At 36.8% G+C, this 57,671-nt stretch carries 62 protein-coding genes and 1 tRNA gene (2 of these 63 cut by a window edge); 56 read left to right on the top strand and 7 right to left on the bottom strand.

Features of this window, described 5'->3' with window-relative positions:
• The 42 genes from flgB to N3I35_09345 all read left to right on the top strand — a co-directional run.
• Positions 1 to 316: the 3' portion of a flagellar basal body rod protein FlgB gene (flgB, locus tag N3I35_09550; GenBank protein MCX8130329.1), read on the top strand. The gene continues 92 nt to the left of window position 1, outside the view; 316 of the gene's 408 nt are visible here — the last part of the coding sequence; its start codon lies off the left edge, out of view; it ends in the stop codon at positions 314 to 316.
• 5 nt (positions 317 to 321) lie between these two features.
• A complete protein-coding gene (gene flgC, locus N3I35_09545; protein MCX8130328.1) occupies positions 322 to 768 on the top strand; it encodes a flagellar basal body rod protein FlgC in 447 nt (148 codons plus the stop codon).
• 16 nt (positions 769 to 784) lie between these two features.
• Positions 785 to 1,090, top strand: a complete 306-nt coding sequence (fliE, locus tag N3I35_09540; GenBank protein MCX8130327.1) for a flagellar hook-basal body complex protein FliE — start codon at positions 785 to 787, stop codon at positions 1,088 to 1,090.
• Positions 1,091 to 1,154: 64 nt separating this feature from the next.
• On the top strand, positions 1,155 to 2,744 hold the full coding sequence (fliF, locus tag N3I35_09535; GenBank protein MCX8130326.1) for a flagellar basal-body MS-ring/collar protein FliF: 1,590 nt from the start codon (positions 1,155 to 1,157) through the stop codon (positions 2,742 to 2,744).
• A 238-nt stretch (positions 2,745 to 2,982) separates the two neighbouring features.
• A complete protein-coding gene (gene fliG / locus N3I35_09530) occupies positions 2,983 to 4,014 on the top strand; it encodes a flagellar motor switch protein FliG (protein ID MCX8130325.1) in 1,032 nt (343 codons plus the stop codon).
• Positions 4,007 to 4,777 (top strand): FliH/SctL family protein, encoded by a 771-nt coding sequence (locus N3I35_09525; GenBank protein MCX8130324.1) that lies wholly within the window; start codon positions 4,007 to 4,009, stop codon positions 4,775 to 4,777. The genes fliG and N3I35_09525 overlap by 8 nt, the downstream gene beginning before the upstream one ends.
• 135 nt (positions 4,778 to 4,912) lie before the next feature.
• The gene (fliI, locus tag N3I35_09520; GenBank protein MCX8130323.1) at positions 4,913 to 6,226 is read left to right on the top strand and encodes a flagellar protein export ATPase FliI; all 1,314 of its coding nucleotides are present in this window, start codon (positions 4,913 to 4,915) and stop codon (positions 6,224 to 6,226) included.
• Between the two features lie 75 nt (positions 6,227 to 6,301).
• Positions 6,302 to 6,763, top strand: a complete 462-nt coding sequence (fliJ, locus tag N3I35_09515) for a flagellar export protein FliJ (GenBank protein ID MCX8130322.1) — start codon at positions 6,302 to 6,304, stop codon at positions 6,761 to 6,763.
• Positions 6,756 to 7,577 carry a DUF615 domain-containing protein gene (locus tag N3I35_09510; protein ID MCX8130321.1) on the top strand — a complete coding sequence of 274 codons (822 nt, stop codon included), beginning with the start codon at positions 6,756 to 6,758 and terminating at the stop codon, positions 7,575 to 7,577. Before fliJ ends, N3I35_09510 begins: the two co-directional genes overlap by 8 nt.
• A gap of 28 nt (positions 7,578 to 7,605) precedes the next feature.
• Positions 7,606 to 9,276 (top strand): flagellar hook-length control protein FliK, encoded by a 1,671-nt coding sequence (locus N3I35_09505; GenBank protein ID MCX8130320.1) that lies wholly within the window; start codon positions 7,606 to 7,608, stop codon positions 9,274 to 9,276.
• 19 nt (positions 9,277 to 9,295) lie between these two features.
• Positions 9,296 to 10,540, top strand: coding sequence for a hypothetical protein (locus tag N3I35_09500; GenBank protein MCX8130319.1), 1,245 nt, complete (start codon positions 9,296 to 9,298; stop codon positions 10,538 to 10,540).
• A gap of 18 nt (positions 10,541 to 10,558) precedes the next feature.
• The gene (locus N3I35_09495) at positions 10,559 to 10,945 is read left to right on the top strand and encodes a flagellar biosynthesis protein (GenBank protein ID MCX8130318.1); all 387 of its coding nucleotides are present in this window, start codon (positions 10,559 to 10,561) and stop codon (positions 10,943 to 10,945) included.
• A 143-nt stretch (positions 10,946 to 11,088) separates the two neighbouring features.
• Positions 11,089 to 12,414, top strand: coding sequence for a flagellar hook protein FlgE (locus N3I35_09490; protein MCX8130317.1), 1,326 nt, complete (start codon positions 11,089 to 11,091; stop codon positions 12,412 to 12,414).
• Positions 12,415 to 12,954: 540 nt separating this feature from the next.
• On the top strand, positions 12,955 to 13,485 hold the full coding sequence (locus tag N3I35_09485) for a flagellar basal body-associated FliL family protein (protein MCX8130316.1): 531 nt from the start codon (positions 12,955 to 12,957) through the stop codon (positions 13,483 to 13,485).
• Between the two features lie 11 nt (positions 13,486 to 13,496).
• Positions 13,497 to 14,483, top strand: a complete 987-nt coding sequence (gene fliM / locus N3I35_09480) for a flagellar motor switch protein FliM (protein MCX8130315.1) — start codon at positions 13,497 to 13,499, stop codon at positions 14,481 to 14,483.
• Positions 14,484 to 15,686 (top strand): flagellar motor switch phosphatase FliY, encoded by a 1,203-nt coding sequence (gene fliY / locus N3I35_09475; protein ID MCX8130314.1) that lies wholly within the window; start codon positions 14,484 to 14,486, stop codon positions 15,684 to 15,686.
• A 110-nt stretch (positions 15,687 to 15,796) separates the two neighbouring features.
• Positions 15,797 to 16,159: a response regulator gene (locus tag N3I35_09470; protein MCX8130313.1), complete on the top strand. Its 363-nt coding sequence runs from the start codon at positions 15,797 to 15,799 to the stop codon at positions 16,157 to 16,159.
• Positions 16,160 to 16,170: 11 nt separating this feature from the next.
• Positions 16,171 to 16,698, top strand: coding sequence for a flagellar biosynthetic protein FliO (locus tag N3I35_09465; GenBank protein MCX8130312.1), 528 nt, complete (start codon positions 16,171 to 16,173; stop codon positions 16,696 to 16,698).
• The gene (gene fliP / locus N3I35_09460; GenBank protein ID MCX8130311.1) at positions 16,688 to 17,464 is read left to right on the top strand and encodes a flagellar type III secretion system pore protein FliP; all 777 of its coding nucleotides are present in this window, start codon (positions 16,688 to 16,690) and stop codon (positions 17,462 to 17,464) included. Before N3I35_09465 ends, fliP begins: the two co-directional genes overlap by 11 nt.
• 15 nt (positions 17,465 to 17,479) lie before the next feature.
• Entirely contained in the window at positions 17,480 to 17,749 is a 270-nt protein-coding gene (fliQ, locus tag N3I35_09455) for a flagellar biosynthesis protein FliQ (protein MCX8130310.1), read from the top strand.
• 95 nt (positions 17,750 to 17,844) lie between these two features.
• A complete protein-coding gene (fliR, locus tag N3I35_09450; protein ID MCX8130309.1) occupies positions 17,845 to 18,630 on the top strand; it encodes a flagellar biosynthetic protein FliR in 786 nt (261 codons plus the stop codon).
• 45 nt (positions 18,631 to 18,675) lie between these two features.
• A complete protein-coding gene (gene flhB, locus N3I35_09445) occupies positions 18,676 to 19,818 on the top strand; it encodes a flagellar biosynthesis protein FlhB (GenBank protein ID MCX8130308.1) in 1,143 nt (380 codons plus the stop codon).
• 24 nt (positions 19,819 to 19,842) lie between these two features.
• The gene (gene flhA / locus N3I35_09440; protein MCX8130307.1) at positions 19,843 to 21,867 is read left to right on the top strand and encodes a flagellar biosynthesis protein FlhA; all 2,025 of its coding nucleotides are present in this window, start codon (positions 19,843 to 19,845) and stop codon (positions 21,865 to 21,867) included.
• A gap of 2 nt (positions 21,868 to 21,869) precedes the next feature.
• Complete coding sequence (flhF, locus tag N3I35_09435; protein MCX8130306.1) at positions 21,870 to 23,099, top strand: flagellar biosynthesis protein FlhF; 1,230 nt, start codon at positions 21,870 to 21,872, stop codon at positions 23,097 to 23,099.
• Positions 23,100 to 24,011: a MinD/ParA family protein gene (locus N3I35_09430; protein ID MCX8130305.1), complete on the top strand. Its 912-nt coding sequence runs from the start codon at positions 23,100 to 23,102 to the stop codon at positions 24,009 to 24,011.
• 45 nt (positions 24,012 to 24,056) lie between these two features.
• The gene (locus N3I35_09425) at positions 24,057 to 24,755 is read left to right on the top strand and encodes a flagellar brake protein (GenBank protein MCX8130304.1); all 699 of its coding nucleotides are present in this window, start codon (positions 24,057 to 24,059) and stop codon (positions 24,753 to 24,755) included.
• Positions 24,756 to 24,759: 4 nt separating this feature from the next.
• Positions 24,760 to 25,830 carry a chemotaxis response regulator protein-glutamate methylesterase gene (locus tag N3I35_09420; GenBank protein ID MCX8130303.1) on the top strand — a complete coding sequence of 357 codons (1,071 nt, stop codon included), beginning with the start codon at positions 24,760 to 24,762 and terminating at the stop codon, positions 25,828 to 25,830.
• The gene (locus tag N3I35_09415; protein MCX8130302.1) at positions 25,830 to 27,908 is read left to right on the top strand and encodes a chemotaxis protein CheA; all 2,079 of its coding nucleotides are present in this window, start codon (positions 25,830 to 25,832) and stop codon (positions 27,906 to 27,908) included. Before N3I35_09420 ends, N3I35_09415 begins: the two co-directional genes overlap by 1 nt.
• Positions 27,909 to 27,923: 15 nt before the next feature.
• On the top strand, positions 27,924 to 28,370 hold the full coding sequence (locus N3I35_09410; GenBank protein ID MCX8130301.1) for a chemotaxis protein CheW: 447 nt from the start codon (positions 27,924 to 27,926) through the stop codon (positions 28,368 to 28,370).
• Positions 28,371 to 28,438: 68 nt separating this feature from the next.
• Positions 28,439 to 29,059 carry a chemotaxis protein CheC gene (locus N3I35_09405; protein MCX8130300.1) on the top strand — a complete coding sequence of 207 codons (621 nt, stop codon included), beginning with the start codon at positions 28,439 to 28,441 and terminating at the stop codon, positions 29,057 to 29,059.
• Positions 29,059 to 29,544 (top strand): chemotaxis protein CheD, encoded by a 486-nt coding sequence (locus N3I35_09400; protein MCX8130299.1) that lies wholly within the window; start codon positions 29,059 to 29,061, stop codon positions 29,542 to 29,544. Before N3I35_09405 ends, N3I35_09400 begins: the two co-directional genes overlap by 1 nt.
• 228 nt (positions 29,545 to 29,772) lie before the next feature.
• Complete coding sequence (locus N3I35_09395) at positions 29,773 to 30,165, top strand: hypothetical protein (GenBank protein ID MCX8130298.1); 393 nt, start codon at positions 29,773 to 29,775, stop codon at positions 30,163 to 30,165.
• A 103-nt stretch (positions 30,166 to 30,268) separates the two neighbouring features.
• Positions 30,269 to 31,039: a FliA/WhiG family RNA polymerase sigma factor gene (locus N3I35_09390; protein ID MCX8130297.1), complete on the top strand. Its 771-nt coding sequence runs from the start codon at positions 30,269 to 30,271 to the stop codon at positions 31,037 to 31,039.
• A 106-nt stretch (positions 31,040 to 31,145) separates the two neighbouring features.
• A complete protein-coding gene (locus N3I35_09385) occupies positions 31,146 to 32,774 on the top strand; it encodes a FapA family protein (protein ID MCX8130296.1) in 1,629 nt (542 codons plus the stop codon).
• Between the two features lie 79 nt (positions 32,775 to 32,853).
• A complete protein-coding gene (locus N3I35_09380) occupies positions 32,854 to 33,171 on the top strand; it encodes a hypothetical protein (GenBank protein MCX8130295.1) in 318 nt (105 codons plus the stop codon).
• Positions 33,172 to 33,285: 114 nt separating this feature from the next.
• A complete protein-coding gene (locus N3I35_09375) occupies positions 33,286 to 33,897 on the top strand; it encodes a hypothetical protein (protein MCX8130294.1) in 612 nt (203 codons plus the stop codon).
• A gap of 86 nt (positions 33,898 to 33,983) precedes the next feature.
• Complete coding sequence (locus N3I35_09370) at positions 33,984 to 34,520, top strand: endolytic transglycosylase MltG (GenBank protein MCX8130293.1); 537 nt, start codon at positions 33,984 to 33,986, stop codon at positions 34,518 to 34,520.
• Between the two features lie 55 nt (positions 34,521 to 34,575).
• A complete protein-coding gene (locus N3I35_09365; GenBank protein MCX8130292.1) occupies positions 34,576 to 35,475 on the top strand; it encodes a DMT family transporter in 900 nt (299 codons plus the stop codon).
• Between the two features lie 132 nt (positions 35,476 to 35,607).
• Positions 35,608 to 36,498, top strand: coding sequence for an SPFH domain-containing protein (locus N3I35_09360; GenBank protein ID MCX8130291.1), 891 nt, complete (start codon positions 35,608 to 35,610; stop codon positions 36,496 to 36,498).
• A 14-nt stretch (positions 36,499 to 36,512) separates the two neighbouring features.
• Positions 36,513 to 36,701 carry an Arc family DNA binding domain-containing protein gene (locus N3I35_09355; protein ID MCX8130290.1) on the top strand — a complete coding sequence of 63 codons (189 nt, stop codon included), beginning with the start codon at positions 36,513 to 36,515 and terminating at the stop codon, positions 36,699 to 36,701.
• Positions 36,702 to 36,808: 107 nt separating this feature from the next.
• Complete coding sequence (locus tag N3I35_09350) at positions 36,809 to 37,483, top strand: GPP34 family phosphoprotein (GenBank protein MCX8130289.1); 675 nt, start codon at positions 36,809 to 36,811, stop codon at positions 37,481 to 37,483.
• 162 nt (positions 37,484 to 37,645) lie between these two features.
• Positions 37,646 to 37,732: transfer RNA gene (locus N3I35_09345), tRNA-Leu, on the top strand.
• Positions 37,733 to 37,960: 228 nt separating this feature from the next.
• Here N3I35_09345 and N3I35_09340 read toward each other — a convergent pair.
• Positions 37,961 to 39,232 (bottom strand): hypothetical protein, encoded by a 1,272-nt coding sequence (locus tag N3I35_09340; protein MCX8130288.1) that lies wholly within the window; start codon positions 39,230 to 39,232, stop codon positions 37,961 to 37,963.
• 401 nt (positions 39,233 to 39,633) lie between these two features.
• Here N3I35_09340 and N3I35_09335 point away from each other — a divergent pair, with 401 nt between their 5' ends.
• Complete coding sequence (locus tag N3I35_09335) at positions 39,634 to 40,581, top strand: hypothetical protein (GenBank protein ID MCX8130287.1); 948 nt, start codon at positions 39,634 to 39,636, stop codon at positions 40,579 to 40,581.
• A 103-nt stretch (positions 40,582 to 40,684) separates the two neighbouring features.
• Positions 40,685 to 40,951, top strand: coding sequence for a hypothetical protein (locus N3I35_09330; GenBank protein ID MCX8130286.1), 267 nt, complete (start codon positions 40,685 to 40,687; stop codon positions 40,949 to 40,951).
• Positions 40,952 to 41,086: 135 nt separating this feature from the next.
• Here N3I35_09330 and N3I35_09325 read toward each other — a convergent pair whose 3' ends face one another.
• A complete protein-coding gene (locus tag N3I35_09325; GenBank protein MCX8130285.1) occupies positions 41,087 to 42,358 on the bottom strand; it encodes a hypothetical protein in 1,272 nt (423 codons plus the stop codon).
• Between the two features lie 264 nt (positions 42,359 to 42,622).
• Here N3I35_09325 and N3I35_09320 point away from each other — a divergent pair, with 264 nt between their 5' ends.
• From N3I35_09320 to N3I35_09295, 6 genes are all read left to right on the top strand, one after another.
• A complete protein-coding gene (locus N3I35_09320) occupies positions 42,623 to 44,398 on the top strand; it encodes a spore germination protein (GenBank protein ID MCX8130284.1) in 1,776 nt (591 codons plus the stop codon).
• On the top strand, positions 44,395 to 45,501 hold the full coding sequence (locus N3I35_09315; protein MCX8130283.1) for a spore germination protein: 1,107 nt from the start codon (positions 44,395 to 44,397) through the stop codon (positions 45,499 to 45,501). The genes N3I35_09320 and N3I35_09315 overlap by 4 nt, the downstream gene beginning before the upstream one ends.
• A 28-nt stretch (positions 45,502 to 45,529) precedes the next feature.
• Positions 45,530 to 46,816, top strand: coding sequence for a Ger(x)C family spore germination protein (locus N3I35_09310; protein MCX8130282.1), 1,287 nt, complete (start codon positions 45,530 to 45,532; stop codon positions 46,814 to 46,816).
• A gap of 3 nt (positions 46,817 to 46,819) precedes the next feature.
• The gene (locus N3I35_09305; protein ID MCX8130281.1) at positions 46,820 to 46,978 is read left to right on the top strand and encodes a hypothetical protein; all 159 of its coding nucleotides are present in this window, start codon (positions 46,820 to 46,822) and stop codon (positions 46,976 to 46,978) included.
• A 243-nt stretch (positions 46,979 to 47,221) separates the two neighbouring features.
• Complete coding sequence (locus N3I35_09300; GenBank protein ID MCX8130280.1) at positions 47,222 to 47,407, top strand: type Z 30S ribosomal protein S14; 186 nt, start codon at positions 47,222 to 47,224, stop codon at positions 47,405 to 47,407.
• Positions 47,408 to 47,608: 201 nt separating this feature from the next.
• Positions 47,609 to 47,743: a hypothetical protein gene (locus tag N3I35_09295; protein MCX8130279.1), complete on the top strand. Its 135-nt coding sequence runs from the start codon at positions 47,609 to 47,611 to the stop codon at positions 47,741 to 47,743.
• Positions 47,744 to 47,847: 104 nt separating this feature from the next.
• On the opposite strand, the gene N3I35_09290 is transcribed toward N3I35_09295, so the two are convergent.
• Positions 47,848 to 48,117, bottom strand: a complete 270-nt coding sequence (locus N3I35_09290; protein ID MCX8130278.1) for a hypothetical protein — start codon at positions 48,115 to 48,117, stop codon at positions 47,848 to 47,850.
• Between the two features lie 244 nt (positions 48,118 to 48,361).
• Entirely contained in the window at positions 48,362 to 48,700 is a 339-nt protein-coding gene (locus N3I35_09285; GenBank protein MCX8130277.1) for a carbohydrate-binding protein, read from the bottom strand.
• 463 nt (positions 48,701 to 49,163) lie between these two features.
• Here N3I35_09285 and N3I35_09280 point away from each other — a divergent pair, with 463 nt between their 5' ends.
• Complete coding sequence (locus tag N3I35_09280) at positions 49,164 to 51,626, top strand: mannose-1-phosphate guanyltransferase (GenBank protein MCX8130276.1); 2,463 nt, start codon at positions 49,164 to 49,166, stop codon at positions 51,624 to 51,626.
• 86 nt (positions 51,627 to 51,712) lie between these two features.
• On the opposite strand, the gene N3I35_09275 is transcribed toward N3I35_09280, so the two are convergent.
• From N3I35_09275 to N3I35_09265, 3 genes are all read right to left on the bottom strand, one after another.
• Complete coding sequence (locus N3I35_09275; GenBank protein MCX8130275.1) at positions 51,713 to 52,045, bottom strand: hypothetical protein; 333 nt, start codon at positions 52,043 to 52,045, stop codon at positions 51,713 to 51,715.
• Positions 52,046 to 52,138: 93 nt separating this feature from the next.
• On the bottom strand, positions 52,139 to 52,771 hold the full coding sequence (locus N3I35_09270) for a hypothetical protein (protein MCX8130274.1): 633 nt from the start codon (positions 52,769 to 52,771) through the stop codon (positions 52,139 to 52,141).
• A gap of 115 nt (positions 52,772 to 52,886) precedes the next feature.
• Complete coding sequence (locus N3I35_09265) at positions 52,887 to 53,756, bottom strand: divergent polysaccharide deacetylase family protein (protein ID MCX8130273.1); 870 nt, start codon at positions 53,754 to 53,756, stop codon at positions 52,887 to 52,889.
• Positions 53,757 to 53,961: 205 nt separating this feature from the next.
• Here N3I35_09265 and N3I35_09260 point away from each other — a divergent pair, with 205 nt between their 5' ends.
• The 5 genes from N3I35_09260 to yqfD all read left to right on the top strand — a co-directional run.
• A complete protein-coding gene (locus N3I35_09260; protein ID MCX8130272.1) occupies positions 53,962 to 54,711 on the top strand; it encodes a DUF881 domain-containing protein in 750 nt (249 codons plus the stop codon).
• Complete coding sequence (locus N3I35_09255) at positions 54,708 to 55,415, top strand: DUF881 domain-containing protein (GenBank protein ID MCX8130271.1); 708 nt, start codon at positions 54,708 to 54,710, stop codon at positions 55,413 to 55,415. The genes N3I35_09260 and N3I35_09255 overlap by 4 nt, the downstream gene beginning before the upstream one ends.
• A 210-nt stretch (positions 55,416 to 55,625) precedes the next feature.
• Positions 55,626 to 56,585 carry a polysaccharide deacetylase family protein gene (locus N3I35_09250; GenBank protein ID MCX8130270.1) on the top strand — a complete coding sequence of 320 codons (960 nt, stop codon included), beginning with the start codon at positions 55,626 to 55,628 and terminating at the stop codon, positions 56,583 to 56,585.
• Positions 56,586 to 56,654: 69 nt separating this feature from the next.
• Positions 56,655 to 56,966, top strand: a complete 312-nt coding sequence (yqfC, locus tag N3I35_09245; GenBank protein ID MCX8130269.1) for a sporulation protein YqfC — start codon at positions 56,655 to 56,657, stop codon at positions 56,964 to 56,966.
• 16 nt (positions 56,967 to 56,982) lie between these two features.
• On the top strand, positions 56,983 to 57,671 hold the 5' portion of the coding sequence (yqfD, locus tag N3I35_09240; GenBank protein ID MCX8130268.1) for a sporulation protein YqfD. Its footprint extends 508 nt past the window's final position; 689 of the gene's 1,197 nt are visible here — the first part of the coding sequence; its start codon is at positions 56,983 to 56,985; its stop codon lies off the right edge, out of view.

Genomic DNA, 57,671 nt, shown 5'->3' with positions numbered 1-57,671 from the left:
AAATGTCGATACGCCCGGATACAAGAGAAAGATTGTAGCATTTGAAGAATTTCTCAGTAATGCGATGGATAGCGGCATTAAGGGAAAAATAACAGATAAAAAACATATTCCTATCGGTGGAACGAAAATAGATAATGTTACTCCACGGATTATTGAGCAAAATAATTCCACGAACTACCGTTTGGACGGTAACAATGTTGATATAGAAAATGAAATGGCTGCTATGGCAAAAAACACTATTCAATACAACACTTTAGTTCAGAGTCTGAACGGATATTTTAGAAAAATAAAATCTGTAATTAAAGAGGGGAGATAATGTAAATGGGTTACTTTTCTTCACTTGATATTGGTTCCTCAGCACTTACAGCTCAGAGACTGAGAATGGACACTATATCACAGAACATCGCCAATGCAAATACTACAAGAACTGAAAACGGTACGCCTTACAGGCGCCGTGAAGTAATATTTGAAGAGAGAAACGCCTCAGGTACTCCCTTTTCGCACTATCTGACAGAAAACAGCAAACGTTATTTCGAAGGTAAGGGTGTAAGAGTTGCAAGGATAGTAGAAGATCAGACACCGTTTAAAAAAGTGTATGATCCGGGGCATCCTGATGCTAATGAAGACGGATATGTAGAAATGCCTAATATAGATATTGTTACGGAAATGGTGAACATGATATCTGCAACAAGAGCCTACGAGGCAAATGTAACATCAATAAATACTACCAAAAGCATGGCTATGAAGGCACTGGAAATAGGACGCTGATTTTTAGGAGGAAAATATGGCTATAAATAAAATAGGTGGGATAAATTTATTTACTCCTTCAAGTTCAGGACTAAATAGTATAGCGGAAGATGATAGCAGTAAAGTAAACTTTGGAGATTATCTGAAGAATGCTCTCGATAAAGTGAGTGATATGCAATTGGGAGCGGAAAAGTTGACAAATGATTTTGCTTCGGGAAGAACTGATAATATTCATGAAGTTTTGATTGCCGGAGAAAAAGCTGACGTAGCATTACAATTTACTATGCAAATACGGAATAAAATACTTGATGCATACAACGAAATAATGAGAATACAGATTTAGAGCTGATTATGTCCGGGATAACTATACTAATGATAAATAACCTTCAAACAGGGTGGTGAAATTAATGCCTGAGGTGCTTACAAGACTGCAGCAGCGGGTTGTGGATTTTTGGAAGAATCTTGATAAATCACAAAAAATAAGAGTGTACATAATTGCAGGTATACTGGTTGTTGCGGTAGCAGTAGGGATGTTTATCGCTACCAGGACAACATATGTACCTTTGTTTAGCAGTGGTTTGAATGACCAAAAAGAACTTTCGGAGATTACAGCAATATTAAGTGAAGGCAATATCAAATACAAGCCTGATAATAATAACATTCTTATAGATTCCAGATCAAAAAGCAAGGCAGAGCAGTTACTCGTCGAAAAAGGATATCCTAAATCCATTGATGCAATTTTTAATGAGAGTTATGTAAATAATATAAAACTCAGTACTACAGAAAGTGATAAAAGAAAATTCGATAAAAATACCCAGGAAAGATTATTGGCTGCAAAGCTTAAAATGTTTGATTACATTGAAGATGCTACAGTTACTCTTACAATTCCGGAAGAATCGGTACTGCTCCTTGATGACGAGAAAGCGGAAGAAGCAAAAGCTGCTATCTGGATAAAACCAAGAGTAAAGCTGAATAAAGATCAGGTCAACGCTATTGTCATGTGGATTTCAAAGAGTGTAGAAAAACTTGATCCCAAAAACATTACAGTAGTCGATAATAACATGAAACAGCTTACAAGTGATGCAGGTGATGATTCAATAGACAAAGTGAATGACCAGTACGAAATGACTCTCAAATGGGCGACCGAGCTGGAACGGAAAGTCAAAAAGCTTTTTGAAGGGCAGTTTGAAAGTTTTGATGATATGGCGGTTGTTGCAAATCCAAAATTGAACTTCAATAAACAAAAAACACAATCAAAGAGATTTGAAAACCCAACAGCAGACGGACCGGCTGTAAGAAGCAGCGAAACAACCAAAATAGAATTGAAAAATGGAAGTGCAACGGGTGGGGCACCAGGAGTGGGAAGCAATCCGGGAACGGGAAGTTCTCCTTCTTATCAGATAGAAACAAATGGAGATAACTCCTCATATAAGGAAACAAGGGAAATAGTCAATAATGAATTCAATGAAACTCTGACTGAACTGGAAAGCTCTGTTGGCGATATAGTTTCCGATCAGTCTTCTATTGCTGTAAATGTTAAGTATGGAATAAAAGCAAAGGATGTAACGACAGAAGAGATAGAAACAATCAAGCAGATGGTAAGCAGGGCTACAAGCATACCGGTAGCCAATATAGCGATAAATAAATTCAAGATTGCACCTCCTGAAGAGGTTCAGACTCAGATTTCAGACAGAATAAAAGATATATTCAACACTTACGGTTTATTTGCTCTGATAGTTATCCTTGCTATAGGATTAATGATTGCTGCTCTTCCCAAGAGAAAGAAGAAAGAGGAAGAACCTGCACTGGAGCCCGCTCTTGCATCGGCAGGAGGACCTAGGTTTATTGTACCTGAACATGCAGGGGAACCGATACCTGAAATTGATATAGAAGAAAGATCTGAAGTTAAGAAGCAAATAGAGAAATTTGTAAAACAAAAACCGGAAGCAGTTGCTTCTTTATTGAGAAACTGGCTATCAGACGAATGGGATGGCTAAAAACTAATAAAGTAAAGGTTACAACAGCTATAGGCTATTTTAGATGATTAGCTGGAAAAATGTTATACTGGTAATACAATCTGTAAAAATGTAGACTAAAAATGTAAAACAAAAAGCTTGTACTACTGAATTTATGTAAAGTGGTTGAATATTTATATACCAATTAACATGACAGGTATGGTAATTATATACATTCAGCAGGGGTTAGATTATCTTCTTGTTACTGATATATTTGGGGGTGTGGTTTGTGGCACGTGCTACTCTTGCAAAATCCGACCGTACAGGTAAGGAAAAAGCGGCAATGCTTCTGATATCCCTGGGGCCGGAAAAGTCTGCGGAGATATTTAAGCATTTAAAAGAGGAAGAGATTGAACAATTAACATTGGAAATAGCAAACATCCGTACAGTTACTCCCGAAGAAAAGGAAAAAGTATTGGATGAATTTTATCAGATATGTCTTGCTCAGGAATATATTGCAGAAGGCGGTATAGGCTATGCAAAGGATATACTTGAAAAAGCATTGGGAACACAAAAAGCTCTGGATGTCATAAACAAGCTTACTGTTTCTTTACAGGTAAGACCTTTTGATTTCATAAGAAAAACAGACCCTTCACAGTTATTGAACTTTATACAGAATGAGCATCCGCAAACCATAGCACTTATACTTGCATACCTAAAACCACAGCAAGCTTCAACAGTGTTATCGGCTTTACCCCAGGATAAACAGGCGGATGTTGCAAGAAGAATTGCTACTATGGACAGAACTTCGCCTGAAGTTATTAAAGAAGTAGAAAGAGTTTTGGAAAAGAAGCTTTCATCACTGGTTACAGAGGACTATACAGCTGCTGGCGGTGTGCAAGCAATAGTTGACATTCTGAACAGTGTTGACAGAGGTACAGAAAAGTATATTATGGAAACGCTGGAAATCGAAGATACAGATCTGGCAGAAGAAATTAAGAAAAGAATGTTTGTATTTGAAGATATTCTTTCATTGGACAACCGTTCAATCCAGAGATTTCTCAGGGATGTGGAAAATCACCAGCTTGCTATTGCGCTTAAAGGCTCCACTGAGGAGGTACAGAAGCTCATTTTCTCCAATATGTCTAAGCGTTTAGCGGAAATGATAAAGGAGGATATGGATTTCCTTGGTCCTGTCAGACTAAAGGATGTTGAGGAAGCACAGCAGAAAATCGTTAACGTTATACGTAAGCTTGAAGATGCCGGAGAAATTGTAATCTCCAGGGGTGGAGGAGATGAGATAATTGTCTAATAAGGTCTATAAAAACTATCAGGTTAATGTAGGCATACCTTTTCAAATTCGTAATCCAATGAATTTTCAGAACTTACAGACTGTTAACACTACAACTCCGCTTGAAAAAGAAAAAGAGAATGCGGCAGAAGAGCTTAGTGAAGCAAGTATTGAAAGTATAATCAATGATGCACAGCAGAAAGCTGAGCTGATACTGAAGGAAGCTCAGTTTGAATCTATGAGAATCATTGAAGATGCTGAAAGGGAAGCAAGTGAGTTGAAACTGTCAGTTGAGGAAGAGGCCAGACAACGTGGTTATGAGGAAGGAATAAACGAAGCAAAAAGACAGTATGAAGATCTGCTGCAGGAAGCGGAATTTATAAAGGAGCACGCAAAAGCAGAATATAAGGAAGTTCTTGCTGGAATTGAATCAGAGGCTGTAAAGATGATACTTGATATAGCACGGAATGTAATAGGAGCAGAAATAGCATTTAACAAAGAAGATATTCTATATCTGGTAAAACAGGCTTTTGAAAAATGCGCAAACAGGGAAAGAGTAATACTTAGGGTTTCTCCGGAAGACTTCGATTACATTGATTCAAACAAGCATCGGCTGATGTCAATGGTTGGGGGATTGAGTGAGCTTGAGATCAAAAAGGATGCTTCATTGAAGGAAGGCGGATGTCTGATCGATACACCTTTTGGGAGCATAGACGCAGGTGTTCAGACCAAGCTGAAGAAGATAGAAGAGGCTTTCAGACAGGCTGTAGGGAAAGAAGATTAGACACAGGAAGAATAAAGTAAAGAGCGGGACTAACGTGTGGAGAAATGAAAAATGTTCTCCATTTTCTATATAATTTTGTGTTTGAAAAAATAGCAATAGCACCCTTTGCTAAGAGGTACAGGAGTGATAAATAGTATGGTCAGTATTAACTTCAATAAATACAAAAAGATTCTGGAACAGTCTGATTTTATTGAGTATACAGGAAAAGTTTCCAAGGTTGTTGGTCTGACTATTGAATCAATCGGACCTGAAGTCAATATAGGTGAGCTCTGCCAGCTTCACACAGTAAGGAGCAAGAAGGTAATAAATGCAGAAGTTGTAGGATTCAGGGATAACAGCGTTTTATTAATGCCACTGGGAGACATGAGTGGAATAGGTCCTGGCAGCTCGGTTGTAGCAACAGGTGATTCTTTAAAAGTAGGTGTTGGCAGGAAATTGCTTGGGAGAGTACTGGATGGATTGGGTTCTCCGATTGATGATAAGGGAGACTTGGAAACAGAGGGCTACTACCCTGTCAATAATACACCTCCTCATCCACTTACGAGAAAAAGGATATCTGAGCCTTTACCACTGGGGGTTAAGACAATAGACGGACTTTTGACCGTAGGGAAAGGTCAGAGGATAGGTATATTTGCAGGTAGCGGTGTTGGAAAAAGTACCTTGCTGGGTATGATTGCAAGAAATACAAAAGCAGATATAAATGTAATTGCTTTAATTGGAGAACGTGGCAGAGAAGTGAGAGAATTTTTAGAAAAAGATTTAAAAGAAGAAGGCTTGGAGCGTTCTGTTGTTATAGTAGCTACTTCCGATCAGCCTGCACTGATCAGACTCAAAGGTGCACTTCTAGCTACGGCTGTTGCAGAATATTTCAGAGATCAGGGAAAAGATGTATTACTTCTTATGGACTCTCTGACCCGTTTTGCTATGGCACAAAGGGAGATTGGACTTGCGATTGGAGAGCCTCCTGTTTCGAGAGGATATACTCCATCAGTTTTTGCACTGCTGCCAAAGCTGCTGGAGCGTTCAGGAAACTCTCAAAACGGGTCAATAACCGGACTATATACGGTCCTGGTGGATGGAGATGATTTGACAGAACCCGTAACAGATACAGCCAGAGGTATACTTGACGGACATATAGTATTATCAAGAGCGCTGGCAAATAAAAATCAATACCCTGCTATAGATGTTCTGGCAAGCATAAGCAGGGTTATGTCGGATATCATATCTCCCGATCATAAGAAGATTGCAGGCGAGGTTAAAAAAATAATGGCTGTATACAGGGATGCGGAAGATCTGATCAATATAGGTGCGTATGTAAAAGGGAGCAATGAAAAAATTGATTACGCTATAGAAGTAATAGACAACATAATAGGCTTTATAGAGCAGGGAACTCATGATAAATATACATTTGAAGAAGTAATGGATGAGATTGGAAGAATATTAAGGTAGATGAGCATATGTACAATATTTAGAAATATTTATACCAGGTAAAAGCTAAATCAATGATTTCGTATGGAGAATCTTATGGCTAAGTTTGTTTTCAAGCTTCAAGCTTTGTTAAACGTAAAAATACAAATGGAAGACAATTTAAAGAATGAATTGGGTAAAGCTGTCCAAAAGCTCGAAAGAGAAAAGGAGCGGCTCAGGAATATTGAAAATGAACGTGATGAATATATTAATAAAGTATGTGGTGAGTCCAGTAAAGGTATTATGGTAGGAAAACTAAAAGAATACGGTTCGTACATTTCTTTTTTAAAAGAAAAAGCAGAACTTCAGAAAGAAAATATAAACTATGCACAAAATGTTGTCGATAGATATAGAGAACAGTTAATAAAGGTTGTACAGGAAAAGGAAATGCTTGAAAAGCTTAGAGAAAAAAAACATAAGGAATACTTAAATGAACAGCTCAGGGAAGAGCAAAAAATAAATGATGAAATAACCAGCTATAAGTATAATAAAATCTTGGTAGGAGAACAAGATGGCTAAGACTAAGGAAAAGAATACCGGAAGCCCCACACCGCAAGGAAGCGAAAACCAGAAAGGTAAAACAAACGGATTTGTATTCGGATTACTGGCGTTTTTGGTTGCAACGCTTATAATGACTGCGGTACTAGGAGGGGCTTTTTATATTGTAATTCATAATAATTTAAACGGTCTTGCGGATAAATACAGGCCGAACATTCAAAAAATTCCAGTATTGAAACTTGCACTGCCTAAGCCCCTGAATCCTGACGATGACAAATTTATGACAGAAGAAGAGGTCAGAAAGAAATATAGAGAATTGTTGAAAACGCGTGATGAACTAAAAAAACAGTTGGATGATGCAAATAAAAATGTAAAAGATTTGCAGCAGCAAAAAGATGAGAAAGAGAAAATAAAGGCAGAGAGTGAAAAGATCAGGAAGGATGCTGAAGAAAAGCAGAAGCAAATTGAGGAAAGAAGCAAACAGCTTGATGAATTGAAGAAGAAAATAGATGACCTTATTGCAAAAGGTGATAAGGAAGGTTTTAAGCAGTATTTCGAAACAGTTGACAAGGAAACGGCAGCAAAAGTATATGAAGCTGTAATGAAAGAAGAAAAAGCAACTCAAAAAGCTATAGAATTTGCAAAGCTATATGAAGCAATGGATCCATCTGCATCGGCACAGATTTTCCAGGAACTTGGAAATTCCAAAATGAGTCTTATAGTGGAAACACTTAAGAATATGAAAAAAGCAGTTGCATCTGAAGTGTTGGCAGCAATGGAACCAGATTTTGCAGCCAAGGTAACGGAAAAACTCAAGACTGCATATGTAAAATAACAACAAAATGTTGAAAGGGGGTGAAAAGATGCTTAAGCAAAACTATACAGTGGATTTCATGTCAAAAGTCTCAAATGCCCAGCAGACGATAATCGATTTTAAGAAGCCGGAAAGCACAGGTAAGACAGGATTTCCACAGTTTAAGGATATTCTGGAAGGTACGCTGAACAGACCATATTCTAAAGTAACCGGCACAGATAGCAATATTAATAAACCTGAAACAAAAAGGAAAGATAGTAATGATACTGACAAAGGAACGTATATGGATCAAAAGCCTCAGTTCAGAAGTTTTAGGGAAGTTAATAGCGCTGTTAACCATGAAGCAAAAATGCAAAAAGTAGAAAGCAAAGCAGCTTCTGGAACTTCAAAAACTGAGGAAGTAGAGCATAACGATAAAGCCGGAGAGCCAAAGGAGATAACAAAATCGGATGCTGTTTTGGAAAGCCTTGCACAGATACTGGGAGTTACGACAATTGAACTGACAAAGATTCTTGAAAGCGTAAATGTAAAACCTGAAGAACTCACAAATGTAAAAGATATTGAAGCGGCAGTAAATAAACTTGCTGAATTAGCGAATTTTACTGACATGCAGAAAAGAGTTCTTTCTGAGATAACGGGCTCACTTGGAACCATACTTGAACAATATTCTGCAAAAGAAACAAGTACGGTATTAAAGGATACAGGCAGCGAAAAAATCCATGAGGCAGAAAACATAGTTTCTGCAAAAGAACTTGAGGAGAAGGAAAACTGGATAGAAGTTAAGAATGTAGACTTAACAGTAGTAGATAATAACAAGCCTTTACAGGAGTTCCAGGCTATAATGGCAAGGCTTAAAACCAAACTGGAGGAGCTGGCAACTAAACTTCAGAACAATCCGATAGAATTCAAGCAGGAAATAAATGAGGAAATAAAAGCTTCATTTATTAAGAATCTTGGAAGCGAAAGCCTACCGGAGACTTCTGATTCCAGTGCAAAGCAGGACGAATCAGAAGAAACGCAATTACCTGTAAATCTAAGTGAAAAGCCAGGCAAGAGTGATAAGGCGGCTGAGAAAGAAACAAAAAATGAATCCGGTAATGCTAAGGGTGATGATAACCAAGCATTTTCAATGACAAGAAACCCGGAAGCCAAAAGTTCAATAATTGAAAGCAGTAAAGCAGATAATTTGAACAGTGTACAGTTAAACAATCACCCGGAAATACAAAACCAGAAGTCTAATGTACATGAAGCTGCAAAGGTAATTAAAGACAGCAGCATACCTAAGAGTGAGATTATTGAACAGGTAGTACATAAGGCAAAGGTTGTACTTACCGGAGATAAGTCTGAAATGGTAATGGACCTGAATCCAGAAAGCCTCGGGAAACTCTCCTTGAAGGTAGTAACTGAAAGAGGGATGGTTGTTGCCAAATTTGTAGCGGAAAGTCAGCAGGTAAAAGAGGCACTTGAGGCAAACATGCAGCTTTTAAAAGATTCACTGGAAAAACAGGGCCTTGCAGTACAGGGGTTCAGTGTATCTGTACGTCAGGATTCGCACAAGGGTTTTGGCGGCGAGAGACAGTATGAAACCGGAAGAAAAGATGATGGCTCAAGAAACGGTATTACTGGCGGTATAAACGTCAATAATGAAATCAATCTTGAAAAGGTACAAAAAACAAATCCTTATGCATGGACAGACAGTCAGATAAATCTGACAGCATAATCCGTTTGGGGGTATTAAAGTGGCAGTAAACAGTGTAGGTAACCAAAAAACAATACAACAAATAATCGATGACAGTGCAAAGAAAACCAGTGACCGAAATACCGGTACGCTTGGGAAGGATGATTTTCTGAATCTCCTGGTTACTCAGCTGAGATACCAGGATCCTTTGAAACCTGTAGACGATAAGGAATTTGTTGCACAAATGGCTCAGTTCAGTTCTCTTGAGCAAATGCAGAATATGAACAGCAGCTTGTCACAGTCACAAGCATTCAGTCTGATAGGCAAACGTGTAACTGCTAGTCTTGTGGATGATGTCACAAAAGAATCCAAACCTATAGAAGGCGATGTAACAAGTGTAAAGGTTGATCATGGCAAGGTCTATGTAGTAGTAAAAGGCAAGGATATCCCGATTGAGCGGATTTCTGACGTTACAGAAGGATATGGAGCTTCAGAATCAAATCTATCTAATCACACTAGTCTGATTGGATCAGAAGCCGGGGGAGCTGTATATGATCCTGAAACGGGAGATATTGTAATGGTTAACGGCATAATTAAGTCGCTGCAAAAGGGTGTTTATGAAGATTATGCAGTTATGGACGGTGTAAATGTTGATGTATCCCAGATAATTACTCCAGGAGGGGAAACGTCTGCTGACTCAAATTACATGAAAGAGTATCTCGCAATGAATAAAGGCAAGGTAGTTACAATAGAAATCGTAGACAGAAATACTGATAAAAGGGTTGCTGTCAGCGGGGTACTGAAAGATTATACAATAGATGCTTCAGGCAGGATAAAGGCTACTCTTGATCAGTTAGGGGTACCTTTGACAAGTGTATCAAATATCAGCAGAACTCAAAGACCGAATATATCAACTTATACTAATCTTATAGGCTACAATGCATCAGGAAGTGTACATGACCAGAAGCGGGAAAATATCGTTGGTGTAAATGGAGTAGTTTCTTCAATAAAAGCCGGTGTATATGAAGATTATGCTGTAATGGACGGTATAAATGCTGAGGTAGTGGAAATAGCAGACGGAACAAGATCAACAGATCCGGGCTATATTAATAATTACCTTGAACAGCATAAAAATGGTGCAGGTGAAGTATCACTGGTAATAAAAGATCCTGTTACCGGACAAAAAGTAACGGTTAAAGGTAAGTTGGGAAGTTATGAAACGGTTGGAGGAAAAATAAAGGCAGTTATTAACCAGGTTGATGTTCCGGTAGACAGCATAACAAATGTTAAGCCGTCCGGGACATAAAATGTGGGAGGAGTTTTTATGGTTGTGAACAATAAGTTCATGAACAATATAGGTAGAATTCAAAATTCCCCTTTAACTCCTGCAGTACAAAAGCCAAGTCAGCATACAGGAGATTTTGGAAAGATTCTCCAGGATAAAATGAGTCAGAATCCAGGTGTTAAGTTTTCCAAGCACGCCGAGATGAGACTGCAGGCAAGAAATATAAATCTGACAGATGTACAGAAGGAGAAAATTGGAAGTGCTGTTGACAAAGCAGAAGCAAAAGGGGTTAAGGAATCTCTTGTAGTAGTTGATAATATTGCATTTGTTGTAAACGTGAAGAATAGGACAGTTATTACCGCAGTAAACAGCAACGAACTGAAAGAGAATGTGTTTACCAATATTGATGGGGCAGTATTCGGCTGAGGAAGCTGAGAATTCTATTAAGATTATGTAAAATTATGTCGATATACTAATTAGTCATAGAAAAGACTGTAGCCGGACCCTTTCGGGAGGCTACCTATTCCGGACTGACAGAAGGAATAGAAAACGAAGGAGGTCGTATCTTTATGATGAGATCTATGTTCTCTGGTGTGTCAGGATTAAGAGCACATCAGACAAGAATGGATGTCATAGGTAATAACGTTGCCAATGTTAACACAGTTGGATTTAAATCAGGTAGAGTAACCTTTCAAGAAGTATTCAACCAGACCCTAAAGGGTGCAGGAGCTCCAGACCAGGCTACAGGCAGGGGTGGTCAGAATCCGATGCAGGTTGGTCTCGGTATCGGTGTAGGTGCGGTCGATACTATAGTAACAAGAGGAAGTTTGCAGAGGACAGATAACCCTACCGACCTTTCAATTGAAGGTGAAGGCTTTTTTGTAGTACAAGGCGGATCAGGCGACACATACAGATTTACTAGGGCAGGTAACTTTGGTGTAGATAAGCTTGGTAATCTGGTAACCGGTAACGGTATGAATGTTCTTGGATGGCAGGAATATACAAGAAATACTGATGGCTCATATGAATATAATACAGAAAAAACAATAGAGCCTATAAACCTTTACTCAGATAAATACAATAAAAACAAAAGAATGATAGCTGCAAAAGCTACAGCAAATGCAGTTTTTGCAGGTAATCTGAACGCAGGAGCATCCGCTTTGGGAGCATCTGCTACAGTAGCAGATGCACAATTTTCTGTTCCTATGACTATATATGACTCTCTTGGAAATGATTATAAAGTAAATGTAAAATTTTGGAAAGTTAGTTCGACCGGTGGTTCAGGTGGAATTACAAATTGGAATTGGTCAATAGATACCGGATCAGGACCTAGTACATCAGGTTCAACAGGTACAATACAATTTGATACAGAAGGAAAAATCATAGTAGGTTCAGGCAATACACCTTCTGTAACATTTAGCCCTGCATCGTCAGTTGGGGCGAGCGATTTCCCGGTAACACTTGATTTTACAAAGCTTACAATGTATGCTGCAGACAGTTCCGCAAAACCTACTAACATTGACGGATATCCGACGGGTAATCTGGTTACCTTTAATATAGGAGCGGATGGGGTACTGACCGGAATATACAGTAACGGCCAGCAGCAGCCATTGGGAATGGTAGCCCTTGCAAGTTTTGAAAACCCGGCAGGCTTGCAGAAGGTAGGCGACAACTTATTTATACCGACAACTAACTCAGGTGATTTCAAAAAAGGGTTAAAGGCAGGTTCTGAGGGTGTGGGTATGATGAATCCCGGTACACTGGAAATGTCAAATGTTGATTTATCTAAGGAATTTACAGATATGATAGTTACACAAAGGGGTTTTCAGGCTAACAGCAGAATAATTACCACCTCTGATGAAATGCTTCAGGAACTGGTAAATTTGAAGAGGTAATATTGAGATGAAGTAAGATATGGCCGTAGGTTGCAGGCAAATAAATACTGCAGCCTACGGCAAAATTATATTGGTTGAATAATTGCGCAAAGTAATATATTTTCTCCAGCTTAAACGTAAATAGCATGTAGCATTAACTTACTTGTGATAATGTAAATAATTAGTACATTTTAGCTAAAATGCACATATTTTAGGGTGATTTAGAAAATTTCTATTGAGTTTTTATAGTAAAAATATTATCATTAGATTAATAAAGTTAAATGGGTGAGGTTTGTCCTTATAAATACGTGGACATGATGTAGAAAACATACCATTTATAAATTATAAAGGCTTTTTTTAGTAGTTTTTGATAAAAACAACAATAACGGTATATATTTTGTAAGGTGTAAAGTATTGAAGAAATATGTTGGTTAATGATAGAATATAGACGGAGTTTTTAAAATAGATATTTATAAAAGTGCTCTTTAATTAATCAGATAGATATAGTATTACAAAGGATTACTTGTTTTATTTACGCAAAAGATAAAGGGGGCATAAACATTGGAGGGCAAAGGAAGCTTTTTTAATATAGTCCTTTTACTTATAGTCGCATTTCTTACTCTAACCCTTGCTGCATTGGCAGGTTATGTCTTTTTAGGTGGAGGCTCCAAAACTACTGAAAAAGTTGTTGAGAAAGCTCACATTGAAGTGCCAAAAGACGAAGACCTGGTTTCTTTAACAGTATTTGAAGAAGGCAAACCTGAGTTATTTAATCTCAAAAATGAAAATAAGGATTCCGGTGTATTACCTGTAATTCAGGTGAGTATTGAACTTGAGTATTTTAAGAAGGCTCCTAAGGGAAGCAGCATCAAGGATACAGCTCTCAAAGTGCAAGCTTATCAAAAAAAGATAAAAGAGCTGATAGGTACATACTTCATGAACAGGACACTGGAGGAAGTAAAGCAGCCTGATGCAAAGAAAAAAGCTGCTGAGGAGTTGAAGAAAGCCATAAACGAGCTTATCAACGAGAATGAAGAAGATAAAAAGGATATAATATACGAGATTACATTTGAAAAATGGTTTTATTCCTAGGGGGTGTTTAGATGGGGGATATACTGTCACAAAATGAGATAGATGAGCTCCTAAAAGCCCTGAATACCGGAGAAATTGATGTTCAGCAGATGCAAACCACGACTCAGGAAAAGAAAGTCAGAAGCCATGACTTCAGAAGACCGAGCAAGTTTGCAAAGGATCATATTAAAACTCTGCAGATAATTAATGATACTTATGCACGTTTGATAACCAACTTCCTATCGGGATATCTTAGGACACTTGTACAGGTTGAGGTTGCGAATGTTGAGGCAGTATCATATTATGAATTCAACAACTCCATATCAAACCCGGTAGTTTTAGCAGTAGTAGATTTTACCCCACTCACTGGATCAATAATATTTGAAATATCGCCCGCTATTGCATATGCTTTGGTAGACAGGATTTTGGGTGGCAAGGGAACTATGATTGACAAGGTTAGGGGTTTTACTGAAATAGAACTGGCAATCATAGAGCGTATTGTCATACAAATACTGAATCTGATGCGAGAACCCTGGGAAAATGTAATTGCAATCAGACCTAGACTGGAAAAGATAGAAACCAATGCACAGTTTGCACAGATTATTTCACCAAATGAAATGGTCGCGTTGGTTACCTTCAATGCCAGAGTAGGAGAGGTTGAAGGTATGATAAATATCTGTATACCCCACATGGTTGTAGAGCCTATAGTTCCTAAACTAAGTACAAGATTTTGGTTTTCCACGATAGAAAAGGAAGTAACAAGAGAAACAAAAGATACTATAGAGATAAAAATCGAAAATACAAAAGTTCCTGTAAGAGCGATTTTAGGAAAAACAATAATCAATGTAAATGATTTTATAGAACTACAGCCCGGTGACGTAATGCCGCTGGATACCAGTGTAAACGGAGAACTTGAAATAATGGTGGGAGATTTGCTAAAGTTCTATGCTAAGCCTGGTGTAAAAAAGAACAAGGTGTCTGTAAAGATTACTGAAGTTGTGAGAAGGGAGGACGAGTAAATGGGTGATATGCTTTCACAAGCTGAAATAGATGCTTTACTAAACGGAACCTCTATAAGCAGCAGTGACAGTGCCATGACAAATGAAGGAGAGGATCTTTCAACACAGGAAGTCGATGCCCTTGGAGAAATCGGAAATATAAGCATGGGGACTTCTGCAACTACTTTATTCACGTTGCTTGGTCATAAGGTGCTTATAACCACACCTAAGGTAACAATAACTTCATGGGATGAAATGGCAAAGCAATACGGTTCACAATATGTGGCTGTAAGAGTAGAATATACTCATGGACTGGTTGGTAGTAACCTTCTAATAATGAGGGAAGCAGACGTAAAGGTAATTACCGATTTAATGATGGGTGGGGAAGGAAACAATACTTCAGGTGATCTGACAGATTTGCATTTGAGTGCAATCAGTGAGGCAATGAACCAGATGGTAGGGTCTTCCGCAACCTCTATGTCATCAATGTTTGACAAACGCATTGATATATCACCTCCAAAAGCTTTTGTGATGCAGTTTGATTCTGCTCAACCGTATATTGATTTTGATACTAGCCAAAAGCTAGTAAAAATAGCTTTCAAAATGGAAGTAGGGAGCCTCATAGATAGTGAAATTATGCAGCTTATCCCTATAAAGTTTGCAAAAGATCTGGTAGATAACCTGCTGAATGTAGATATAGAAAGCCCTGCACCTGAACCTGCACCACCACAGCGTATGGCGTCTTCACAGCCTCAGCCCGGATATCCTCAAATGGAACAACACCAAACACCGGCACAGCAAAACGGTTATTACCAGGAACCACAGTATGGGCAGCCCCAGATGCCACCCCAACAGGGCTATGGCGGATATAATGAACAAGGAACTATGTATTATGAACAACCCAGAAGCAGGGGACCGGTTAATGTTCAGCCGGCACAATTTCAAGCTTTTGATGACAGCAGGATTTCCATTGAAAAGAAGAACATCAGTCTTATAATGGATGTTCCGTTACAGGTGACAGTTGAACTTGGTAGAACAAATAAATTGATTAAAGATATACTTGAGTTTGGACCGGGATCAATAATAGAGCTTGACAAACTGGCAGGCGAGCCTGTAGACATACTGGTAAATGGAAAAGCAATTGCAAAGGGTGAAGTTGTAGTTATAGACGAAAGTTTTGGTGTAAGGATAACTGATATTATTCATCCTTCAAAAAGGCTCTAGTTAAAGGTGTGGAAAACAAACAGAAATACATAAACTCATTGATTGATTTATGATTGTAGACCATAGAAACACAATTTAGATAAACTATAATTTAAGGAGAGGGATACGTAATGGGGAAAAGAATTCTAATAGTTGATGATGCTGCTTTTATGAGAATGATGATCAGAGATATCCTGGGTAAAAACGGATATGAGGTATGCGGAGAAGCAGAAAACGGAGGAAGAGCAATACAACAGTACAAAGACCTGATTCCCGATCTGGTTATTATGGACATTACAATGCCTGAAGTAGATGGCATACAAGCTGTCAAGGAAATAAAGAAGATTAATGCAGACGCTAAAATTATTATGTGTTCAGCTATGGGACAGCAGGCTATGGTTATAGAATCCATTCAGGCTGGAGCAAGGGATTTTATAGTAAAGCCCTTCCAGGCTGAAAGGGTAGTAGAAGCAGTTAAAAAAGTACTAGGATAAGAGGGTAAATAATGTTTTTTCAGGTTGTCGGTGTCCTATTAGCGTTTGGATCTATTTTATTTCTTGCAGTAATATTTACCAGGCTTTTAGCAGGTAAGACCAAAAGAGCTATGAAGGGGCAGTATATAAATATAGTTGAAACAGTTAGTCTGGGGCTTGATAAGCAGATTCATCTTCTGAAAGTGGATAATCAGTTTGTGTTAATAGCAACTGCCGGAAAAACCGTTGAGTTTTTGACAACTGTTACTTTAGACAACTACGAAGAAGATGAAACACAGACCAACACCAGTAATGTCTTTGATTTCAAGGCATTATTCGATAAATATATACAAGCGTATAAAGAAAAAAAGACTGAGAAGACTCAGACAGGAAGATCTGAAAATAGAAATAGCAAAAAGCAAAGTGAAAGTGATGAAGATATAGCCAGTCCGATAGAAGGAGAAACTTTCAAATCAAACCTTGACAGATTAAGGTCTATGACCAATCTAATGTATAAACAAGGTAAAATAGATGGGGATGACGGTACAAATGAAAAATAGGAGGATATACCTTCAGATTCTAATTATTAGCATTATCTTAATAATTTTTACATCCGTCTCTTATGCAGACACAACAGTTCCTTCTTTTAAATTCGGGTTTGATATAGAACCATCACAAAACCCAAAAGATGTATCTACAAGTGTACAAATTCTGCTTATGCTTACAGTTTTATCGATTGCTCCGTCGATTCTGATTATGATGACCTGTTTTACAAGGATTATCATAATACTTTCCTTTTTAAGGAATGCACTGGGAACTCAGCAGATGCCGCCGAATCAAGTTTTGATTGGGCTAGCTTTGTTTTTAACCTTCTTTATTATGGCCCCTGTGGGAACTCAAATAAACAATGAAGCATTCCAACCATATACAAAGGGGCAAATAAGTCAGCAGCAAGCGATAGACAAGTCATCAAAGGTTATTAAAACCTTTATGCTGAAACAAATGAGGAAAAGTAATGAAAAGGACCTTAAATTATTTATGAATCTGGCTAAAATCAAATCACCGGTGAAACCTGATGAATTACCTTTAACTGTAGTAGTGCCGGCTTTTTTGGTGAATGAGCTGACTGTAGCTTTTAAATTTGGATTCTTAATATTCATACCTTTTCTCATAATAGACCTTGTTGTATCAAGTACACTGATGTCAATGGGAATGATGATGCTTCCACCGGTAATGATATCATTACCTTTTAAGATACTACTTTTTATTATGGTTGGCGGCTGGGGACTGGTAATACAGTCAATTGTAGGAAGTTTCACTATGTAACAGGGGGGAAGAAACATGGACCAGGGGATGATAATATCACTGGCACAAAAAGCTCTTAATATAGTTCTATTAGTTTCTGCTCCTATGTTAGGATTAAGCCTGATAGTGGGAATAGCTATAAGCATTTTTCAAGCGACTACACAGATACAGGAACAAACTCTTACGTTTATACCTAAAATATTAGCTGTTATTGCAGCAATATCATTATTTGGGTCATGGATGCTACGAGTACTGATAGAATACACACAAGATTTATATTTAAATATAAATAACTATATACACTAAGGCGCTGGCCGCAGGAGCTAGGCAGCAGGTATACCTATTGCCCACAGTCTATAGCCCAAAGCCGATGACCCTACAGTTTTGGAGGGGAGTCACTATTGTTTATTCCGGTTGATTTATTCTTAAGTGGCTTTGATTCGTTTTTACTTGTTTTTGTGAGGATGACAGGGTTATTCGTAATAGCACCGATATTTGGGAGAAGAAATGTTCCTACCTACTTGAAGATAGGGTTTGCATTTTTTCTAGCAATAATTCTTGTTAGTAATGTTTCTTTGCAAAAACCTTCGCAATTTGATAATATATATGGCTTTCTCCTGCTAGTCTTTAAAGAGTTTATGGTAGGTATTACACTAGGATATATTTCGTACTTGATTTTTACTGCGATATATATTGCCGGACAGCTTATTGATATGCAGGTAGGCTTTGGTATGGTAAACGTACTTGACCCTGTTAGCAATATACAGATTCCCATAACATCAAACTTTTACTCAATAATAAGTATGTTAGTGTTTCTGATGCTAAACGGACATCATGCATTAATAAAAGCTTTATTTGATAGTTATGAATATGTTCCCTTGGGGGGGGCTGTTTTTAGTGAAGCTTTGCTAAATGATGTAATAAGGATTTTTTCTGAAGCCTTTGTCCTGGGTTTTAGGATAAGCGCACCGATTCTGGCTGCAATACTGATTACGGATATTGCATTAGGCGTTATTTCAAAAACAGTACCTCAGCTAAACGTGTTTGTTGTAGGTATGCCATTAAAGATCATACTTGGTCTTTTGATTATGATAGTTACTATTCCTGCATTTGTTGCTTTTATCGAAGTGTTGGTTAATGGAATGAATGGAGAGATGTTTAACTTCATGAAGCATATGGGAAAGTAACACATGGAATTCAGTGACCGGGTATTGGAAGTGGAGGCTGGATGTTTGGGGCTAGAAAAAGGAAATATTTCAAATATAAAGAATTTGAATTTAAATATTAGGATCAACCTCCAGTTATTTGCAGCTGACGGTAAGACTGAAAAAGCTACACCCAAAAAAAAGCAGGATGCAAGAAAAAAGGGACAGGTCTTACAAAGCAGGGAGATTACAACTGCAGTTGTCCTTATTTTTGTATTTATTGGACTGAGGATATTTGGAAAGAACATTTATGAGGAAATGACGGTTTATATGAAAAGGGTCTTTTCTGAATATCCGAAGATTGACGATTTGTTTACGGTTAATGTATTGGCCAAGCTATTCATTGAGGGAATGACGGTATTTTTAAAGACAACAGCTCCAATTTTTGCTATAGCTTTAGTAACTGGATTAATCGCAGGATATGCTCAGGTTGGTTTTTTGTTTACAATGGAAACTCTTGGCTTTAAATTTAGCAGAATAAACCCACTGAGCGGACTAAAAAGAATTTTTTCAATGCGTTCTGTAGCGGAACTAATAAAGTCGATATTTAAAATTGCTGTTATAGGCTATATAGCATATTCATATCTGAAAGGTGAGGAAAGAAATGTTATAAATACAATGAATATGGAGCCTATGAACATAGCTATCTATATTGGAACTACATCAATAAATGTTGCCATAAGAATATGTGTAGCTCTTATAATACTGGGTATATTTGACTACGCATATCAGTGGTGGGAGTATGAGAAAAGTTTAAGGATGACCAAGCAGGAAGTAAAAGAGGAGTATAAACAGGTCGAAGGTAATCCGGAAGTAAAGGCTAAAATAAAACAGAAACAAAGGCAGATTTCGATGAGGAGAATGATGCAGCAAGTGCCGCAGGCTGATGTAGTAATTACAAATCCTACACACTTTGCTGTTGCGATAAAGTATGATGCGGCAATATCCGATGCTCCTGTAGTAATCGCAAAGGGGCAAGATTTTATAGCTCAGAGGATTAAGGAAGTAGCCAAGGAAAACAATATAGAAATTGTTGAAAACAAGCCATTGGCAAGAAATCTTTTTGAAACGGTAGAAATCGGGCAGTCCATACCCGCAGATTTATATCAAGCTGTTGCAGAGGTATTGGCATTCGTTTATAGCATGAAGGGAAAAGAAAGAGCAGTGTAATTACTAAAGATGGGGGGAAGTCAAATGAGGCTTGGGAATTATGCAGTTCCAGCAATACTTGTAACTATAATACTGGCTATCATTGTTCCTATACCCGAATTTGTTCTGGATTTTCTTCTTGTAATAAACATAGCAATTACGCTTATTTTAATGCTTAATACGGTATATCTAAAGAGTGCTTTAGAACTTTCATCTTTTCCTTCGCTGCTTGTTGTTACTACTTTATACAGGCTTACACTGAATATAACTGCGATGAGGCTTATACTTTCAACTGGAGAAGCTGGGGATATAATTGCCGGCTTCGGAAATTTCGTAGCAGGAGGAAACATAGTTGTAGGTTTTGTTATGTTCCTCATAATAATGATTGTAAACTTTTTGGTAATTACAAGGGGTTCTGAGAGAGTTGCCGAAGTTGCTGCAAGATTTACCCTTGATGCTATGCCTGGTAAACAGATGGCAATTGACGCAGATTTGAATTCAGGACTGATTAACGAGACTGAAGCAAAGGAAAGAAGGAGAAATATTCAGAGGGAAGCAGATTTTTATGGAGCAGTGGATGGTGCCAGCAAGTTTGTAAAAAACGATGCTATAGCAGGTATTTTGATAACAGTCATTAATATTATCGGTGGTTTCATAATGGGTATGGTGTTTATGGAGATGGAAGCTATGGAAGCCCTATCTACATTTACTATATTGACAATAGGTGATGGCCTCGTGAGTCAGATACCGGCAGTTATGATATCTACAGCGACAAGTATTATCGTGACCAGAGCGGGTTCAGATGCCGAAATGAGTCAGGATATACTGAAGCAAATGTTTTATAACAAAAAGGTTATGTTTGTAGCTTCAGGAACCTGTGTCATCCTGTCATTTTTCTTACCGACAGTGCCTTTTTTGATAGTTGCAGTAATACTGGCTATTGTCGGTGTTAGATTGAAAAATCAAGAAAAAGAAGCTATTATGCAGGAAGAGGTACAGATACAGGAAAGTGAAGTTGAAGATATAAGAAAGCCAGAAAATGTAGTTTCGTTGTTGCAGGTTGACCCAATTGAACTTGAGTTCGGCTATGGTATTATACCGCTGGCAGATGTCAACCAGGGAGGGGATCTGCTTGACAGAGTTGTAATGATCAGAAGGCAGCTTGCACTGGAACTTGGAATGATTGTTCCTATAATAAGATTGAGAGATAATATTCAGTTGAGTCCAAACGAATATATTATCAAAATCAAAGGTGTTGAAGTATCAAAAGGTGAAATAATGATAGATCATTTCCTTGCAATGAATCCCGGAATGGCTGAGGAAGAACTCGATGGAATAAAGACTACTGAGCCTGCATTCGGACTGCCTGCCATATGGATAAATGAAAATCAGAGAGACAGGGCAGAAATGTATGGATATACAGTTGTAGATGCACCGTCTATAATTGCGACACATTTAACGGAAATTGTGAAGAAGTATGCGCATGAACTTACAGGAAGACAAGAAGTTCAGAAACTGATAGATAATATCAAGCAGAATTATCCTGCTATAGTAGACGAGCTGATTCCTAAGATCATGACCATAGGAGAAATACAAAAAGTACTGGCAAATCTCTTAAAGGAAGGTGTCTCCATACGTGATATGGTAACAATACTTGAAACGCTGGCGGATTATGCTCCGATAACTCATGATGCGGATATGCTGACAGAATACGTAAGACAGGCTCTCGGAAGAGCTATTTCAAAGAAATTTATAACCGACAGCAAATCAAATGTAATAACATTAGACCCGCAGCTTGAGCAGATGATAATGGACTCGCTGCAGAGAACTGAGCATGGATCTTATCTGAACCTTGATCCCGGTACGACAAACAGTATAGTGAATAATTTGTCAAAACAGGTGCAAAGACTCCTTCAATTAGGCCAACAGCCTGTAATTCTTGCTTCTCCGGTTGTAAGGCTTTACTTTAAGAGGCTTACAGAACAGGTTATGCCAGGACTTATAGTATTATCATATAATGAACTTGACCCTAATATAGAAGTTCAATCAGTAGGGATGGTGAATGTCTAAAGATGAAAATAAGGCGTTATCTGGGAAACAATACCCAGGAAGCAATACTAAAAGTTAAAATGGATTTGGGAAACGAAGCAATTATTCTTAATACAAGAAAAGTCAGAAAGAAAGGGATACTTAACATATTTTCCAAGCCAATGATAGAAGTGTTAGCAGCTATTGATGAGGACTATGGCAAAAAGGAATCACTTCAGAAAGATGCGGCTGCCGGCAGGTCTGCGCCAAAGAATGCAGGTGAAATACAGAAACCTGTCGTTACCAATGTCCTGACAGAGAAAGCAGAAGAAAAAAATAATTTCGACAAAAAAGAGGAAAAAATTTCGGAATTAGAGAATAAAGTAAATAGTATGGAATCTTTGCTGAAAAAAATATACGAACAGATGCAGCCAATGGCACAAAAGGCTGAAAAGCAGCAAGATGTAGAGGAAAAAAAGCCTTCAATGCCGAATGTACTTCAGTTGTTTTATAATAATCTTGTAAAGAATGAAGTGGATGCAGAACATGCAAAAAAGTTTATTAACATAGTTAAGGAAAAGGTAGGCTCCAATGCGAGTGTTAATGAAACGGCGTCTCTTTTATTTAACATTATTTCAGGTGCATTAGGTAAGCCGGATACCATTAAGCTCAGAGAGGATGGGAAGCCGACTATAGTTATATTTGTAGGTCCTACAGGGGTAGGAAAAACAACTACACTTGCAAAGATTGCAGCCAACTATTCATTAAACCAGAAAAAGGAAGTAGGTCTTATAACCGCCGATACTTATAGAATAGCAGCAGTAGAACAACTAAAAACCTATGCAGAGATTTTGGGTATGCCTGCAACAGTAATATATTCTATAAATGAAATAAGTGATGCAATAAGCGCATTTTCAAATAAGGACATAATACTTATAGATACAGCAGGGAGAAGCCATAGAAACAAATCACAGTTTGAAGAGTTGAAAACTTTAGTCGCAGCTTCCGAAGCAAATGAGATTTATCTGGTATTGAGTGCTACGACAAGCAACAGCAACTGTAAAGAAATAATAAACAACTATAGTTTTCTCAAAGATTACAAATTAATATTTACGAAATTGGATGAAGCCCCGGTAGCTGGAGTGATACTGAACTCAAAACTATGGACAAACAAAGAACTATCTTATGTAACAACCGGTCAAAGTGTGCCTGACGATATTGAAGTTGCAAACACCGAAAAGATAACAAAACTATTATTGGGGAGCATATCTTAAATGAGGGATCAGGCAGATAAATTAAGGCAAATAATTGAAAACCTTAAGGCCAGACAAGCTGCAAATCAGGCTAACCTGCTGGAGAACTTCAAAAAGAAGTCTGCAAAAGTAATAACAGTAACCAGCGGCAAGGGTGGAGTCGGAAAAACGAATCTGACCATAAACCTGGCTATTGCCTTAAGTGAGATAGGATACAGGGTGGTTATACTTGATGCTGACTTCGGATTGGCAAATATTGATGTTTTGTTTGGCATTATTCCTCAACATACTCTGGTTGACGTTATACACAATAGGAAAAACATACTGGAGGTTTTGTGTGATGGGCCTAAAAACATAAAGTTTATTTCTGGGGGTTCGGGAGTAGAGGAACTTGTCCAGATAGAAAAGAAGCAGTTGGACAGATTTATAGAAAATATAGCATTATTGGATAAACTTGCAGATATTATACTGATTGATACGGGAGCAGGTCTTTCCGACAACGTTATGAGCTTTGTAATGGCAGCCGACGAGGTTCTTCTTGTAACTACTCCTGAACCTACGTCGATCACCGATGCATACGCTTTAATAAAGATGGTATCAAACAGGGACAAGGAAAAGATTATCAGAGTAGTTGTCAACCGCGCAGAAAGTCAGGCTGAAGCAAATGATATACTGAGCAAACTGTCACTTGTAGCTGAAAAATTCTTATCACTGAGACTTAACCCGCTGGGATATATACTGCAGGATGAAATGGTTATTAAGGCTGTAAAACTACAGCAGCCATTCATGATAAACTTTCCGAAAAGTCAGGCTTCAAGGTCTGTAAGAGACTTGTCGAGGAAATTGGGGGAAGACAGGGAGAAAAAAGAAGATAATGGTACAATCGGTATAAAAGGATTTGTCAGCAGGCTTGTCAACTTCCTTAATTCATAGGATAGAGAGTGAAAATACAGTATTGGGAATCAGGGTGTGTTATAAATGAAGCTTACTGAATTGACTATAGGAAACAAACTGGAACTGGAACTCTATGACAATGAAGGGAAAACAATAAAGCCCACCTTCGTAAGTGAGCTTGAATGGGTTGAAGATGAAAATATAGCTGTGATAGCGGCTCCAATATATGAAGGTATCATATATCCCGTTCCTATTGGTACTTATATGGAAGTGTACTTTACACGAAAGTATGAGGATTCAGGCAGGATAGAAATGTATAAATTCAGGGCAGAAGTGTTGGGTAGAAAGACAATTGATAACATAGCAGTATTAGAAGTTGAAATATTAAGCGAAATTGAAAAGATACAAAGACGGCAATTTTTCCGGTTTGAATGCTCAATTCCGATAAAGTACAGACAAGCAGTTTCATTTATTAGTGAGCATAATAAAGGGATTCAATATAAAAAGACATATACAAGGGATATAAGCGGCGGCGGGTTATGTTTTGTTACAGAAGAAAAGCTAGAAATGAATAAGATTCTGGAAATAGAACTGACATTGGCAGAAGATGATGTAAGAAACTTTTTCGGAACTATAGTAAGGGTAATAAAGCTTGAAGATACCGACAGACACTGTTATGAGATAGGAATTCTTTTCAGGAAGATAGATAACAAGGATAGGGAAGCTATAATAAAATTTATTTTTGTAGAGCAACGAAAACTAAGAAAAAAAGGGTTGATCTAAACATATGATCAAAGGGCTTCAAGAAGAGATAAGAGTATTAGTTGTAGATGATTCGGCCTTTATGCGCAAAGTTATATCCGATATTCTTAAAAGTGATCTGAGCATTAAAGTAATTGATACTGCAAAAAATGGAGTAGAAGCTATAGAAAAGGTCAAGGAACTCAAACCGGATGTTGTTACTCTTGATGTTGAAATGCCGATAATGGATGGGTTGACCTGTTTAAAAGAGCTTCTTAAGACCTCATATATTCCTGTTGTTATGTTGAGCAGTGTCACCAAGGATGGAGCAGAACAAACTATCAGAGCGCTGGAAGATGGGGCTGTGGATTTCATTACAAAACCTTCCAACATTTTTGAGATGTCCAGTGATGAAAAGAAGATAGAAGTAATAGAAAAAGTGAAAATTGCAAAAAATTCGACAAGAATTACTCAACAATGCATAAAAAGCTTACATATTAAGCCAAAAAGTGATATAGTTAAAAGTAGTGAAATAAAAAATATAGTTGCTATCGGAACTTCTACAGGGGGGCCGAAAGCTCTTCAGGATGTTATACCGCTTATCCCTGGAAATGTTCCGGCTGCTTTTCTGGTAGTGCAGCATATGCCGCCGGGGTTTACCAAATCACTGGCAGAGAGGTTGAACTCTTTAAGTGAAGTGACTGTAAAGGAAGCTGAAGACGGTGAATTTATAAAACCAGGATACGTATATATTGCGCCAGGCAGCTATCATATGCTGGTAGAGAAAGACAAAAATAAAAATATAAAAATAAGGCTGTCTCAATCTCCTCCTGTGGGAGGCCATAGGCCGGCAGTAAACGTAATGATGGAGTCCCTTTCCAATACAGGACTTACAAACCTTATAGGCGTAATAATGACAGGTATGGGCGGGGATGGAAGTGAAGGGGTTAAGCTGATAAAGAATGTCAATAAAGGCTATATAATAGCCCAGGACGAAAAATCTTGTGTTGTATATGGAATGCCAAAAGTAGCAGTTCAGACGGGTGTAGTAGATGCTGTAGTTCCGCTGAAGAGTATTACAAAAGAGATAATGAAAATTGTGGGGGTGCATAAGTAATGGATATGTCTCAATACCTTGAAATCTTTATCGAAGAATCAAAGGAGCACTTGCAGGGATTAAACCAATCATTACTTCAATTGGAGCAGAATCCTAATGATGACGCAATGCTGAATGAAATATTCAGGGTTGCACATACATTAAAAGGTATGTCTGGTACTATGGGCTTTGCAAAGATGCAAAAGCTTACACATGATATGGAAAATGTTTTACATGCTTTGAGAAGTAATGAAATTAAAGTATCCACAAAACTGATTGATTTACTTTTTAAATGTCTGGATGCACTGGAAAATTATTTGAACAACATAATTAATTCAAGCAGTGAAGGAAGCAATGAGTATAAAGAGATCATTCAGGCCCTCAGTGATATACAAAAAAATAAATCCGCTGAGAATATTGTTATTGATTCACACAATGATAAAGAAACTGCTGTACCTTTCACGGAGAGAAGTGATTCAGGACATGCAACCGCTGATATTCACATAAATCAATATGACCAAAATGTAATTAATAAAGCTATAGAAATGGATATGAATGTATTTCAGACTACAATTATACTTAACAAGGGATGCGTACTTAAGTCTGCCAGAGCTTTCATCATATTCCAGACGCTTGAAAGGCATTCTGAAATAATCAAGTCGAATCCGAAGGTTGAAGATATTGAGGATGAAAAATTTGATTATGAATTCACTGTAGTCATTATTTCAAAAGAGAGCAAGGAGCTTTTTGAAAAAGAATTGAATTCAATTGCTGAAGTCGAAACGGTAATAATTAAGACTTTGGAAACAAAAGCAATAGATGCATCCGAAACAAAGACCGAGGATGTGAAAACGGAACGTGTAGTGATTGAAGATAACGGTAGTGAAGCTGCGAGTGATGAAAAAGACGATGGAAATGCAAGTAAGGCTGCTAGTATAGCCAAAAAGGCAATGACAGGAAAAACAGTCAGGGTTGATATAAACAGACTTGATATTCTGATGAATCTTGTAAGTGAGTTGATTATACAAAAGACCAGATTGGAAGGTATAGAAAATATTGACCGTACCTCCACTTATAATGAGGCACTTGAGTCCTTAGAGAGAATTACGACTGATTTGCATGATGCAGTTATGAAAGTCAGGATGGTTCCCGTAGAAACTGTTTTCAACAGATTCCCAAGAATGCTGAGAGATATTTCAAAGGAACTGGGTAAGGAAATAAACCTTACTATGTCAGGTGAAGAAACAGAACTTGACAGAACTGTTATAGACGAAATAGGAGATCCTTTAATCCATCTTCTAAGGAATTCAGTAGACCATGGAATAGAGCCTCTGGAAAAAAGAAAAGAATTAGGAAAACCAAGTGCAGGACAGATAAGCTTAAAAGCATACCAGGATGGGAATAACGTTGTTATTGAAGTATCTGATGACGGACAGGGAATGAATGTAGAAAAGATAAAGAAAAAAGCTATCGAGAAAGGTTTAGTAAGTAAGGAGATAGCAAGTAATCTTTCACAGAAGGATGCTATAGAGCTTTTGTTTAAACCTGGTTTCAGCACTGCCGATCAGATAACAAACCTGTCAGGCAGGGGTGTTGGGCTTGATGTAGTAAAAACAAAAATAGAGTCGTTGAATGGTAATGTTGAAATAGAAACTGAAATGGGCAAAGGAAGCAGAACTATAATTAGACTTCCGCTTACACTCGCAATTATCCAGGCGTTACTGGTATTGATAGGTGAAGAAAAGTATGCAATACCCATTAGTTCCGTCAGTTTGATAAAAAACATTTCTCCTGATGAGATAAAAATGGTTCAGAAGCAAGAGGTCATTCTGTTGAGGAATATGGTTGTACCTATTATCAGATTGGATAAAGTACTTGAAATACCAAGAGAAGAAAAAGTACAGAAGCAGCTTACTGTTGTTATAGTTAAAAAAGGTGATAAGCTTTCAGGCTTCCTGGTAGATTCGGTATTGGGACAACAGGAAATAGTAATTAAGTCTCTTGGAAAGCTACTGCAGGGAATAAAATCAATAGCAGGTGCTACGATCCTTGGAGATGGAAATGTTGCCCTTATCCTTGATGTAAATTCTTTAGCTTAATAGGGAGGTAAGAATATGGAAGCAAATACTGTATCGGATACTAAGCAATTTGTAGTTTTCAGGCTAGGGCAGGAAGAATATGGCGTTGATATTCAGAAAGTAACTACAATAGAGCAGGTTAAGCATATTACGAGAGTACCAAAGACCCCTGATTTTATAAAAGGTGTAATAAATTTAAGAGGAGATATAATACCTATTATGGATCTCAGAAAGAGATTCAACCTCCCAACTGTTGAGGATACTGAAGAAACCAGGATAATAATTATTAAACTTGAAGATATATTTATAGGAATAATAGTAGATAGCGTTGCAGAGGTTCTTCAATTGACAGAGGACTCAATAGAAAACATTACTCACTTCAGCAATGATTTATCATTGGATTATCTTCTGGGGGTAGGCAAAGTTGATGACCGCATAGTAACTTTGCTCAATATAGAAAAACTGGTGAAATTTGAAGATTGATTATACACTGAAGTTCTTATTCCGAAATGTTTTGAAAATCATCAGTGGTGATTTTCATGGAGGAGAATATGACGATTAATATCGATAACCTGAATAACATGCAAATTGACGTACTGAGAGAAATAGGCAATATTGGTGCCGGTAATGCAGCTACAGCTTTAGCGAAGATGCTAAACAAAAAAGTTGATATGGATGTACCCAAAATTAATGTACTTGAATTCAAGGAAGTAAATGAAATCCTTGGGGGAGCGGAGATATTAGTTATTGGGATACTTTTAAGGGTAACGGGGGATTTGACCGGAGACATAATGTTTATACTTGAGTATAAAGCTGCGCAGGTGCTGGTAAACATATTGATGGGAAAACCGGTCGATGAGCTTAATGATTTCAATGAAATAGAGCTGTCTGCTTTAAGAGAGATAGGTAATATCCTGGCTGGCTCCTATTTATCAGCTCTCTCAGCCTTAACAAACCTCAAAATAATGCCATCAGTACCGGAAATGGCTATTGATATGGCAGGAGCCATACTGAGTGTACCTGCTATTCAGTTTGGAAAGGTCGGCGATACGGTATTATATATAGAAACTGAATTTTCTGAGGGAAGCACAAGAGTTGTAGGCGACTTTTTCCTTATTCCTGACGTAGAATCATACGCAACATTATTAAAGGCATTAGGAGTAATAAGTTGATGGAAAATATGATAAAGGTTGGAATGGCTGACCTTCAGAGTTCAGGCCATCCAAGTATTCTTACAACATTAGGATTAGGTTCTTGTGTGGGGATAGCTCTATACGATAACATTAAGAAAATAGTAGGGTTGGCTCATATTATGCTGCCTTCAAGCCAGCAAGCGAGAAACAATTCAAATACTGCAAAATTTGCGGATACAGCGATAACAAAACTCGTGGAAGATATGATTAGAATAGGGGCACGTAGGGAAAATATTACTGCAAAGCTGGCAGGCGGTGCCCAGATGTTTGCTTTTTCGGAAGCCTCTGATATGATGAGAATAGGTGCGAGAAATGTAATGGCTGCAAAGGAAAAATTGCAGGAGTTGCATATACCTATAATTTCTGAAGATACAGGGGGAAATTACGGAAGAACTATTGAATTGTATTCAAATGATGGGAGATTACTAATTAAAACAATAGGACATGGACTTAGGCAGATATAATGTACTGGTTTATTAAACTTCTGATTGCTTTATTTATGCTGGTAGCGACTGAGGATATTAATAATGTTTTGTCATCTGAACCATGTTTTATTTATTAAGAAAAGAGTTGTGGTTATTAATATAAATAATTACTTGATTTAGATGATAGAATATTATTTATCAGATTTAGCAGAGTACTCAAATAATAATTCTAATACCGTGTTTTTTACAGAGGGAAAGGGAACCGATATGGAATACATCCATAAGTTGCCGTTTATGCTTGGTTCATTAATGGCAATAATAATCGGATTAATCAGCTACAAATACCATGTAAGCCAACAAGAGATTTATATTAGGATTGCAATTTCCATGGTTGTATTCTTTTTTATTGGCACTTATATAAGAAATACGATTATGAAAATTTTAGATGAAACTGCTAAGAAGAGAGAAGCAGAGGAGCTGGAAAGGCAGGCGGAATTAGAACAGCAGATGCAGGAGCAGCTAAAAGCATCTGAAGAAAATAAGAAAACTTCCAAACTTGACCTTAAGGTAGATGATAGTTATGACAGTAATTCAGTTTTTGGAGAAGATTTTGCTCCGCTTACGGTAAAGGAAATCTTGAGAAGTAATAATGAAAGTTAAGTATAGTGACTAGATAAGCTTCTATAAATTTCTAAATAAACACATACAAATGAAAAACGGACTCTGAAATCTAAAATAAGAGTTCATGTATTGGGGGATTTTAATGTCATCTGCTAATAACAAACAGCTGGATTTGTGGAAACAATATAGCGATACAAAAGATCCTGCTATAAGGGAGAAATTAATACTTGAATATGCCCACCTTATTAAGTTTATTGCAGGAAGATTAAACATTTACTTCGGCTCTAACGTTGAGTACGATGATCTTGTTGGTTTTGGAGTTTTTGGTTTGATTGATGCCATAGATAAGTTTGATATAAGTAAAGGCGTTAAATTTGAGACATATGCATCTCTTCGAATAAGAGGTTCAATAATTGACAGTATTAGGGAAATGGATTGGGTTCCTAGATCTTTGCGGCAAAAGAGCAAGGAACTGGAAAGGGTTTATTGGGAACTGGAAAATGAGTTGGGACACTCTGCTTCAGATAAGGAGATAGCTGATAAGCTTGGCATAACGACTGATGAACTGAACAAACTCTTAAACGATGTCAATGTTTCCTCGATGGTTTCCCTTGAAGAGTTTTTAGAGCAGAATTATGAAATCGGGGTAGATGTTCCGAATGCAAATAAGGATGACAGGCCGGAAAATTATGCTGAATTTTCTGAAATAAAAGATATTTTGGCAGATTCCATAGACAGATTGCCGGAAAAAGAAAAAACTGTTGTTTCCTTGTATTATTTTGAAGAATTGACACTAAAAGAAATAAGTGCGATAATGAAAGTGTCGGAATCAAGGATTTCCCAGCTTCACACTAAAGCAATATTGAGGCTGAGGGGAAAACTTGCCCGGCACAAAAGCATATTGCATGATTAATTCAATAAGTTCTGTTTTACGAAAGACAAACAGATTATCCCCATAATATTATTCTCATTTAAAGTATTCAGTGGATATTCTTAATATAGGGGGTGTGGAGGTAAAAATGTTAGAAAGATCAAGTGGCTCTTCTAATAATGTTAATGATGGTTTTTTTGAAATCAAATTCCAGGAAAACGGTGTAGTTCTTACAGTATTTCCTCCTGTAGGCAAGGGGAGAAGGGTTGAAGCAAGGGAAATAATCGAGAAACTTAACAAGAAGCAAATAAAAAGCTTTAAGAAAGATATAGTAGAGCTGGCTGTACTAAAAGCGGATAAAAATCCAGTTATAGTTGCAGAAGCACAGGAAGAAGTAAAGATTGATGCGTTGGCGTCCGTTATCATATCACCTGATAAGATGAAAGCATTTCTGACAATATCACCTCCAGAGGGTGGAAGAGATCTTACAATAGAAGAAATTGTTTCTTCGTTCAGCAAAAACGGTGTTATATATGGAATAAACAGGACGACTTTGGAAACTATCACCAAGTATCCCGTATACAATGAAATGATTTGTATAGCTGAAGGTACTATGCCTGTCAATGGGCAAAATGGGAAAATTAATTTTAGCTTTGATTTGAGCAAAGATAGAAAACCGACTATACTTGAGGATGGTAGAGTTGATTATAGGGAACTGAATTTGATAGAAAGTGTGAGACAGGGGCAGGTATTATGTACTTTGATACCTCCTATGTCAGGAACAAAGGGCAAAACTGTTACCGGAACCGATATACCATGTCTTGATGGAAAGCCTGCGACATTGCCAAGAGGAAGAAATGTAGAGGCAACTGAAGACGGCCAGTCACTTGTGTCTTTAATAGACGGACAGGTAAACTATATAGACGGAAAAATAAATGTTTTTGCAAGTTATGAAGTACCTGCTGATGTAGATAATTCAACAGGCAATATTAACTTCGTAGGCAATGTAAGTGTAAGAGGAAATGTTTTATCGGGTTTTACTATTGAAGCAGGTGGAAATGTAGAAGTATGGGGAGTAGTAGAGGGAGCGACAATAAAAGCCGGAGGGGACATAATACTTCGAAGAGGAATGCAGGGATTAGGAAAGGGTGTCCTGGTAAGCGGTGGTGACATAATCGCAAGATATATAGAACATAGCAATATTGAAGCAAAAAATGACATAAAATCAGAAGCTATAATGCATAGCAACGTAAAGTGTGGAAACAAGCTGGAGCTTTCCGGCAAGAAGGGGTTGCTGGTTGGAGGTACATGCAAGGTAGGTAAGGAAATTTCTGCAAAAGTCATCGGTTCGCATATGGCTACTGTGACAGATATAGAAGTTGGTGTAGATCCATCTCTAAGGGAACGTTATAAGGTAATAAGAGAAGAAATAAATATCATGGACAATGATATGAAAAAAGCGGACCAGGCAATAACCATTCTCAAAAAGCTGGAAGCAGCAGGGATGCTTACACCTGAAAAGCAGGAAATGATGGCAAAAAGTGTCAGAACAAAAGTATTCTTCTCTAACCGAATAAATGAAATGAGAGAAGAAATGGCTCAGATAGAAGCAAAACTGCAACAAGATGCTTATGGTAAAATAAGGGCCCTGAACTATATTTATCCGGGCACCAAGGTTGCAATAGGTACTTGTATGATGTTTGTAAAAGAAAATCTGCAGTATTGTACATTATATCGGGATGGGGCTGATGTAAGGGTAGGACCTATAGATAGATAGAATTTGTCAATTAATGTTGACATAGGATAAGTTGAATAAGCATTTATTAACTTAACCTTAACGTGAGGAAGTGGAAGTTATGTCAATAAAACCGGTAGATTTTCAGGTTATGCTTCCTAGAACCACAGAGATTTCTAAAATCCATAGTGATGAACAGCACAAAAATCAGATTATTCAGCAGCAGCAAGAAAGTACAGTACAGCACAAAGCTGAAGACAATGTAAAATATGTACACTCGCAGGATAAAGTACAGGAAGCAAAAATAAGGGAAAAGGAAGAGAAAGAAAGAAACGATAAAAAACAGGAAAAGAGAAAAAATAAAAATAAAGGTAATTACAACTCAAACAGTAAAAAGGAAGAAGATATAAAAACAAGTACCATTGACATAAGGTTATAGTACCAGCTTGTAGCTGGAGATGACATAAATTTTATGTTTGTTTCCGGCTTTAGTGCGTAACAATGACCGGTACTACACTATTACAAAAGATAAAGTGCATTTGGGGTGTATATTATGAACGAATTTTATGTAAGTATTATCTTTATAGGTATTACGCTAATTGTTATTTCTTTGGTGTGGATTGCATACGACAGGAAGAAATCCTACGACTATGTGACGCAGATGGACTCTAAAAAAGAAGAACTAGTTACAATTATTAATGATGCCGAACAGATGATAGAGGAAATGAACAAATTTTCTGATTATATAGTGACACAGATGGAGCTGAAAAATGAGGAAATGTGTTCTAACCTTAAAGAACTTGAGAAGAAGGTCAGTTTAATAAATGTTGCAGCTGAGGAGTCAGCCGGACTTAAGGTTATGAATATCAAAAGCGATAAAGTAGTTAACGGAAATGTAATTGACGTGAGGCTAAACTCCGATCATTCTGTATATAATCACGGATATGGCAGCGAACATGATTCCGATAATTTAAAGTCTGAGAATGCTGCTATTTCGCAAGTGAGTAGGCCGATTCAAAAAAGCAGGGAAAAAGTCATACCTTTAAATAATAAATACAGAGAAGTAATCAGACTTGCAGAAGCTGGTATGAGCGACACAGAGATAGCTAAGGATTTAAGAATGGGTAAAGGTGAGGTACAGCTGATTCTAGGCATGAATAAATGATTACAGGGCCAATATAAATAAGAAAGAAGCGTATAGATAAAAACTAATCTATGACGCTTTTTCTAGTTATGGCTAAGGGAGGCAAAATGAGGAATTTCCAGATTAAAAGTATCTTATTGGGTATTGGAATAGGAATAGTAATAACCTCTATCATCAGTATGATTTACGCCGCAGGTATCAGTACAAAAAATGCGATGACCAGGGAAGAAATTATCCTAAAAGCGAAGGAATTCGGAATGGTTGACAATACAGCACTTATACGGCAGGATCAGTCGGAAAACATTGAAACCAGTGCTGAAACAGAGAAAAAAGCGGAGGGTACAGAAAAAAAGACAGGTGAAGACCAAAAGAGTAAGGAAACGGGTGCGGATAGCGCTCAGGTTGCAAAAAGGTCAGGAGAATCAGGTACTGGGGAGAAAATAAAAATTGTAATAAGCCCAGGAGATACATCAGAGGTTGTAGCAGGAAAATTGATAAATTCAGGATTAATAAAAGACAAACAGGCCTTTATAAAGATGCTGAAGGAAATGGGCATGGAAGCAGAAATAAATATAGGAGAATTCAATATCACTAGTGGAACGGATATTAAAGAAATCATAGGCATTATAGCAGGAAGAAAATAAGAAACACAGAAGCTATGCCGTCATAGCTTCTGTATATTTTTGTGGAGAAGTGAAAATGTATTATTTGTGGTTGTGGTTGATACTTATTTCCGGAGCTTTTTTGGGATTATATGACATATTCAAGAAAAAGGCCTTGCAAAGGAATACACTTTTTAGTGTGTTGGCTCTTTATTCTTCGCTTTGCTTCATAATTGTGGCATTCGAATTTACTAATGCAATACAGATATGTAGAAACAACCTTTTATTGATACTGCTAAAAGCTGTAATCATTTTTTTTAGCTGGATACTAGGTTTTATATCGATAAAAAACATGCCGATAAGTGTAATAACGCCATTTGGAACATTAAGTCCTTTATTTTCCATTATTTTAGGCATTATTGTTTTAAATGAAAAAATGGGATATATACAACTGGCAGGTATACTGATAGCTCTCTTGGCCTACTATTTCATCGGTAAGGCCGGAGCTAGGGAAGTAAAAGGCCTTTTTAGAAGCAAATACTTGTATTTTATGGTATTAAGTATGGCCTTAAGTGCGACCAGTGCTTTGATTGATAAAATAGCACTAAAAAATGTGAATACTGGACAACTGCAATTCTGGTTTTCTCTTTTTCTTGCAGCATTATATATATCAGCTTTTTTAGCAAACAAGTTGTTTAATAAAAAAGAAAGTACAAATAAAAAATCTGAAGATACACTGCTTAAAAATAACATAAAGAAAATTCCATATTTCATAATACTTATGAGTATTTTTTTAGTAATATCCGACAGAATATATTACTTTGCGGTAAAAATGCCTGATAGTCAGATTTCAGTTATAATGCCTTTAAGAAAGATATCAATACTGGTTTCTGCCTTGGTAGGAGGATACATTTTTAAAGAAGAAAATCTGAAATCAAAGTTTTACGGTATGTGCTTGCTGGGTATTGGAATTATACTGATTTTTGCAGGTAAATAGAATGAATTAAGCTAACTAAATAAGCCACTATTAAGGAGGCTTATTTTTTTTGGATATTTTCTGCTAATATATTGCAAATTACTATAAAAGTGATATAATAATGATATCACACATATATAAGGAGGCATTAATATGCTGGAAAAAGAAATTAAAGTGTATGCAGGAATAAAAATGATATTTTTTGATCTTTTAGTGCTGGTTCTTGGACCGGTCCTGTTCATAATAGGGGTATCCGGCGCAGCAAAGGGTGCAAATGTATTGAATATAACAGAAATGATTGCAGGAATAGTACTGTCATTATTCTGGTTTTTCTTTACAGCGGGATTTTTCACACTGCAACCTAATACTGCAGCTGTCCTCATTCTTTTTGGTGAATATAAGGGTACAGTAAAGAAGTCGGGCTGGCACTGGACAAATCCCTTTTACACTAAGAAGAAAGTGTCATTACGTTCAAGAAATCTAAATGGAGAAAAACTGAAAGTAAATGATGAGATGGGTAATCCTATAGAAATAGCTGCGGTTGTTGTATGGAGGGTGAATAATACATACCAGGCAATGTTTGATGTAGAAAATTATGTTGAATATGTGAAAATACAAAGTGAATCAGCAATAAGACATCTTGCAGGCTTGTACCCATATGATATTACTGATGACACCAAGGAAATATCGTTGAGGGGAAGTGCGGATGAAGTGTCAGAGGCATTGAGACTGGAACTTCAGGAAAGACTGGGAAAAGCAGGTGTTATTGTTGAGGAAGCACGTCTAAGTCATTTGGCTTATGCTCCGGAAATTGCTGCAGCAATGCTTCAGCGTCAGCAGGCATCAGCTATAATTGCTGCAAGACAAAAGATTGTTGAGGGTGCAGTAGGGATGGTTCAAATGGCTTTGGACAAATTGAATGAAAATGGCATAGTTGAACTGGATGAAGAAAGAAAAGCAGCTATGGTAAGCAATCTAATGGTTGTGCTCTGTGGAGAAAGATCAACACAGCCGGTAATTAATACTGGTACATTGCATAATTAGAAAGTGATGATATTATGGCAGAGAAAAAACAAATTCTTTTAAGGCTGAGCCCTAAAATATGGGAAGAAATAAATAAGTGGGCTGAAGAAGAATTCCGCTCGGTAAACGGTCAAATAGAATACCTGCTGCAGGATGCTATAAACCGGAGACTGAAATCAAATAAAAAAATTAATGTCGGAGATGAATATCAAAATCTTGAATAAGCTACAGTTTGATGTGGGGACATAAATGTGTCCCCATGCATTGATTGCTGTAATTATGATGCTTCTAAACAAGAGTCAGGAAGTAGAGAAGGGATGCTGAGGTTATTATGCTTAGTTTGTTAGAAAAAATGATGCTCGCAGCTATAGACGAAAGAAAAAACAAAATAACCTGGAGATCACATAATCTGGTGAGGTTTGGTCTTAAGGGAGCAGTAGTATTAAAGCTGGCCGAACTCAATAAGATCAGGATTGAGAACAAGAAAATAGTAGTAATTGATGAGAGCTATACAGGTGATGATATACTGGATTTTGTCCTGAAACATTTTAGTGATACGAAGAGACCATTAAGATTAAGTAGTTGGATATACGGCTATTCTGCAAACAACAAAGAAATAAAAAACAGAGCATTAAACAGACTTGAAGATAAGGGTATTATCACTCAGGAAGAAACCAGAGTTTTAGTTTTTTTTACTATAAGTAGCTATATCATATCGGGCTCTGATAAAAAAGCGGAAGTCAGTAAGTGTATACATGATGCTTTTTTTAAAAGTAAGGATCAGGTAGCAAAGGATGATGCTTTCCTTGCAAGCCTTATTACCATATGCGGCTTTACCAAACCATTTTTGTCGGGACAGGAAATTAAAGAGTCAAAGGAAAAAATAAAGCTCATAAAAAAAGGTGAATACTATCCTATTGAAAATAATACACTTAAGGAAGTAATAAAGGCGGTAGGAAGTGCAATCGCTTCACAAACTGCTGCTGTAGCAAGTGCCGGTACGTAAACGGCACTTGTTTTTATGGACTGATTATAGTGAAGTGATAAGTATTCTTTTGATGGGTATGGGAAAAGTTTTCAGTAAATAATTTATATCTTATTCTAAAAAAGTATTGATTTCTTAGAAGCTTTGTGTTACTATATTTAAGCGATAGAAAACATAATATATGCCGAAGTGGTGAAATTGGCAGACGCACTGGACTCAAAATCCAGCGTACGTGAGTACATGCCGGTTCGAGTCCGGCCTTCGGCACCAAAAGGTTGTAATCTTAACGGTTACAGCCCTTTTTCATTACTCTGTATTTTTTACTTCAATGAAAAAGGTGACCATGAGATATATGAGTTCGGATAGAGATAGAGTTCTAAGCCAGCTGCTAATATGTTTGAGGGGCGGTTGGAACAGTACCCCAATTATAGCATACCCAATTACTGAAATTTTGAAGAAATACATTCTTCACCTCATGTATACTATTTGTAAAATAGTTTAAAGTGGAGATTTTTCATGTTCCTTCAGGTCAAGTTTACGAACTCCAAAGGCGTTATGTGCCCAAAGTATATCTTTCACAATTTCCATTTGATGTTCTTTACACTCAATTATCAACACAACTTCTGACACTTTCTTATTTGTACGTTGATTTGAAAACCTTTTTGTTGTAAATAATTTTATAGCAAGCCCTATTCCAAAACCAGCAACTAAGCCAATTAAGCCCCATATAATCGGCCCCCATGCCCATATAAATCCATAAATTCCACAAATGAGAGTAAAGAAAGAGCCAAGGATAAATGGTAAGTCAAGTAGGCTTAAGCCATCTGAATGGTGAATATTATCAAATAGTTTTCGTTCCTCACCTCTTTTATCCATAGGCACAGCAAGAATATTTTCCTTTGCAATTCCTTTCATTTGAATTGAGGTAACAGCTTTTTCCAATGAAATTGAATGTTCAAAAATTGAGATAATATACATGCGTTCACTCCCTGAAATTTTATTTGAAGGCATTTGAAAAGAACTGCTTTGATAATTTTTTTTCAGATATTTTGCCTGTTCCCAGTCAAACAACTTATTACTTTCTACGGTGTTGATATAGGCATCATATATAGTGAAACAATAAATTGATGGAATATTTAATGTCCATTGCGGGTTTAAAATAGCCTTTGCCTGTTCAAAATCCCCCATAAGAGTATTATGGATTGCAGGAAGAAATTTTGAATAATAGATAATGACTATCCACCATATTAGAATAAAAAATGCGGGAATAATACGATGAATGGATATTTGTCCTGCACCGGGCATAATAAATGTCCATACTACAGATGACCATGGTGCCTTCTTATCAAGATAATTAATTTCTATTGCATCCATTTTGAAAGGCTTTACTCCTGAATCTTCCCTTGATGCCAATATGTAATGGTTATTCAAATCTACTGTTGTTCGATAGCTGTCCCATATAGCAAAAAAGAATGTCGGAATATAAAGCAACATCCATCTGATATCCAGTATGTCTTTTGCCTTGTCGAACTGACCAGTGAAAGAATACAAAAGTCCTTCGTTAATGTGTCCTTCAATGTTAATATATACTTCCCAAACAAACAAAAGATAGCCACGTAGGTACTTTGATAACAGCAAGTGCCCAAAACCTGGGAACATAGCAGACCAAAATGCGATGACTAACGGATTTCTTAAATGTAGCTGCGTTGTTCCAAGGGAACTGACATAAGCCATGTATCGTCTTCCAGGCCTGTAATTCTTTAGGTTCATAATTAGCCCCCTAACTCAATTTGTTACGATAAGATTATTTCCATAATTTAGAGGACTTAGAACATAACTTAACTAAAAAATTCGATATAATGGTGAAGAGTAAGATCGAACTCTCGAGCCCATCATTTATATAGAGAGATAAGACATAGTAGAATATACTTTTAAAAAGCTTCATACGACCTAAAGGTAATACTCCAACCATATGTGACTTGGAATTAATTATAATGAAATGATATAATTAATTGAATACTTTTATATGAAATCAAAATGGAGGATAGAGATTGCGAAAAATCAGTAGTTACTTTATACAGAATGAAAAAGAAATTTTAAAAGTAGAGAAAAACGCCAAGTTACTATTAGTTTGTATTTTTCTTTCTCCAAATTAATAATGAGGTGATTTTATGAAGAAATTGTCACCAAAAGACTACAAAGAGATTAAATCATGGATGTATCGTAATGCAAGGCCAATCGAATTAGCAATATGGCAGTTTTATTTTGAAAATGGCAGTAAGGAAGCAGTGCTTTCTGCTTTATCATTTTATCAGAATGACGACGGTGGCTTTGGACATGCCCTTGAAGCAGATAGTTGGAATCCAAATTCGTCGCCATATACAACATTGAAGGCAATTAATATTTTGAAAGAAATTGACTTTAATGATAAACAGCATCCGATGATGCAGGGAATATTTAAGTACCTCGAAAGTAACGTTTATTGTTCTGAAAATGGATGGTATTTCAATATTCCGTCTAATGATGACTATGCGCATGCACCATGGTGGACATACAATGTGGAAGACAATGCTTTTGAAGGTATAGGAGTAACAGCAGGCATAATTAGTTTCATATTTTTGAATGCTGATAAGAATTCTGAAATATTTAGCAAGGCGCTAACGCTTTCTGATGCTATAATCGGTAAGCTCAACACGGCGGACAAATATGGAGAAATGGGTATCGGAGGTTATTGTGTGTTGCTTGACGCTATAGAACAGGCGGGCTTAACTACATACTTTGATCACAAATTTCTTGCAGAAAAAGTAAAAGAGCTTGTATATGATTCTATAGAAAGAGATACATCCAAATGGATTCATTATTCTCGAAGACCTTCTGACTATATATATTCTCCTGAAAGTATTTTTTATAAGGATAACGAGGATATATTAACAAAAGAGCTTGATTATCTCATTGATACAAGGCCGCAGAATGGTGTATGGAATATTACATGGAGTTGGTTTGAAAACAATGAGAAATATGCAAAGGAATTTGCTATAAGTGAAAATTGGTGGAAAGCAAGCGTTGCAATCGATAAAGTTAGATTACTAAAAAACTTTAACAGGCTGGATAGATTTTAAGCTAAAAACAAAAACAGGAACAAATGTTCCGGGCAATATTGAAAATGTTCAATAAATGGAATATAATGTATATGTGACAAACACTCAGGTTTAGCTGGATGAAATGTCTTTCAACTCTTTTCTTTGTTTTTCCCATCATGGGGACGGTGACGTTATAGTTGCTGCAGGGAATAAACAAAGGAACGAGGTGGTTGATATGGATCGTGAATTATACGCTGATCTCGGCTTTGCTGTTATCTGGTGTATAAAGTATATATTCATACCGTTTGGAGTAGCTGTTTCGTCAAGATATATTGCCGAAAAGCTGCTTCGGCCACAGTCTGAAAGACAAAGAAAAAAACGGTCTGTAAAGAACCGTTTTAATAAATAATCCACTGAAAAAAAACCTGACAGCAACAAGCGTCGCCGTCCTTATTAATATTATAGCACATATGATTATGATGTAAACCATGGATTTATTTACATATATATAAATTCTGAACAACAAATAGCTGGAGGGTATATTTTATTGCATATCTTTACCCAGAATCAGTTTTCGCACACCAAGGGCATGATGTTCCCAAAGAGTGTTTTTTACTGTCTCAGCTTGATTCTCTGTACATTCTATAATCAATACCACTTCCGCGGATTTTTTATTATTCCGCTGATCTGAGTATTTTCTGTTAATAAGGATTTTTATGGTAAGCCCCAGGAATAAACCAATTATCATACCTATCAACCCCCAGATTATAGGGCCCCATTTGAGGATAAATCCATAAATGCCTCCAAATAAGGTGAAGAGAGTTGCTATAATCATAGGCAGGTCCAGTAAGCTAAGTCCGTCTGAACTGTGAATGCTGTCAAATAACTGTACGGATCCGCCTTTTTTATCCATGGGTATTGCCAGGATGTCCTTTTTGTCTATACCCTTCATCTGTATAGCTGTAATAGCTATTTCGAGATATATCGAATGCTCAAATGTAGAAACTATATGCATACTTTCACCTATATTTTCTTTTTTTTTTGACGGCATGTGAAATAAACCGTTCTGATAACTCCTTTGTAAAAACTTGGACTGTTCCCATTCAAAAAGTTTATTGTTTTCTACAGTTTTTGTATATGCGTCGTAAGCAGAGAAAAAATAAATGGAAGGCAGGTTTAAAAACCACTGCGGATCAAGGACAACAGCAGCTTGTGAGGGATTTCCGGTCAAAGTGTAGTGGATAGCCGGGAGGGCTTTTGAAAAATATATTATGACTATCCACCAGAATAAAATAAAAAAAGCAGCCGGTAAGCGATGCAAGTAAAGCTGTCCTATTCCGGGCATTAATCCTGACCATACTAGTGAAACGCAGGGAATCCTCTTGTCAAGATAATTAAATTCTACAGTTGAAATACTGTTTGTTTTTATTTCTGCATCTTCTCTTGAGGCTAAGATGTAATGGTGGTTGATATCTACTGTTGTCCTGTAACTATCCCATACTGCAAAAAGATATGTAGGAATATAAAGCAGCACCCAACTTTTATTTATTACTGCTTTTGCCATATCAAACCTGCCTGTAAAGGAATAGAAAAATCCTAGATTTATATTGGATTGTAAATTAATGACTATTTCCCACAAGAACAGAATATATCCTCTTAAGTATTTTGAAAGAATTATGTGTCCAAGACCCGGGAAAGCTGCCGACCACCAGGCTACTACAAAAGGGTTTCTCAAATGCAGTTGTGTAATTCCGAAAATTCCAACACAAGCTTTACTCCGCCTTGAAAAAAAACTCTTAAGTCTATCTTTGTTCATTATTTTGTCTCCGGATCAACAATATCAAGTACTAGTATTAGCGAAAATGAATATAAAAATTCTGGTATATTTTTAAAAATAGAATCAACTATAAGTAAAGGATTTTTATAAAAATTGCTCTAGTCTGTCAAAACTTTTAGTTTACAGTTAAGTCATGAAAATATTTTTTATGAAGGTGGGGTGACAATCAAATAATCTATAATATTCCTGCAACTTAATGCTAATACTATTTGAGAATATAAGGTTTTATTGGGTGGTGGGCATATGGCAGGAGTATTCAAGACAATTAAAGACTTTCTTACTTACAAACCGGATACTGTCAGCACCTTTGAGCTTTTAGAAGGTAATGATGAAGGTAGTGAACGAGAAAACACACCTGAAGAGTCAAATATAAAAGTAGATGGCAGCAGCGATGCAAACGTCAAAAAACAAAGCAGTGATAAAAAAATACCAATTCCTGTAGGTGAAACAAATAAGCAAAAAGGAAAAGAAGGACACAAGCCTGGAAAACCTGAGAAGTTGGTAGTTTTAAGTGATTATGATTCAAATATGGAAGCAATTAAAAAAGAGTTTGGAATACCGTATAACACCGACATAATGACAAGGGAGTTTAAAATAGCAAGGAAAATAAAAGCTTTTGTTGTTTACGTTGACGGTATGGTTGACCGGACATTTCTAAGTGAATTTGTATTACGCCAGCTTATGGATGCAGATAACTTTCAGGATTACTGTGTAGCAGATAATGCTTGCATAGCAGACTTTATTGCCGACAATATCATATCAGTCCATGAAATTGGGAAAATGAAGGATCTGAATACAGTTTTTTTTCAGATTTTGAGTGGTGAAACAGCATTGTTTATTGATGGTTGTGATACTTGCCTTGTAATCAGCACCAGGGGTTATGAAAAACGGAATGTTGAAAAACCTGTTACTGAAAATGTAGTTTTAGGTGCACATGAAGCTTTTACCGAGAATCTTCGTACAAATCTCACTCTTATCAGAAAAATCATTAAAAATAAAAATTTGATAACCGAAATGACACAGGTAGGAAAAACCAACCAGTCATACTGCGGAATAATGTATATGAACGGCATAGTGAATCAGGAAGTTGTAAAGGAGGTAAAAAGAAGAATAAACAGTATTGAGTCCGCTTTTATAGAAGGAAACGGAATGGTGTCGCAGTTTATAGAAGATAGCCCTCTTATGCTGTTCCCACAGACTCTGACTACGGAAAGACCGGATAGGGTAGCATCATTCTTAATGGAAGGAAAGGTAGCAATAATTACTGAGGGTACTCCTTTTGCTGAGGTTGTGCCTGTAACTTTTTTTCATCTGCTCCAGACTTCGGAAGATTCTATGCTTCGATGGCAGTATGGTACGTTTCTACGGTTAATACGTATTTTTGGTGTGATGATTTCAGCATTTTTACCGGCTATGTACGCAGCTCTTACACTTTTTCACCAGGAAATGATTCCTACCGAGCTTCTTGCCTCTATAGCAAGATCGAAGGAAGAGGTGCCTTTCCCAACGATTTTTGAAATAATATTACTTGAAATATCCTTTGAACTTATAAGGGAGGGGGGAATCCGTGTGCCTGGGGTTATCGGACAGACCCTTGGCATAATCGGTGCCTTGATTCTGGGCCAGGCAGCTGTAGCGGCAGGGCTGGTAAGTCCGATACTTATTATCATAGTATCCGTAACAGGATTAGGGAGCTTCGCTATACCAAATTACTCCATGGGTCTTGCACTAAGGATAATCAGGTTCTTTTTTATTTTTTTGGCAGCTATACTTGGATTTTACGGTATATCTTTAGGGTTATTCTTTATAGGATGCATAGCATGTAACATAAAATCCTTTGGAGTACCCTTCTTTTCACCTGTAGCACCTAAGACATACTCAAGTCCGGACATAATCATAAGACAGCCGATCTGGAAACAAAAAATGCGGCCTGACTTCTTGAACCTTCCTAATAGGAAAAGGCAGGGTGATATGCCTCGGGCTTGGGAAAAAAAGAATAAAGGAGATAGGAAAAAATGATAAAGGAAGGGAAAATCGGGGTGCAGGAAGCGATTTCTCTTATCGCAATTACAATCAGTGTAAAGGTGTATTTTACCAGCCCTGCTTATGTTGCAAGGGTGACAGGTACTGCATCCTGGTATATGACCTTGATATCTATGATTACGTCTATAGTTGGTTTTACATTTATTTATTTGTTACTGAAACGGTTTCCTGCTAAGGATCTGGTACAGGCTTTTGAATTATCTCTTGGGCGTATATTGGGGTTTGTTTTTTCAATAATACTTGCCGTATTTCTTCTTGTAGCTACTGCTGTTTTATTACGTGAGTTTGCAGAGGTGATGAAGGTATATGTGCTTCCTATGACACCCCCCAGCTTTATCATAGGTATGTTTCTGATTGTCACTATAACGGGGTGTTATTTGGGCCTGGAAAGCATAGCGAGGGCTTCAAGACTGTTTGCATATTTTATACTGACAGGTTTTCTGACAGTTATAATTCTTGCTGCTCCAAACTACGATCTTCATTACTTGTTTCCTATACTTGGCTATGGCCTGGATAAAACTGTTACTTACGGTTTGGCCAGAAGTTCTTTTTATGGTGAAGTAATTATTCTGGGAGTAATAGCAGCATCAATGCAGGGAACAACGCATATAAAAAAAGCAGGGTATACAGCCCTGATAATATCCGGCCTTATCACTTCAGCGGCACTTTTAACCACTATGATGACATTCAACTACTCTACTTCTCAGGAGATTACCTCCCGTCTGTATGCACTTGCACGAATAATACATATAGGGGGTTTTATACAAAGGCTTGATCCTTTTTTTCTGTTTACATGGTGTATAGGAACACTGATCAGTGTGACTTTATCGTATTACGCTGCCTTGAGTACATACTGTAAGGCATTCAGGATTCAGGACATGCGTCCTGTTCTGATACCTTCAGCAATATTGTTATTTACAGTAAGCATGCTTCCAGGTGACTTGTCTTCAATAAATGATTATGTACAGGTTACGAGGCATTATGGATGGACTGTTTTTTACATTATGCCTTTTATTGCATTGGTTGCAGCAGTTATACGAAAAAAGAGAACTGATCTGGTAAAAAGAGGGAATACATAATTTGTAGGGACAGTGAGGAGGAAAGTAAATGAAGAAAACAATTTGCCTTATACTGATGTTATTTTATATATGTATTACACTGTCAGGGTGTTTTGATGCACAAGAGGTCACAGAGTGGGCTTATGTATACAGTATTGGAATAGAAAAAGGTACTGCCGACAAACTCAGGTTAACTGTACAAGTACCTACCATGAAGGCTGCAAAAGGAGGCGGACAGTCCGGTGAAAGTCAGGGGGGGCAGGGAGAAGTAGAAACTATAACTATTGACTGTCCTTCTTTTTATGCAGGGGTAGATATGATAAATACCTTTTTATCCAGACAAATCAACTATATGCATACAAAGTTTCTTGTATTTTCCGAAAGTCTGGCAAGGGAAGGTATAGATGGCTATATAAATGCTCTAATCAGGGGAAGGCAGCTGAGAAGGGAAATTTACTTTATAGTAACAAAGGGATCGGCAAGCGAATTTCTAAAGGAAAATAAAACGGCCGTAAGCTCTTCCTTGACAAAAAAGCAGGAAAACTTGATGGACCAATCCAGGAATACGGGTTTTTTCAGTAACGTAGTATACGGTAATGTACTGAATGATGCTAAAACACCTTATAGTCAGGCAATCGCTATACTTGCTGCAGTAAACAAAGGAGGCAAATTCAAGGAAGGGGAAGGGACTGGAGGTGTTCCAGTCAGAACCGGAGGAGATTATTATGCCGGTGAACTTGTCCGCAGCGGAGGAGCTAAAGTGGAATTTATGGGTACTGCTGTATTTGACGGAGGAAAAATGGTAGGGGAATTGAATGGCGATGAAACAAGGGTGATGATGATGGCTAGGGATGAATTCAGGAAGGGTTTTTTTGCAATAAAAGATCCAAATAGGCCCGATAGTGTAATAACAATGAACATCCGCAGACAAAAAAGTCCGAAGATCAAAGTATTTTTTAATGAAGATAAGGCAACAGTAGACGTAAAAGTATTTTTGGAAGGGGATATTACAGCAGTCCAAAGTACTTTTGATTATGAAAGCGGGGAAAAGAAAAATGATTTGGAGAGTGTAGTTAGTTCACTGATAAAAAGCCGGCTTGACAAAACAATAAAGAAGTGCCAGGAATTGAATACCGATGTTTTCAGGTTTGGCTATAATGCTGCCGTACATTTTGCGACGATTCAGGAATGGGAGGAATATAACTGGCTAAAGAACTTCAAGGATGCACAGGTGAATTCGGAGGTTGAATTCAAGATCAGACGTATGGGCACCATGCTGAAAAGTTCAGAAATATACTCTGCATCAGATAAAAATGATGAAAAAGGAGGAAAGTGAAAAGTGAAGTATATAGTTATTATAACTATAATTATCCCGTCGCTTTACCTTTTCAGCTACGCGAAGTATGTATGGAAAAACAGCAAGAGGGCTTCAATCGGAGCAGTAATCATGGCATTGGCCTCAATTGGGCTGCCTGTAAGTGTTATACTTTTTAGATAAACTGGTTATTACTTTGAAATAATGTGAAATAAATAAATGAAATATATTAATAAAATGTTTTAAACGAAGAAATTATGGGAATAAATAATTGCCATATAGGAAATCATAAATTCATCTTGAGCCTTATCCTGGCTCTTTATTTTTATCTATTTTTATTCTTTTACATAAACCTGAATAGATAATTCAAAATTGATAATAACTAAAGTTATATTGTTTATTTTATGCAAAAGAGAGGTAATCCCGATGGCAAAAAGATCTTTAGTGGTAAAACAACAAAGAATTCCTAAATACAAAGTAAGAATCCATAACAGATGCAAATTATGTGGAAGGCCACATGCATATATGAGAAAATATGGAATTTGCAGATTGTGCTTCAGAGAGTTGGCATATAAAGGGCAGATACCCGGAATCAGAAAAGCAAGCTGGTAATGTTGGCAGTTAATTCAGTAACATAATAACCAGAGCATACATATCATAAACTAAGAAGCAATAAATGAATTGATTATAACGATTGCTAAAAAACAATTACTTAAATGAAAATTCCAAGTCAGTGTAACAAAAATTATTACCTCCGAATACTATATCCTAGATAGTATTTTTTCATCTTGTAATAAGGGAAGGGGTATTTTTATGGGTGATGAAAGAGGATTTGGAATTTTTGGATGCGGAAATGACTGGATATTTTGGGTAATAATCATTATTATCATTATTTGTCTTTGCTGCCCTGGATTTTTAGGCGGCTTCGGATGTAAAGACAATTGCTGAAAAGGAGGTTAAACCTCCTTTTTTGCTATAGTACATATTAAGTTCTTGGCATGTAAATAAATGGTAATTATCAATGATACTTTATTCCGACTAAAGATACGGAATCACATGATGACAGTAGTTGAGCCAGGGCTGCTGGAAAAGTTCAAATGTACGGATTTACCTTTTGATATTTCCCTCAGACGTTTGAGCATGTTCTCTACAGAAGTTTTATCCTCTACCGAATTAATTTCATTTATTTGTTCTTCAAGAAACACCTTTTTTATTCTTATATTCTTCAAAAAATCATTATAGCTTAGATTACCGGCTTCATATTGATTAATCAATAAATTCAGCATTGTAATTGTACACTCAATTAAAGCATCTTTTAGCATATTGAATCCTCACAGTTACTATTTAATTATGGGGCTAAAGCACTAAAGATTAGGACTAAAGACCTATGACTCATAAATTATATCATAGCTGTATAAAATTTACAATATTTACGGACGAAAGTCAATAATTATAGTACCAAAATAGGACTTAATACTCAAATTACCAGCAATATTACCCCAAGAACAAACTGTACTCAAGTAGGAAGGAAATGGGTATGTGAAGGTATACATACCCATTAAAGAATTATTTACTGATATCAAAGCTATAGTTTTTTCCAGAATTGTTGTCCCAATTGTTTGCACAATCCTTGAAACATATATTCATAGTGTCAGCTTCACTTACAGACACTGAGGCTTCAAAGCCTGTAGTTGTTTTTTCCATTCTGTAATACGCTCTGTCATCCCACATACTACCATATCCGATATGAGCAAAAATATGGTTTGCCCCGCTTTTGGATAATATCCCGTCATACATGACAGTAATTTCATCACCTGGAGAAGGAATTGAGGGACTTATAATTACCCCGTTAGACATATATTCACTACTGCTTGCTGTGTTTGCAATCTTTTTTGCTCTTGGCATTATATATTCCTCCTTTATAATCAATAAGCATTTAGATCTTTTATAAAACAGTATTTCTTTTAGAATTAAAAACTACTAAAAAGGGATATACTATAATTTGCTATCAAATAAGATATTTAAATAACAATATTTATTTAGTCTTATTATAGACATGAATTTTTAAAAAATACGAACGTAAATGAAGTAAAACTGTAATTAATAGGTTTGAAATATGTCTATATGCAATATAAGGATAAGGAGTATGTATATAATCGAATATCCAACATTTAGCAGATGCTATCACAATACTTTAGTGGTTAATATTTTTAGGGATGAAAAAAATTTAATGAATTAAAGCTGATTAGATTACAAAAACTTTTATTAATGAAAAATTGTTTTGTTTTAAAGCTTCCTGGACAGGAAGTATTGTTTTCTAATGGGATAATTCCTACTCTTTTGAAAAAATTACGAAAGGATGAAGCAGATGAAAGCTGTTATCATGGCTGGAGGAGAAGGCACAAGACTAAGACCGCTTACTTGTAACAGGCCAAAACCTATGGTACCTGTTGTCAATAAACCTGTAATGGAACATATTATCGAGCTGCTTAAGAAACACAACCTCAAGGAAATTGCCGTAACATTACAGTACATGCCGGATCTTATCAAAGACTATTTCCAAGACGGTAAGGATTATGGAGTTAGTATAGAGTATTACACCGAAAAAACTCCTCTGGGTACAGCAGGAAGTGTAAAGAACGCTGAAGAATTTTTGAATGATACGTTTGTGGTTATAAGCGGTGACGCGCTTACAGATATTGATTTGAGCAAGGCTATAGACTTTCATATACAAAAGGGTTCTATGGCGACACTGGTTCTGAAGAGAGTTGATATTCCACTGGAATACGGCGTTGTTGTCACAGATAAAGACGGAAGGATTACCAGGTTCTTGGAAAAGCCCAGCTGGGGAGAGGTATTCAGTGATACAGTGAATACAGGAATATACTTGCTTTCACCGGAGGTATTAAAGTACTTTAACAAGGATGAGATTTTTGATTTCAGTAAAGATCTGTTTCCGGCTCTCCTTAAAGATAAAAAGCCTATGTATGGTTTCATCACGGAAGATTATTGGTGTGATATCGGAGATCTAAGAGCATACCATCAGGCTCATACGGATATATTGGAAGGTCGTGTAAAAGTTAACATCCCCGGAAAGGAAATAAAAAACAAAGTATGGATTGATGATGGTGCCGAGTTTGATGAGAGTGCAATTATTGAAGGACCGTGTATTATTGGAAAAGATGCAAAAATTAAGGGTGGAGCGCTCGTAGGGAGTTATTCAATCGTAGGTGATTCCAGTATTATTGATGCAAGGAGTGGAATTAAGAGAAGCATTATATGGAAAAATTGTATCATAGACAATAATGTTCAATTAAGGGGCAGCATAATATGTGACAAGGTACATTTGCGTGACAATGTATCTACATTTGAGAATTCAGTCATAGGTGATGATACTGTTGTCAAGGAAAATGCAATATTAAAGCCTAATACAAAAGTTTGGCCAAACAAGCTGATAGATGCAGGTGTTGAAGTAAACTCAAATCTGGTGTGGGGTTCAAAATTTACTAGGGTTATATTTGGGAACAGGGGAATAGCAGGAGAAATAAACGTAGACATTACTCCGGAATACGCTTCTAAGCTGGGAGCTGCCTATGGCGCGACTTTCAAAGGCAAAGCAAAGATAGGAATAAGCTGTGATGACTCAAAGGCTGCACAAATGCTAAAAATTTCCTTCATATCTGGTTTACTGTCAGCTGGTATCGAAGTTTTTGATTTTGGTAAGATGTTGTTGCCGGTCACAAGATCTGCAATAAGATTTTATAAAGTTGATGGAGGTATCCATATCAGTACTTCCACTGAAGATGTAGCTAGATTGTTTGTGGATTTCCTTGATAGAAACGGGAGTAATATTGACAGGGGTGTAGAGAGAAAAATTGAAAATGCATTTTTAAGGGAAGATTTCAGCAGATGCGAAGGCGATTGTATAAAAGAAGTAGTACAGATACCAGATTACAGTAAATTTTATTTAAGAAATATTATTAACAACATGAAAACAAAAAAATTGAAATACAAAGTAGCACTAAATTCAAGATCAAAGTTCATTTTGGATACAATGAAGGAGCTATTAGGTGATATAGGTTGTGAAGTAGAAACTTTAACTCTTAAACTAATGAATACTAAAACTATGAGACAGAGTATGACATCCGGTGATGTGAAATTCTTTACAAGTCATATAAAAATGGAGAATTATGATTTAGGCGTTTCTATAGAAGATACATCAGAAAAGATGATGCTTGTAGATAATAAAGGCAGGATTATAACTGAAGATATGTTTATAGCCTTGATTTCCATTATCTTTTTTAAGACTATGAACGGAGGGACAGTAGTTGTACCAATTTCGGCCAGTCACGTTGTGGAGAAGATTGCCAATGAAAATAATGGGAAAGTGCTGAGGACAAAAACATCTTCACAGGATTTGATGGGAAAAATACTCGGTAATGAAATAAAGGAAGAGATGCTTGATCAGTTTACCATGCATTTTGATGCAATGGCCGGCTTGGTAAGAATTCTCGACTTTATGGCACAAAATGATTACAGACTGTCTGACCTAGTAGATATGATACCGGATTTCTATATAAACAAAAGGGAAGTAGAATGTCCGTGGGATGCTAAAGGAAAAGTAATCAGACAAATAATACAGGATGAAAACGTTAATAGTATAGAAACACTAGAAGGAGTAAAAGTATATCAGGATCAGGGATGGGTACTGGTACTTCCTGACGCGGAAGAACCTATGTGCAGAGTCATAAGTGAGAGCTATAATGCAGAGTTCGCAGAGGAATTGAGTAATATATACGTGAATAAAATAAGAGAAATCAGCCGCAGCTGAACAAATACTTAACTAATTTTTTTCAAATAATGTAACACTAAAAAACAAGACGTCAGCATGTACTGACGTCTTGTTGAATAAAACCTCTACATCTCGCCTACAGGATCATAAGTTTCTTCAATAAATGGCTCAAAATAAAAATCAATATACATTAATCCCTCTTCAGCAGCATTTTCAGATGTGAGTGGCTTGTCTGAAAATGCTATTCTGAATTCAAATTCCGGTTCGTTTATCCTATCCCTCGCGTTTTTATCATAAGGAATTCCTTCTACCTTGTATATGCCGTGTTTCTCCAATTGAGAAATAAACCAGTTCAATTCATCTGAATCAGCAACATCCATACATGGAATATTACCTTTTTTCATTTCCTTGATAATATCTAAAGTTTCTCCTGTCTGAAATCTGATATGATAAAACATATAATACCCTCCTGTTCAAAATTCCCTTATCTACATTCAGATTTGAATTTATATTAGGTATTATACCAACAATCCGGGAAGTAAAACAACATTTTACTGGATTTCAGGATGATTATAGTACATTCTTTCATCACCTCTTTGCTGCTGCTGTGGTGTATAAAGTTTAAAACCCTCCTGATAATCCCTGACTGCTTCAAGGAAATCATTATCATTACTTCTGGAAAATACACTGAAAATGATATCATCCATATAGTCATCAAAGTAGGAGGTCAGAAGGTAATGTTTTACCTTTAAATCAGTCAAGCCTCTGAAATAGTTTCTTGCCGGAGTAAGACCGACATCTATTATTGCGCTGAAATCTTCCAGGACGATATCATAGTTGCTGCTTGAGCGTAAAATGTCAAAATTACCTGCTTCTATATCGCTCAGGGTCTTAATACCAAGCTTTTGCAGTTCATCCTGTATTACTGTCCTGCATAGAAAGTGCCTGTCACTTTCATAATTCATTTTTTTATATCTTTCAAGATAGTATTCCTCTACGATATCCGTAGCAGAGCGTTTCAACACTGCTTCAGACATAATAACCAGCTTGTTTTCAACAAGATAGTTTAAAAAATTTATATCCCTTTCACCACCACTATCAGCCTTTGAATTATCCAAAACATGCTTCAAAGAAATGCTGATATCTTTAAATAATAGATTTTCTAAAAGTTTGCCCTTTGACAAGTAAATCACCTCAGAAATAGTATATCCATACAATAAAAAAATAAAATATCTTAATATATGCTATTAGAATGAAACTCGTAGTATAATCAGCCAATGCAACAAGATGGTTTATATATTATTTGACGGAACTGCTAAAAAGCTCTGAAACATAAACAAGCTCAATATTGTGATCATCAAACCAAGAAAGTGTTTCTAGGATTGCATCTGCAGTTACTTTTCCACCTTCAGTTCCTACATGTCCGATAGCAATTGAATATCCACGTTTTAAAGCAATTTCCCCTGCTTGCTTCAAGCGCTTTTTTATAAAATCTTTTGACTGAGTACCATCAAGAAAAACATCACGTTCAAAAAACAAAACACCTTTAGACTCAGCTATCTTGCGTGCAATATCCTTGCTGCTGGTTTTGCTGTCGAGAAAATAAACTCCTTTTATTTTGATTATATCTAGTATATCTGACATTATACGTTCGTTTTCACTCGCCTTCGAACCCATATGTATGTTTGCACCTGCGGCAAGAGGGACGCTTTCAAATGCATCAATTACGATTTTTTGAACTTCATCATCATTTAGGGCAGTAAGAATAGGTCTTGGACCTAGCCAGCTGGCTTTACCTTTATTTGGCTCCATAGGCAGGTGGACAATTACTTCATAACCTTTTCTATAAGCAGTTTCTGCATCAGTTTGTGAATAAGTGAGGAATGGCATAACAGCAAATGTCAAATGTCTGTCAATACTCATCATTTCCCGTATACCGCTTCTGCTTTGACCGAAATCATCAATTACTATGGCAACCTTTACTTTCTCATTCTCAGTCTTACTCGATCCTGAAGAGCTTTGTATCAAACGAAGTGAAGAATCATGCTGAAAATTCAGTATGGAAAAGAATACAATATTTATACATAGGACAAACAAAAATACTAGTATAAATGGGAAATACTTTATACCTTTATATTTGGAGCTAAGATTAACTAAAAAAAATTTCATTATTAACAGTCCCTTTTTTCATATCTAAACTAATATATACATTTATGTGTTTCAAATATACATTAACTGGTAATTTTCCGGTTTTACTTGAAATAAAAAGAATTTATAGTAGAATTAAATAATAAATAAGGTTACAGTACAGGTTAGAAAAACAAGTGTTGATAATGTTTCTTGAATAAATAGCTGATTAAAGGATGATGTTGATATGCATCATAAAAATAAAATACTTCCGGGACTTGATAAGAAGCTCATTTTTTTTCTTGCATTCTTGTTATTGGGTGTGCTTATAACTATGCAGAGCAGAAGTGTCTTGATGATGAAAAAAGAAAAGACTACAACAGCTATGCGTATAGATAATTATATGCTGCAGCTCGAGAAGGAAAAACAAAAAGTTGAAGAACTAAAAAATCAGATTGCTGTCAATGAAAAGAAGAAAGAGAAATATCTGAAGGAATTTTCGGAAGATAATAAAAGTAATAATTATTTGAACTGGCTGGGAACAGAGCTTGAACGGTTCAAGATAGTAGCAGGCCTTACGGATGTGAAAGGGAGTGGCGTAATTATTACTCTCAATGATGCACCAGCCAGGGATACTACGCATCCTGAATACTTTATAATACATGATTCTGATGTAGTAGGAGTTTGCAATGAATTGAAAAAAGCAGGGGCACAAGCAATTTCAGTGAGTGGCGAAAGACTTATTGCTAATAGTGAGTTGGTATGTGCCGGACCAACAATAAAGATAAATAAAAACAGATACCCGGTTCCTTTTGAAATAAAGGCGATAGGAAATCCTGCGTTATTGACGGAAGTACTTGAAAAAAGCAGAATAGTTAATGAACTGAAGAACTTCGAGATAAAGGTTGAGATTGCTAAATCAGAGGAAATAATAATTGAAAAATACAATTATAAAATAGATGATTTATTAACAGGCCTGGAGGTAGTGAAAAAATGAGCGTCAGATTGTACAGGAATATTGCGTTGACATTGGTATGCATAATATTAGGAGTAGTTATTTCCTGGCAGTACAGGAGTATCAATTATAATGAGAAGATGGCAAGCAGCAACAACAAGCGGCTCGAAGACATAACAGATGAACTGATTGCAGAGAAGAAGAAGGTTGAAGACCTCAAAAAGAGGAATGAGGAGCTTATTCTGGAGAACATAGAGTTTGAGCGTACCAGAGGTAATATCAGTGAGGAAACCAAAAAACTATATAATGAGCTTGAAAGAGTAAGAATGGTTGCAGGTCTTGTAAAAGTAAAGGGTAAGGGTATTGTTATTACTATAGACAGCACGGATGAAGCAGAAGTTCTTGACGATGATATCTTAAGTGTAATAAATGAGTTGAGAGCCTCAGACGCTCAAGCAATATCAATTAACAATGAAAGACTGGTTGCAATGAGCGAAGTAAGAGCAGCAGGAAAGTATATCATGGTCAACCAGCGTCAAATGCTTCCTCCCTTTGAAATAAAGGCAATAGCGGATCCGGACAAACTGGAACGTGCTTTGAGGATAATGGATGGCGTAATAGAAAAACTGGAAGAATATGAGTTAAAGGTAAAAATAGAAAAATCTGAGGAAGTTGTAATACCCGGAGTCAGGGATGACGGAACTGTTATCAAAAATAACCTGCTCACGCCGGTTAAAGATAAATAATACACTTTCAATACATTGTTATTTTTTGTAGCCTATTTAAATATATATAGATATAAGAAACACAGCCGGAGAATACTAGTAAATTGCCATATGAATTTCTGAGCATATATCCTGCTGCTGTCTGTATTAAGCCTTGAATCAGTGTACTAATGAATAAATTAAAGTACACTATTCAGGGCTTTATTTTGTTATACGGAGGTTGTTTTATTAATGAAAAGAGCATGTATCATTATATTTTCTCTATTTCTTTTCCTGGCAGTATTACCAGGATGCGGGCACTATAAAATAAATACCGGTTTATCGGACTTAGGAGGGGTGTATTCTGCAAATGAGGATGATCTGGATTTTAGTAATGAAATAAGCGGCAGGCTTTCAGAAGGCAATGACTACCAATACCAGGAGAATACCATCGAAACAATTCAGATTTCACAAGACGGACAGTACAGCAATAAGGTATTAAGGTGGGGAATTGCACGTAAACCGGAAAACATGACTCCTGATGCGGACCCTGGAGCACCTCAGCTGCTGTCCAGGTATGGGGGAGTATTTCTTGGGGATATCAAGAAAAAAAATATATATATTACCTTTGATGAAGGCTATGAAAACGGATATACAGGGAAAATATTAGACACACTTAGAGAAAATAATGCAAAAGCAGTTTTCTTTATTACAGGTCCGTATTTGAAGGAGCACCAGGATCTGGTCAGAAGAATGGTAGAAGAAGGGCATGAAGTTGGAAATCATACAATTCACCATCCCAGTCTTCCTGAGATAGGCGATAAGGAGATAGAAGAAGAACTTGTAGGCCTGGACAGGGCTTTCAATGAAAAATTCGGGAAAAGCATGAAATTTCTCAGGCCTCCAAAAGGAGAATATAGTGAGAGAACACTGGCTGTTGCACAAAAGCTTGGTTACTGTAATATGTTCTGGAGTTTTGCATATGATGATTGGTACAGGGATAAGGTAAGAGGTGCTGATTATGCTTACAACATAGTAATGAGAAATCTGCATAACGGTGCCGTGCTTTTGTTGCATGCAGTTTCGAAAGATAATGCAGATGCTTTGGACAGAATAATAAAAGGTGCGAAGGAAGCTGGGTATAGCATTGGAAATCCGTTGGATTTATTAAAGACCGATAGCAGCAAACCGCAGGAAGAAAAAAAAGACTAGCGCGCGTACCGGAATATTCAGTATTGTATATGGCTATCTGCATAAAGTTGGGGGGTGATATTGTTGTCCATGAGAAAAGACAGTCGAAGGAAAAAAAACAAGGAAGAAGAACAAAAGTTGAACTTAAAAGAAAAAATGACGGAGGTTTTAGAACTCCCTAAAGAGGTTGTGCTAGATATTCCTAAGCTGGTTATGCTCGGAAACAGCAATATGATTATTGAAAACTATAAAGGGATAATAGAATATGACACAAACAGAATTAGAGTAAATACCGGTATGGGAATAATAAAAATTCAGGGTAATAACCTGATAATTAAGGAAATCACTTCAGAAGACATTATGATTGACGGGAAAGTAATCACTTTGGAATTTTTAGAATAGGGGTGTGTGAGTCAGGATGTTACTTCTCAGGCTGTGGAATTATCTACGGGGATATGTTATTATATTAGTCGAAGGCTATTTTTTAGAGAAATTTATCAATATTTGCATACACCGGCAAATATTCCTATGGGATATTAACAGGCATAAAGATAGCAGCATGACCCTTAAAGTAAGTATTAAGGGTTTTAAAATGTTAAGGCCTGTAATCAAAAAAACCAGATGCAGAGCAAAAATACTAAAAAAACGTGGTATGCCATTTTTACTGAATCGGTATAGAAGTAGAAAAACCTTTATTTTGGGAGCGTTTGCATTTGCTTTTTTGTTTTATGTGCTGACATCATTTATTTGGGCTGTGGAAATATATGGCAATAATAAGGTGGATTCACAGATACTGATTGATAAGCTTGCTTTGTATGGAGCCAGGCCGGGATCATTCAAATTCAGAGTGGACACTAATAAGATAGCTGACAACATGATGCTGGAAATAAAGGAGTTGTCCTGGATTGGAGTTGCATTAAAGGGGACTAAAATAAAAGTTACGGTGGTTGAGCGTGTAAAGCCGCCTCAGCTGATACCAAAGGACGAACCTTGTGATATTATAGCATACAGAGACGGTGTAGTAAAATCAATAACCGCAAAAATTGGACAGAAGTCAATAAAGGTCGGGGACACTGTCACTAAAGGACAAGTGCTTATCTCAGGTAC

This window comes from Clostridia bacterium (genome assembly GCA_026414765.1).
Taxonomy (GTDB): Bacteria; Bacillota; Clostridia; order Acetivibrionales; family DSM-27016; genus SKW86.
The sequence above is the reverse complement of the archived record's forward strand: the minus strand, read 5'-3'. Positions and strand labels throughout refer to the sequence as shown.

What these genes read in the sequence shown, in the direction of transcription:
- N3I35_09365 (MCX8130292.1), top strand. Translation starts at nt 34,576, where the DNA reads ATGTATTATTTGTGGTTGTGGTTGATACTTATTTCCGGAGCTTTTTTG.
- N3I35_09415 (MCX8130302.1), top strand. Translation starts at nt 25,830, where the DNA reads ATGGATATGTCTCAATACCTTGAAATCTTTATCGAAGAATCAAAGGAG.
- fliQ (MCX8130310.1), top strand. Translation starts at nt 17,480, where the DNA reads ATGGACCAGGGGATGATAATATCACTGGCACAAAAAGCTCTTAATATA.
- N3I35_09325 (MCX8130285.1), bottom strand. Translation starts at nt 42,358, where the DNA reads ATGAACAAAGATAGACTTAAGAGTTTTTTTTCAAGGCGGAGTAAAGCT.
- N3I35_09275 (MCX8130275.1), bottom strand. Translation starts at nt 52,045, where the DNA reads ATGTTTTATCATATCAGATTTCAGACAGGAGAAACTTTAGATATTATC.
- N3I35_09405 (MCX8130300.1), top strand. Translation starts at nt 28,439, where the DNA reads ATGACGATTAATATCGATAACCTGAATAACATGCAAATTGACGTACTG.
- N3I35_09430 (MCX8130305.1), top strand. Translation starts at nt 23,100, where the DNA reads ATGAGGGATCAGGCAGATAAATTAAGGCAAATAATTGAAAACCTTAAG.
- fliF (MCX8130326.1), top strand. Translation starts at nt 1,155, where the DNA reads ATGCCTGAGGTGCTTACAAGACTGCAGCAGCGGGTTGTGGATTTTTGG.
- fliM (MCX8130315.1), top strand. Translation starts at nt 13,497, where the DNA reads ATGGGGGATATACTGTCACAAAATGAGATAGATGAGCTCCTAAAAGCC.
- N3I35_09465 (MCX8130312.1), top strand. Translation starts at nt 16,171, where the DNA reads ATGTTTTTTCAGGTTGTCGGTGTCCTATTAGCGTTTGGATCTATTTTA.
- N3I35_09260 (MCX8130272.1), top strand. Translation starts at nt 53,962, where the DNA reads ATGCATCATAAAAATAAAATACTTCCGGGACTTGATAAGAAGCTCATT.
- N3I35_09410 (MCX8130301.1), top strand. Translation starts at nt 27,924, where the DNA reads ATGGAAGCAAATACTGTATCGGATACTAAGCAATTTGTAGTTTTCAGG.
- N3I35_09315 (MCX8130283.1), top strand. Translation starts at nt 44,395, where the DNA reads ATGATAAAGGAAGGGAAAATCGGGGTGCAGGAAGCGATTTCTCTTATC.
- fliY (MCX8130314.1), top strand. Translation starts at nt 14,484, where the DNA reads ATGGGTGATATGCTTTCACAAGCTGAAATAGATGCTTTACTAAACGGA.
- N3I35_09335 (MCX8130287.1), top strand. Translation starts at nt 39,634, where the DNA reads ATGAAGAAATTGTCACCAAAAGACTACAAAGAGATTAAATCATGGATG.
- N3I35_09290 (MCX8130278.1), bottom strand. Translation starts at nt 48,117, where the DNA reads ATGCTAAAAGATGCTTTAATTGAGTGTACAATTACAATGCTGAATTTA.
- N3I35_09330 (MCX8130286.1), top strand. Translation starts at nt 40,685, where the DNA reads ATGTCTTTCAACTCTTTTCTTTGTTTTTCCCATCATGGGGACGGTGAC.
- N3I35_09255 (MCX8130271.1), top strand. Translation starts at nt 54,708, where the DNA reads ATGAGCGTCAGATTGTACAGGAATATTGCGTTGACATTGGTATGCATA.
- N3I35_09300 (MCX8130280.1), top strand. Translation starts at nt 47,222, where the DNA reads ATGGCAAAAAGATCTTTAGTGGTAAAACAACAAAGAATTCCTAAATAC.
- N3I35_09370 (MCX8130293.1), top strand. Translation starts at nt 33,984, where the DNA reads ATGAGGAATTTCCAGATTAAAAGTATCTTATTGGGTATTGGAATAGGA.
- N3I35_09320 (MCX8130284.1), top strand. Translation starts at nt 42,623, where the DNA reads ATGGCAGGAGTATTCAAGACAATTAAAGACTTTCTTACTTACAAACCG.
- N3I35_09340 (MCX8130288.1), bottom strand. Translation starts at nt 39,232, where the DNA reads ATGAACCTAAAGAATTACAGGCCTGGAAGACGATACATGGCTTATGTC.
- N3I35_09355 (MCX8130290.1), top strand. Translation starts at nt 36,513, where the DNA reads ATGGCAGAGAAAAAACAAATTCTTTTAAGGCTGAGCCCTAAAATATGG.
- fliJ (MCX8130322.1), top strand. Translation starts at nt 6,302, where the DNA reads ATGGCTAAGTTTGTTTTCAAGCTTCAAGCTTTGTTAAACGTAAAAATA.
- N3I35_09395 (MCX8130298.1), top strand. Translation starts at nt 29,773, where the DNA reads ATGGAATACATCCATAAGTTGCCGTTTATGCTTGGTTCATTAATGGCA.
- flhA (MCX8130307.1), top strand. Translation starts at nt 19,843, where the DNA reads ATGAGGCTTGGGAATTATGCAGTTCCAGCAATACTTGTAACTATAATA.
- N3I35_09425 (MCX8130304.1), top strand. Translation starts at nt 24,057, where the DNA reads ATGAAGCTTACTGAATTGACTATAGGAAACAAACTGGAACTGGAACTC.
- N3I35_09385 (MCX8130296.1), top strand. Translation starts at nt 31,146, where the DNA reads ATGTTAGAAAGATCAAGTGGCTCTTCTAATAATGTTAATGATGGTTTT.
- fliP (MCX8130311.1), top strand. Translation starts at nt 16,688, where the DNA reads ATGAAAAATAGGAGGATATACCTTCAGATTCTAATTATTAGCATTATC.
- N3I35_09265 (MCX8130273.1), bottom strand. Translation starts at nt 53,756, where the DNA reads ATGAAATTTTTTTTAGTTAATCTTAGCTCCAAATATAAAGGTATAAAG.
- N3I35_09360 (MCX8130291.1), top strand. Translation starts at nt 35,608, where the DNA reads ATGCTGGAAAAAGAAATTAAAGTGTATGCAGGAATAAAAATGATATTT.
- N3I35_09390 (MCX8130297.1), top strand. Translation starts at nt 30,269, where the DNA reads ATGTCATCTGCTAATAACAAACAGCTGGATTTGTGGAAACAATATAGC.
- N3I35_09510 (MCX8130321.1), top strand. Translation starts at nt 6,756, where the DNA reads ATGGCTAAGACTAAGGAAAAGAATACCGGAAGCCCCACACCGCAAGGA.
- N3I35_09420 (MCX8130303.1), top strand. Translation starts at nt 24,760, where the DNA reads ATGATCAAAGGGCTTCAAGAAGAGATAAGAGTATTAGTTGTAGATGAT.
- N3I35_09505 (MCX8130320.1), top strand. Translation starts at nt 7,606, where the DNA reads ATGCTTAAGCAAAACTATACAGTGGATTTCATGTCAAAAGTCTCAAAT.
- N3I35_09250 (MCX8130270.1), top strand. Translation starts at nt 55,626, where the DNA reads ATGAAAAGAGCATGTATCATTATATTTTCTCTATTTCTTTTCCTGGCA.
- N3I35_09490 (MCX8130317.1), top strand. Translation starts at nt 11,089, where the DNA reads ATGATGAGATCTATGTTCTCTGGTGTGTCAGGATTAAGAGCACATCAG.
- N3I35_09375 (MCX8130294.1), top strand. Translation starts at nt 33,286, where the DNA reads ATGAACGAATTTTATGTAAGTATTATCTTTATAGGTATTACGCTAATT.
- flgC (MCX8130328.1), top strand. Translation starts at nt 322, where the DNA reads ATGGGTTACTTTTCTTCACTTGATATTGGTTCCTCAGCACTTACAGCT.
- N3I35_09495 (MCX8130318.1), top strand. Translation starts at nt 10,559, where the DNA reads ATGGTTGTGAACAATAAGTTCATGAACAATATAGGTAGAATTCAAAAT.
- N3I35_09350 (MCX8130289.1), top strand. Translation starts at nt 36,809, where the DNA reads ATGCTTAGTTTGTTAGAAAAAATGATGCTCGCAGCTATAGACGAAAGA.
- N3I35_09380 (MCX8130295.1), top strand. Translation starts at nt 32,854, where the DNA reads ATGTCAATAAAACCGGTAGATTTTCAGGTTATGCTTCCTAGAACCACA.
- N3I35_09470 (MCX8130313.1), top strand. Translation starts at nt 15,797, where the DNA reads ATGGGGAAAAGAATTCTAATAGTTGATGATGCTGCTTTTATGAGAATG.
- fliE (MCX8130327.1), top strand. Translation starts at nt 785, where the DNA reads ATGGCTATAAATAAAATAGGTGGGATAAATTTATTTACTCCTTCAAGT.
- N3I35_09400 (MCX8130299.1), top strand. Translation starts at nt 29,059, where the DNA reads ATGGAAAATATGATAAAGGTTGGAATGGCTGACCTTCAGAGTTCAGGC.
- N3I35_09295 (MCX8130279.1), top strand. Translation starts at nt 47,609, where the DNA reads ATGGGTGATGAAAGAGGATTTGGAATTTTTGGATGCGGAAATGACTGG.
- flhF (MCX8130306.1), top strand. Translation starts at nt 21,870, where the DNA reads ATGAAAATAAGGCGTTATCTGGGAAACAATACCCAGGAAGCAATACTA.
- N3I35_09310 (MCX8130282.1), top strand. Translation starts at nt 45,530, where the DNA reads ATGAAGAAAACAATTTGCCTTATACTGATGTTATTTTATATATGTATT.
- yqfC (MCX8130269.1), top strand. Translation starts at nt 56,655, where the DNA reads ATGAGAAAAGACAGTCGAAGGAAAAAAAACAAGGAAGAAGAACAAAAG.
- N3I35_09285 (MCX8130277.1), bottom strand. Translation starts at nt 48,700, where the DNA reads ATGCCAAGAGCAAAAAAGATTGCAAACACAGCAAGCAGTAGTGAATAT.
- N3I35_09280 (MCX8130276.1), top strand. Translation starts at nt 49,164, where the DNA reads ATGAAAGCTGTTATCATGGCTGGAGGAGAAGGCACAAGACTAAGACCG.
- fliI (MCX8130323.1), top strand. Translation starts at nt 4,913, where the DNA reads ATGGTCAGTATTAACTTCAATAAATACAAAAAGATTCTGGAACAGTCT.